General features: G+C 62.7%; 58 protein-coding genes (1 of these 58 cut by a window edge). 31 read left to right on the top strand and 27 right to left on the bottom strand.

The annotated features are described in order from the left end of the window. From O3301_RS26530 to O3301_RS26520, 3 genes are all read left to right on the top strand, one after another. A protein-coding gene (locus tag O3301_RS26530) for a serine hydrolase (RefSeq protein ID WP_305057928.1) crosses the window boundary here: on the top strand, positions 1-880 show its 3' portion. The gene continues 437 nt to the left of window position 1, outside the view; only the last 880 of its 1,317 coding nucleotides appear in the window; its start codon lies off the left edge, out of view; the stop codon is at positions 878-880. Positions 881-1,346: 466 nt separating this feature from the next. Continuing rightward, positions 1,347-1,586 (top strand): hypothetical protein, encoded by a 240-nt coding sequence (locus tag O3301_RS26525; protein ID WP_077401383.1) that lies wholly within the window; start codon positions 1,347-1,349, stop codon positions 1,584-1,586. A gap of 154 nt (positions 1,587-1,740) precedes the next feature. Further along, positions 1,741-2,133: a GFA family protein gene (locus tag O3301_RS26520; RefSeq protein WP_099664941.1), complete on the top strand. Its 393-nt coding sequence runs from the start codon at positions 1,741-1,743 to the stop codon at positions 2,131-2,133. Positions 2,134-2,370: 237 nt separating this feature from the next. On the opposite strand, the gene O3301_RS26515 is transcribed toward O3301_RS26520, so the two are convergent. Continuing rightward, positions 2,371-2,805 carry a hypothetical protein gene (locus tag O3301_RS26515; RefSeq protein WP_305057927.1) on the bottom strand — a complete coding sequence of 145 codons (435 nt, stop codon included), beginning with the start codon at positions 2,803-2,805 and terminating at the stop codon, positions 2,371-2,373. Positions 2,806-2,837: 32 nt separating this feature from the next. Then, positions 2,838-3,584, bottom strand: a complete 747-nt coding sequence (locus O3301_RS26510; RefSeq protein ID WP_289912065.1) for a hypothetical protein — start codon at positions 3,582-3,584, stop codon at positions 2,838-2,840. Between the two features lie 344 nt (positions 3,585-3,928). On the opposite strand from O3301_RS26510, the gene O3301_RS26505 reads away from it, so the two are divergent. From O3301_RS26505 to O3301_RS26480, 6 genes are all read left to right on the top strand, one after another. Then, positions 3,929-4,336 (top strand): GNAT family N-acetyltransferase, encoded by a 408-nt coding sequence (locus tag O3301_RS26505; protein ID WP_305057926.1) that lies wholly within the window; start codon positions 3,929-3,931, stop codon positions 4,334-4,336. A 28-nt stretch (positions 4,337-4,364) separates the two neighbouring features. Then, on the top strand, positions 4,365-4,811 hold the full coding sequence (locus O3301_RS26500) for a hypothetical protein (RefSeq protein ID WP_305057925.1): 447 nt from the start codon (positions 4,365-4,367) through the stop codon (positions 4,809-4,811). A gap of 105 nt (positions 4,812-4,916) precedes the next feature. Further along, on the top strand, positions 4,917-5,480 hold the full coding sequence (locus O3301_RS26495; protein ID WP_305057924.1) for a hypothetical protein: 564 nt from the start codon (positions 4,917-4,919) through the stop codon (positions 5,478-5,480). Between the two features lie 9 nt (positions 5,481-5,489). Beyond that, positions 5,490-5,798 carry a hypothetical protein gene (locus tag O3301_RS26490; RefSeq protein WP_251350828.1) on the top strand — a complete coding sequence of 103 codons (309 nt, stop codon included), beginning with the start codon at positions 5,490-5,492 and terminating at the stop codon, positions 5,796-5,798. Positions 5,799-5,973: 175 nt separating this feature from the next. Next, entirely contained in the window at positions 5,974-6,174 is a 201-nt protein-coding gene (locus tag O3301_RS26485; RefSeq protein WP_305057923.1) for a DUF3079 domain-containing protein, read from the top strand. Positions 6,175-6,238: 64 nt separating this feature from the next. Next, positions 6,239-6,733: a prolyl-tRNA synthetase associated domain-containing protein gene (locus tag O3301_RS26480; RefSeq protein ID WP_305057922.1), complete on the top strand. Its 495-nt coding sequence runs from the start codon at positions 6,239-6,241 to the stop codon at positions 6,731-6,733. 3 nt (positions 6,734-6,736) lie between these two features. On the opposite strand, the gene O3301_RS26475 is transcribed toward O3301_RS26480, so the two are convergent. Beyond that, positions 6,737-7,882 carry an MFS transporter gene (locus tag O3301_RS26475; protein ID WP_305057954.1) on the bottom strand — a complete coding sequence of 382 codons (1,146 nt, stop codon included), beginning with the start codon at positions 7,880-7,882 and terminating at the stop codon, positions 6,737-6,739. Between the two features lie 247 nt (positions 7,883-8,129). On the opposite strand from O3301_RS26475, the gene O3301_RS26470 reads away from it, so the two are divergent. Next, positions 8,130-8,747, top strand: a complete 618-nt coding sequence (locus O3301_RS26470) for a TetR/AcrR family transcriptional regulator (RefSeq protein ID WP_305057921.1) — start codon at positions 8,130-8,132, stop codon at positions 8,745-8,747. A gap of 3 nt (positions 8,748-8,750) precedes the next feature. On the opposite strand, the gene O3301_RS26465 is transcribed toward O3301_RS26470, so the two are convergent. Together O3301_RS26465 and O3301_RS26460 are read right to left on the bottom strand one after the other, a co-directional pair. Continuing rightward, positions 8,751-9,221: a GNAT family N-acetyltransferase gene (locus O3301_RS26465; RefSeq protein ID WP_305057920.1), complete on the bottom strand. Its 471-nt coding sequence runs from the start codon at positions 9,219-9,221 to the stop codon at positions 8,751-8,753. Positions 9,222-9,272: 51 nt separating this feature from the next. Then, entirely contained in the window at positions 9,273-9,932 is a 660-nt protein-coding gene (locus O3301_RS26460) for a hypothetical protein (RefSeq protein WP_305057919.1), read from the bottom strand. Positions 9,933-10,097: 165 nt separating this feature from the next. On the opposite strand from O3301_RS26460, the gene O3301_RS26455 reads away from it, so the two are divergent. Further along, positions 10,098-10,754 carry a tetratricopeptide repeat protein gene (locus tag O3301_RS26455; protein ID WP_099664930.1) on the top strand — a complete coding sequence of 219 codons (657 nt, stop codon included), beginning with the start codon at positions 10,098-10,100 and terminating at the stop codon, positions 10,752-10,754. Between the two features lie 124 nt (positions 10,755-10,878). On the opposite strand, the gene O3301_RS26450 is transcribed toward O3301_RS26455, so the two are convergent. The 7 genes from O3301_RS26450 to O3301_RS26420 form a co-directional block, all read right to left on the bottom strand. Then, positions 10,879-11,847 (bottom strand): ribonuclease Z, encoded by a 969-nt coding sequence (locus tag O3301_RS26450; protein WP_305057918.1) that lies wholly within the window; start codon positions 11,845-11,847, stop codon positions 10,879-10,881. A gap of 46 nt (positions 11,848-11,893) precedes the next feature. Then, positions 11,894-13,360 (bottom strand): amidohydrolase family protein, encoded by a 1,467-nt coding sequence (locus O3301_RS26445; RefSeq protein ID WP_305057917.1) that lies wholly within the window; start codon positions 13,358-13,360, stop codon positions 11,894-11,896. A gap of 170 nt (positions 13,361-13,530) precedes the next feature. Further along, on the bottom strand, positions 13,531-14,370 hold the full coding sequence (gene fdhD, locus O3301_RS26440) for a formate dehydrogenase accessory sulfurtransferase FdhD (RefSeq protein WP_305057916.1): 840 nt from the start codon (positions 14,368-14,370) through the stop codon (positions 13,531-13,533). A gap of 16 nt (positions 14,371-14,386) precedes the next feature. Next, positions 14,387-15,307, bottom strand: a complete 921-nt coding sequence (locus tag O3301_RS26435; RefSeq protein ID WP_289906442.1) for a bestrophin family protein — start codon at positions 15,305-15,307, stop codon at positions 14,387-14,389. A gap of 27 nt (positions 15,308-15,334) precedes the next feature. Beyond that, entirely contained in the window at positions 15,335-16,315 is a 981-nt protein-coding gene (locus tag O3301_RS26430) for a cytochrome d ubiquinol oxidase subunit II (RefSeq protein ID WP_099664926.1), read from the bottom strand. Between the two features lie 30 nt (positions 16,316-16,345). Beyond that, entirely contained in the window at positions 16,346-17,725 is a 1,380-nt protein-coding gene (locus tag O3301_RS26425; protein ID WP_289906444.1) for a cytochrome ubiquinol oxidase subunit I, read from the bottom strand. 13 nt (positions 17,726-17,738) lie between these two features. Further along, positions 17,739-20,051, bottom strand: a complete 2,313-nt coding sequence (locus O3301_RS26420) for an FdhF/YdeP family oxidoreductase (protein WP_305057915.1) — start codon at positions 20,049-20,051, stop codon at positions 17,739-17,741. A gap of 166 nt (positions 20,052-20,217) precedes the next feature. Here O3301_RS26420 and O3301_RS26415 point away from each other — a divergent pair, with 166 nt between their 5' ends. Both O3301_RS26415 and moaA read left to right on the top strand, forming a co-directional pair. Further along, positions 20,218-20,508: a helix-turn-helix domain-containing protein gene (locus tag O3301_RS26415; protein ID WP_305057914.1), complete on the top strand. Its 291-nt coding sequence runs from the start codon at positions 20,218-20,220 to the stop codon at positions 20,506-20,508. A gap of 113 nt (positions 20,509-20,621) precedes the next feature. Further along, complete coding sequence (gene moaA / locus O3301_RS26410) at positions 20,622-21,704, top strand: GTP 3',8-cyclase MoaA (protein ID WP_305057913.1); 1,083 nt, start codon at positions 20,622-20,624, stop codon at positions 21,702-21,704. 130 nt (positions 21,705-21,834) lie between these two features. Here the strand turns inward: moaA and O3301_RS26405 are convergent, their stop codons facing one another. After that, positions 21,835-23,256 (bottom strand): PLP-dependent aminotransferase family protein, encoded by a 1,422-nt coding sequence (locus O3301_RS26405; protein WP_289912043.1) that lies wholly within the window; start codon positions 23,254-23,256, stop codon positions 21,835-21,837. 158 nt (positions 23,257-23,414) lie between these two features. On the opposite strand from O3301_RS26405, the gene O3301_RS26400 reads away from it, so the two are divergent. Beyond that, positions 23,415-24,377, top strand: coding sequence for a Dyp-type peroxidase (locus O3301_RS26400; protein ID WP_305057912.1), 963 nt, complete (start codon positions 23,415-23,417; stop codon positions 24,375-24,377). Positions 24,378-24,421: 44 nt separating this feature from the next. After that, positions 24,422-24,805 (top strand): hypothetical protein, encoded by a 384-nt coding sequence (locus O3301_RS26395; RefSeq protein WP_251350810.1) that lies wholly within the window; start codon positions 24,422-24,424, stop codon positions 24,803-24,805. A gap of 72 nt (positions 24,806-24,877) precedes the next feature. On the opposite strand, the gene O3301_RS26390 is transcribed toward O3301_RS26395, so the two are convergent. Beyond that, complete coding sequence (locus tag O3301_RS26390) at positions 24,878-25,240, bottom strand: hypothetical protein (protein ID WP_305057911.1); 363 nt, start codon at positions 25,238-25,240, stop codon at positions 24,878-24,880. A gap of 226 nt (positions 25,241-25,466) precedes the next feature. Here O3301_RS26390 and msbA point away from each other — a divergent pair, with 226 nt between their 5' ends. Beyond that, a complete protein-coding gene (gene msbA, locus O3301_RS26385) occupies positions 25,467-27,302 on the top strand; it encodes a lipid A export permease/ATP-binding protein MsbA (protein WP_305057910.1) in 1,836 nt (611 codons plus the stop codon). Between the two features lie 4 nt (positions 27,303-27,306). On the opposite strand, the gene O3301_RS26380 is transcribed toward msbA, so the two are convergent. Further along, on the bottom strand, positions 27,307-27,714 hold the full coding sequence (locus O3301_RS26380) for a hypothetical protein (protein ID WP_305057909.1): 408 nt from the start codon (positions 27,712-27,714) through the stop codon (positions 27,307-27,309). A gap of 77 nt (positions 27,715-27,791) precedes the next feature. Here O3301_RS26380 and O3301_RS26375 point away from each other — a divergent pair, with 77 nt between their 5' ends. From O3301_RS26375 to O3301_RS26365, 3 genes are all read left to right on the top strand, one after another. Beyond that, on the top strand, positions 27,792-28,919 hold the full coding sequence (locus O3301_RS26375) for a toxin-antitoxin system YwqK family antitoxin (RefSeq protein WP_305057908.1): 1,128 nt from the start codon (positions 27,792-27,794) through the stop codon (positions 28,917-28,919). A gap of 79 nt (positions 28,920-28,998) precedes the next feature. Beyond that, positions 28,999-29,493: a MarR family winged helix-turn-helix transcriptional regulator gene (locus O3301_RS26370; RefSeq protein ID WP_305057907.1), complete on the top strand. Its 495-nt coding sequence runs from the start codon at positions 28,999-29,001 to the stop codon at positions 29,491-29,493. 76 nt (positions 29,494-29,569) lie between these two features. After that, positions 29,570-30,697: a toxin-antitoxin system YwqK family antitoxin gene (locus tag O3301_RS26365; RefSeq protein ID WP_305057906.1), complete on the top strand. Its 1,128-nt coding sequence runs from the start codon at positions 29,570-29,572 to the stop codon at positions 30,695-30,697. Here the strand turns inward: O3301_RS26365 and O3301_RS26360 are convergent. After that, entirely contained in the window at positions 30,694-32,016 is a 1,323-nt protein-coding gene (locus O3301_RS26360; protein ID WP_305057905.1) for a chloride channel protein, read from the bottom strand. The genes O3301_RS26365 and O3301_RS26360 overlap by 4 nt on opposite strands. An 86-nt stretch (positions 32,017-32,102) precedes the next feature. Then, the gene (locus O3301_RS26355) at positions 32,103-33,026 is read right to left on the bottom strand and encodes a LysR family transcriptional regulator (protein WP_305057904.1); all 924 of its coding nucleotides are present in this window, start codon (positions 33,024-33,026) and stop codon (positions 32,103-32,105) included. 95 nt (positions 33,027-33,121) lie between these two features. Between O3301_RS26355 and O3301_RS26350 the strand changes: the two genes are divergently transcribed. Further along, entirely contained in the window at positions 33,122-34,132 is a 1,011-nt protein-coding gene (locus tag O3301_RS26350; protein ID WP_305057903.1) for a zinc-binding alcohol dehydrogenase family protein, read from the top strand. A 19-nt stretch (positions 34,133-34,151) separates the two neighbouring features. Here the strand turns inward: O3301_RS26350 and nhaR are convergent, their stop codons facing one another. Then, the gene (gene nhaR / locus O3301_RS26345) at positions 34,152-35,051 is read right to left on the bottom strand and encodes a transcriptional activator NhaR (RefSeq protein ID WP_305057902.1); all 900 of its coding nucleotides are present in this window, start codon (positions 35,049-35,051) and stop codon (positions 34,152-34,154) included. A 159-nt stretch (positions 35,052-35,210) separates the two neighbouring features. On the opposite strand from nhaR, the gene O3301_RS26340 reads away from it, so the two are divergent. Continuing rightward, the gene (locus tag O3301_RS26340) at positions 35,211-36,173 is read left to right on the top strand and encodes a TerC family protein (RefSeq protein ID WP_305057901.1); all 963 of its coding nucleotides are present in this window, start codon (positions 35,211-35,213) and stop codon (positions 36,171-36,173) included. A 69-nt stretch (positions 36,174-36,242) separates the two neighbouring features. Further along, entirely contained in the window at positions 36,243-36,644 is a 402-nt protein-coding gene (locus tag O3301_RS26335; RefSeq protein ID WP_077401482.1) for a TerB family tellurite resistance protein, read from the top strand. Between the two features lie 6 nt (positions 36,645-36,650). Here the strand turns inward: O3301_RS26335 and O3301_RS26330 are convergent, their stop codons facing one another. Then, positions 36,651-37,004, bottom strand: a complete 354-nt coding sequence (locus O3301_RS26330; RefSeq protein ID WP_305057900.1) for a YnfA family protein — start codon at positions 37,002-37,004, stop codon at positions 36,651-36,653. A gap of 45 nt (positions 37,005-37,049) precedes the next feature. Further along, positions 37,050-38,213, bottom strand: coding sequence for a sugar diacid recognition domain-containing protein (locus tag O3301_RS26325; RefSeq protein ID WP_305057899.1), 1,164 nt, complete (start codon positions 38,211-38,213; stop codon positions 37,050-37,052). Between the two features lie 146 nt (positions 38,214-38,359). On the opposite strand from O3301_RS26325, the gene O3301_RS26320 reads away from it, so the two are divergent. Together O3301_RS26320 and O3301_RS26315 are read left to right on the top strand one after the other, a co-directional pair. After that, positions 38,360-39,691 (top strand): MFS transporter, encoded by a 1,332-nt coding sequence (locus O3301_RS26320; protein WP_305057898.1) that lies wholly within the window; start codon positions 38,360-38,362, stop codon positions 39,689-39,691. Between the two features lie 32 nt (positions 39,692-39,723). Then, the gene (locus O3301_RS26315; RefSeq protein WP_305057897.1) at positions 39,724-40,992 is read left to right on the top strand and encodes a glycerate kinase; all 1,269 of its coding nucleotides are present in this window, start codon (positions 39,724-39,726) and stop codon (positions 40,990-40,992) included. Here the strand turns inward: O3301_RS26315 and O3301_RS26310 are convergent, their stop codons facing one another. Then, positions 40,993-42,009, bottom strand: coding sequence for a zinc-binding alcohol dehydrogenase family protein (locus O3301_RS26310; protein WP_305057896.1), 1,017 nt, complete (start codon positions 42,007-42,009; stop codon positions 40,993-40,995). Between the two features lie 95 nt (positions 42,010-42,104). On the opposite strand from O3301_RS26310, the gene O3301_RS26305 reads away from it, so the two are divergent. Next, entirely contained in the window at positions 42,105-43,019 is a 915-nt protein-coding gene (locus O3301_RS26305; RefSeq protein ID WP_099664906.1) for a LysR family transcriptional regulator, read from the top strand. Positions 43,020-43,043: 24 nt separating this feature from the next. Here O3301_RS26305 and O3301_RS26300 read toward each other — a convergent pair whose 3' ends face one another. Beyond that, complete coding sequence (locus O3301_RS26300; protein ID WP_077401501.1) at positions 43,044-43,421, bottom strand: cytochrome c; 378 nt, start codon at positions 43,419-43,421, stop codon at positions 43,044-43,046. A gap of 249 nt (positions 43,422-43,670) precedes the next feature. Between O3301_RS26300 and O3301_RS26295 the strand changes: the two genes are divergently transcribed. The 3 genes from O3301_RS26295 (at position 43,671) to O3301_RS26285 (ending at position 47,697) form a co-directional block, all read left to right on the top strand. Beyond that, complete coding sequence (locus O3301_RS26295) at positions 43,671-45,236, top strand: DUF1800 domain-containing protein (protein ID WP_305057895.1); 1,566 nt, start codon at positions 43,671-43,673, stop codon at positions 45,234-45,236. A 20-nt stretch (positions 45,237-45,256) separates the two neighbouring features. Continuing rightward, complete coding sequence (locus O3301_RS26290; RefSeq protein ID WP_305057894.1) at positions 45,257-46,447, top strand: DUF1501 domain-containing protein; 1,191 nt, start codon at positions 45,257-45,259, stop codon at positions 46,445-46,447. 89 nt (positions 46,448-46,536) lie between these two features. Beyond that, complete coding sequence (locus O3301_RS26285; RefSeq protein WP_305057893.1) at positions 46,537-47,697, top strand: AI-2E family transporter; 1,161 nt, start codon at positions 46,537-46,539, stop codon at positions 47,695-47,697. Between the two features lie 106 nt (positions 47,698-47,803). On the opposite strand, the gene O3301_RS26280 is transcribed toward O3301_RS26285, so the two are convergent. Further along, positions 47,804-48,028, bottom strand: a complete 225-nt coding sequence (locus O3301_RS26280) for a hypothetical protein (RefSeq protein WP_010396348.1) — start codon at positions 48,026-48,028, stop codon at positions 47,804-47,806. Positions 48,029-48,169: 141 nt separating this feature from the next. Between O3301_RS26280 and O3301_RS26275 the strand changes: the two genes are divergently transcribed. The 3 genes from O3301_RS26275 to O3301_RS26265 are packed head-to-tail and all read left to right on the top strand — an operon-like array spanning position 48,170 to position 50,672. After that, on the top strand, positions 48,170-48,928 hold the full coding sequence (locus O3301_RS26275; protein ID WP_305057892.1) for a phosphatase PAP2 family protein: 759 nt from the start codon (positions 48,170-48,172) through the stop codon (positions 48,926-48,928). A gap of 12 nt (positions 48,929-48,940) precedes the next feature. Further along, positions 48,941-49,849, top strand: coding sequence for a diacylglycerol kinase family protein (locus O3301_RS26270; protein ID WP_305057953.1), 909 nt, complete (start codon positions 48,941-48,943; stop codon positions 49,847-49,849). A 4-nt stretch (positions 49,850-49,853) separates the two neighbouring features. Further along, entirely contained in the window at positions 49,854-50,672 is an 819-nt protein-coding gene (locus tag O3301_RS26265) for a metallophosphoesterase (protein ID WP_305057891.1), read from the top strand. Positions 50,673-50,683: 11 nt separating this feature from the next. Here O3301_RS26265 and O3301_RS26260 read toward each other — a convergent pair whose 3' ends face one another. The 4 genes from O3301_RS26260 to O3301_RS26245 form a co-directional block, all read right to left on the bottom strand. Further along, positions 50,684-50,977, bottom strand: a complete 294-nt coding sequence (locus tag O3301_RS26260; protein ID WP_305057890.1) for a type II toxin-antitoxin system RelE/ParE family toxin — start codon at positions 50,975-50,977, stop codon at positions 50,684-50,686. Next, positions 50,970-51,215 (bottom strand): type II toxin-antitoxin system ParD family antitoxin, encoded by a 246-nt coding sequence (locus O3301_RS26255; protein WP_305057889.1) that lies wholly within the window; start codon positions 51,213-51,215, stop codon positions 50,970-50,972. The genes O3301_RS26260 and O3301_RS26255 overlap by 8 nt, the downstream gene beginning before the upstream one ends. Positions 51,216-51,312: 97 nt before the next feature. Beyond that, positions 51,313-52,689 carry a cardiolipin synthase gene (cls, locus tag O3301_RS26250; RefSeq protein WP_369811612.1) on the bottom strand — a complete coding sequence of 459 codons (1,377 nt, stop codon included), beginning with the start codon at positions 52,687-52,689 and terminating at the stop codon, positions 51,313-51,315. Between the two features lie 11 nt (positions 52,690-52,700). After that, positions 52,701-54,812, bottom strand: a complete 2,112-nt coding sequence (locus tag O3301_RS26245; RefSeq protein ID WP_289906467.1) for a site-specific recombinase — start codon at positions 54,810-54,812, stop codon at positions 52,701-52,703. Between the last annotated feature and the right edge of the window lie 103 nt (positions 54,813-54,915).

Here is a 54,915-nt window from a genome sequence, read left to right as displayed (position 1 = left end):
GACCCCGGACACCGTGATGCGCATCGCTTCAATCAGCAAACAGTTCACCGCCACCGGCATCCTGATGCTGGCGGATGAAGGCAAGCTGGCTTTGGGCGACGACATCCAGAAGTTCCTTCCAGACTACCCCAGCGGAGGCAAGCGCATTACGATCGAGCATCTGCTGACGCATACCTCGGGCATCGCAAACTTTACCAACAAGCCGACCTTTGAGGCGGGAATGAATACGGATCAGACGGTGAGTCAGATGATAGACAGCTTCAAGAACGATGCGCTCCAGTTCGAGCCAGGCACGCGCTATGCGTACAGTAATTCAGGTTACTTCTTGCTGGGTGCAATTATTGAGAAGGTATCAGGCCTGTCGTATGCCAAATTCGTCGAGCAGCGCATCTTCGTGCCGCTCGGTATGCTCGACAGCGCGTACGAAGGCCATGAGCGTGGCAGTGCGATGCGCGCCAAGGGCTATACGCGCAGCAGTGCCGGCTCCGCCTTCGAACCAGGCAAGGCGGTCAGCATGACGCTGCCGTACGCGGCCGGAGCGCTCGTGTCCACAGTGGACGACCTGGCGCGCTGGGATGCCGCCGTCAGCGCCGGCACACTGCTTAAGCCTTCCAGCCAGCAGAAAGCGTTTACCGCCCATGTCCTGGCCGATGGCAAAAGTGTTCCCTATGGCTACGGATGGAGCGTGCGCAAGATGCGCGGCATGCCAATGCAGTCACATGGCGGCGGCATTCCCGGCTTTTCCACCTACGCATTGCGTCTGCCCGAGAAACAGCTGTATGTGGCGGTGCTGACCAATGCTGACAGGGGCCTCCCGGGGGCCGAAATGATTGCGGTGAAGGCGGCGACTATCGCAGTTGGCAATGGTTTTCCCGAGTAATTCGAGGGGGACGCACACGTGCCGCCAACCGGCGCTGCAGAGGCAGGCGGTCACCCGGTGTCAGCGATCCTTTTGCCACCGCCGCCTGCAACGCCTCCGCAAGCTGCAAAAAACGTGGCCCATTATTCCCGGCCAGGCGCGGCAAGCAGATAGTCAGGTTTCAATCTTGTATGGTTTGCAACTGGGACATTTTGTCTCAATGTATGGATATTGTTTTAAAGTAGTATGTGTCAGAACCTGCAGCAACACCATCCTTGCATGGCCGTCGCTGACGTTTTCACCTCGCTCATCCGCATTCGGCAAATCACGGCGCTCGGTGCTCTTGATATTTCATAGCTGGCTATAATGAAAGAGTCACGCAGGATGCCCTGGGGGATGGTTTGAACCGTAGTTGCGGAAGCAGCGTTTTGGGGAAGTGCTCCTCACGATAGACAGTATCAAGTAATAAAACCTGGAAATACTCAAAATGATGGATTGGACCCCTATAGTCTTCGTTACGTTCAAGGCTCTCGTGCTTTGCACGGGCATGTTCTTCGCCATCAAGTGGCATTACGATCAAGGGAAGAAGGGGAAAGAGCAAGAGGCGCGCGCGGTGCTGCGCGCGGGCGGCAAGGTGGCCGCACTCTTCGTGCTCACGCTCCTGGGCTTGGGGCTCGTCACCTTCTTCGTCGTCAAGATGGTCGGTCTGGAGATGATCTGGCCCTGATGGCCAAGAATAGTCTGCCGATATCCGGTGATGCGGCAGCAATTCCCCGCTGCGCGGCAGCCCCGCGCGCACGGAGCTTTCTGAATCATGTGCGCCTTGTCTTTTTGGAAATACTGTGTAAAAATACAGTGTCAACTTTCAAAAAGGACTCCTCATGATCAAAGGCAGTTGCTGCTGTGGCTCGGTAAAGTTTGAATTGGCATCCCCTCCGGCAATGATGGGCATGTGTCACTGTTCCCGTTGTCGGAAGGCTGGAGCGAGCGCCTTGGCCTTCGTTGATAAAAATTCATTTACCTTGCTGGCGGGACGGGAATTCATTCAACGCTATGAGCCGGAGCCTCCGTTTACATATGCAAGAACTTTTTGCAAAAAATGCGGAACTTCTTTAGGGGAAATTGGCTCAGAGAATGATTCATTTCCAATCTCAGTCAATTGCCTGGATGATGACCCTGAGGCAAGAATACAATTCCATGTGCATGTTGGCTCCAAGCCTGCATGGTATGAGATTTGTGATAGTGCAAAACAGTTTCAGGAAAGTCCGACATAATAAGAAAAGCCAGTCATTTGACTGGCTTTTTTATCGCATGTTGTCAGGTCAGGTGCGGGAGGATTGCTTTTATTCGTCCATGGCCCAATTGCCTTGATATCTATTTCGTGGCTTGCTTTTCAATTGAGCCGGCATCCACGACGTCCAACGCCGTTGTCCATGCGCCAATGGCGGAACTGGCCCTCGCGCCCATTCGACCTTGGCTTCCCAAGCGATCATTTATGCGCGATGCCCCCTTTAACGGCTAACTGGCACGAACACTTCCCATTTATGCTGTATCGCGGGATTGACGGTCTTGGCGCAACTCACGGCAACATTGAATCCAGACAGGCCGTGGCTTTGCGGAACCCATGCGGCACGCAAAGGCGCTGCGCATTTGGTAACCAGAATCTTCCGGTTCGGCTGCATGACTTGCCATCTTGTTCCATTTTTGAGATTTTCTGCTGCAATAAACTTGACGGCAGCATCCCTTATCTCAAACAAGCCATGTATGTCGCCTCGTGTCCGATCCTCGTCTATTGTGGTCGCGAGTGCCGGTGAAATACCGGCAACAAGAAAAAAAGAAACGACAAGGGGGGCGTACATGCGTTCTTTCAATTGTGAGGGTAGCAATATATTTACATCCTTGCCAAGTCTATCCGATATTGGATAGGAAGGGGTATCGCCAGGCATGTGCGCATTGGCGAATTTTCAGCGTGACACAGTCAGGCTTCTTCGCCCCGTCGATAGGTGAATTGTTGACGGCTAACCCCCTGGGTGACAAAGTCCGCATCCGGCGGTATCGTTTCCCAGAAAAATTCCCGCTGAAAGATCGGGATCTTGTTGAATTTTCGGGAACGGAATATCCATCTGTTTTTCGTGAAATCGCTGTAGCGGTCGCCTTTGAACTGCTTGTGTACAGTTGTGAAAGGAAGCAAATTTTCGGCGATATCCGGGAAAGCCAGGCTCGGGTTGTCGTCCTTGAATTTCTCAAAAATGCCAAATTGATCTCTGCAGATGACTTGAATGGCAGTCTCTGGAAAACGATGGCGTGGAGACCATAGGACGTTCCAGCCTGATTCTATTTCATTGATGAAATTTGCCAGGTGCGGCGACATAATATAGGCGTCCGACTCGATGTGGATGATTTTATCGACGCCTAATTCATTTGCCACATTGATGGAGTGGAGAAAGCTCCGCCACCAGCCAGGATAATCAATCCCGCTTTGTCGCCCCAGATTGTTATCGAAGCGAATGATGAGATTTTTCTCGTCATTTGAAATCAGCGTATCTTTATGGGAAACCGTCTTGATGATTTCGGCAGGTGGAAGAAATGGCGAACCATCGTCAATCATTATTTTTTTTATTGCATTGATTGGTATGTTTTCGTAGTAGTCGAGCCACCGTTGATACCGGCTTTCCCAGGATGGCGCATCTTTTATGAAACTGGTGCAGAATATAATGGCTTTCATTGGCTAAGCACATTCCTTGTATCTGAAAAATCCGGGTTATTTACGGGTTTATTTATTGAAATTTGCATATATTTTAACAGGTCGGAGGCGCTTGAATCAACGTACGGCATACCGGCGAGGGAGTTGGCGGCCACCCGGTGGCATCATGGCTTCTGGCGCGCTCCGGCGCCGTCACGCCATGAACCGGCAGATCCCGCTGCCTCCGCCCGCTTGGGGCGTATCGTCAACAGGCCTGGATGACCGCTGGTTATACTATTGCATACAAGAGGTTTCTTCCCGTGCCCGCAATGGCAATATTTTGAATGCAAACGCGCCATGCGCGAACTCTTTACACCCGTGAACCAATGAAAAACATCACCGTCGAATATCGCCATAACTTCCCCCTCGATCCGCTCGATGTCGTCCGTGTCTTCGATCAATCCGGCATCAAGCGTCCGACCGCCAATCTCCCGAGAATCGCGCGCATGTTCGCCGCGCCTTGCCTCTCTCTGTCGGCTTGGGTGGATAATGAGCTGGTGGGGGTGGCCCGCTCGCTGACCGATTATGCGTATTGCTGCTATCTGTCGGACCTGGCCGTCGACCAGCGGTACCAGGGGCTGGGTATCGGCAAGGAACTTGTCAAGCGTACCCAGGCCATCCTCGGCGACGACGTGTCCTTGATACTGCTCTCCGCCCCGGACGCCATGTCCTACTATCCGACGCTCGGTTTCGAGCCTACCGGCAACGCCTACGTCATCCGGCGCAAACATTGAGCGACCGTTTTAACCATTCCTGCACCTGATGAAACCCGTCTATACCCTCGCCGAAGCCCTGGCAAAAGATCCCGGCCGCGTCGCCAAAACCCAGGCCCTCACCCTCGACAGTGCCAGGCCCCACATGGGCCTGAAGGGCAGGCATGGCTTGTTCGCTTCCGATGTCTGGTGGGAAAGCATCGAGGCACAGCGCCTCCCGACGCAAACCTTGACGGGCATCATCGAACGCACGTATTTCGCGGGCCAGGACAGCCGCCGTGGCGATCAGGTCAACAGCTTCACCTTGCGCCTGGCGGATGGCTCGGCAGTGGACGAAAGCATCTACATAAACCACAAGCAAGACATCAAGCTGTTCGTGCCTGGCGCGATGGTGACGATGGTCTACGCGCAAGATGAGCTGAAGGCACAGCCGGCCGCCGACGGCGGCGTCAATGTGGCGCGTATCGTGCTGGAAGTGGCCGTTTCTACGCGATAAGGCGATTATATGCAGTTGATACGGCTACCCCAAGCCTCCTGTTTCCCGTCAAAGCCATCTCTTTAATTTTGCATTAAATTAAGGATACTTTATGGCGGAGGCGAGATGGATGACGAACTCAGCGGTGAAAAATGGGGACGAAAATTTCCAGGCAGTACTAACACGAGGGATTTATCAGGAAATTTTCGTCTGGCCGTAGAAGATTTTCTGTATGCAATGAAAGAGGCGGGGATCAGGGTTGCAATCAATGCCACTTATAGACCACCGCAACGCTCTTACCTGATGCATTATGCCTGGAGACTCGCAAGAAAACAGCTGGATCCCCAACACATCCCAAAAATGGTGGGGGTGAATATCGAGTGGGATCATGGTGAAATGGACGCATCTGTCAAGGCTGCCAAGGCGATGTTGATTGTCTTGCAGATTAATCATTTGCCCATAAAGCCTGCACTACGCTCGCAACACAATTCTGGCCTTGCGATTGATATGGATGTGGTGTGGAGCGGAACGGTGGAGGTGAAAGATGCGAGCGGTAATCTGGTGAAGATTGCCACTTTGCCGAGAACCGGCATGAACAGGCAACTTATCGCGGTCGCTGCGACATATGGGGTCAAGAAATACAACGGACCTGGAAGCGACCGGCCACACTGGTCTAATAACGGCTATTAAAGGAAAATCATGCGCGATTTTTTCCTGATAGTGCCAGTTTATTTTGTTCTCTCTTTCGCTTTTTCAGCCGAGCCACTCCCCAAGGATGTCAGCAGGTTTATCTATAACGCAGAAGCATGCGCGCACCTGGCGGGAGAGTTTGATGGGGAGCTACCCAAGCGGCAGCAGGATGACATTCTCAAGAGCATACACCAATACTGCAAGGCGGCGAAAAATCAGCTGAGAATTCTCAAGATGAAATATCGGGGCAATGCCAGGATGATGAAGGTCATCGAGAGTAATGCGAATGATGCGGTGACCAGTTATGAAAGGGAATGATGGTTATCTTTGGATGGCATAGTCTGGTCTTTGGGTGAACGTCAGGCGCAAGCTACCGCCACAGCAATCTTCGCAAATTTGACTTGAGCAAATTTCTAGCTGAAATTGGTTTGACCTCCCCCCGCGCCAGGTCTAGAGTCATCAACAAGACCTAACCGACCCCGGCGCCCACACCATGGCCAAGCCTTTTCCCTTGAACCCGAAGAACCCCGAACGCATCTGCTGGGGGTGCGACAAGTATTGTCCGCCGGATGCCATGCGCTGCGGCAATGGTTCCGAACGCACGCAGCATCCGATCGAGCTGTTTGGCGAAGGCTGGAATGACTGGGGGCTGGCGGCGACGGACAAGGACGACAAGGACGAGAACCAGCCCTGACGGCAAGCGCAGCACGCGGCGCGCCGCTACAATCTCTTCATCGCGTCCGCGCTGAGGAGTCTCCATGCAAGAAACCCTGTCCCGCTGGCTGGCAAGCAGCGCCGGCGATGTCCGGTTCGTCGAGCACCCGGCCGTGCACACCATCGATGAAGCACTGATTCACGTGCCAGCCATGCCTGGCCTGATGGTAAAGAATCTGTTCGTGCGCGATGCAAAGGGCCGCCGGCATTTCCTCGTCATCGTGCCTTTCGACAAGCGTATCGACTTGGCGGCGCTGGGGCGCTTGTTGCCAGTCAGTAAGCTGAGCATGGCTACGCCCGAACGCCTGCTGCAGCACCTGGGCATCACGCCTGGCTCCGTCAGCCTGTTTGCCTTGCTGCATGACAGTGCGCAGGCGGTGGAACTGGTGCTGGACCAGGCCGTGTGGGAAGCGGACTCTGTGCAAGCTCATCCGCTGCGCAACACGGCCACGGTGGCGCTGTCGCATGCCACCCTGGTCCGTTTCCTCGCGCAGACGGGACACGTGCCCCGCATCATGAGTGTCCCCGCGGCTCCATGATGCTCAATGCCCGGCCATGGGCGCGCCGCCGCTGCGCCGTCCCGGCCGGAAACCATGCGCGCGGGCCGACCAGACGATCGCAAAGGCCAGCACCAGCAAGCTGACCATGGTCCACGGGAAGGCGCCCGCGCCCCAGGTGTCCAGCAAGGCGCCGCCTGTCACGCCCGCTGCCGCGATGGCCCCATTCCACGCCACCACATTCATCGACAAGGCCACGTCGGCGCCGCTGCCGGCCGTGTCGGCCAGCGCCGTCTGCAACAGCGTTGCCGCGCCGCCAAAGGACAAGCCCCAGACGGCCATGCCTAGGTAAATGACAATGGGAAACTGTGACGCGATGCCCAGCACGAGGGCCGTGGCGCCGAACACGGCCAGACTGGCCAGCACGGCGGCGCGCAGGTGGCGCTCGACCAGCTTGCCCGTGATCCAGATGCCGGCCATGGCGGCGACGCCGAAGACGAGTAGGACCAGGTCGACCCGCTCCGTCAATCCGGCCGGCGCCACGAACGGGGCGATGTAGGTGTAGAGGATATTGTGCGCCAGCATCCAGGCGATGACGACGGCCAGCACGGGGCGCACGCCCGGCGTCGTGAAGACGCGGCGCAGGGGCAGGCGTTCATGGATGGACTGGCCCGGATAGTCCGGCACCTTCGCCAGCACCCAGGCGATCAGGATCAATGTCAGGGCGGAAATGATCCAGAACGCGGTGCGCCAGCCGACGAGCGAACCGAGCAAGGTGCCCAGCGGCACGCCCAGGGACAGGGCGACGGGCGCGCCCACCATGGCCAGCGCCAGGGCGCGGCCTTGCTGATGCGGCGCCACCATGCGCCGCGCGTAGCCGGCCAGCAAGCTCCACGCCAGTCCGGCCGCCATGCCGGCAAAGAAGCGGGCCGCCAGGGTCAGCCAGTAGTGGGACGACAGCGCCGTGACGGTATTGAACACGAGAAAGCCGATGATGGTCAGCAACAGCACGTTGCGGCGGCGCCAGCCGCGCGTGGCGATGGTGAGCGGAATGGCTGCCAGCAGGGAGCCGAGGGCATAGGCCGTGACCATTTGCCCGGCAAGTGCGGCGCTGATGCCGAGTCCCGTACTGATCTGCGGCAACAAGCCGGCGGGCAAGGTTTCCGTGACGATGCAGATAAAACCCGTCATGGCCAGGGCCAGCAGGCCGGCGACGGGGAGGCGGTCGGCCAGCGCAGGGCTGGCTCCGGTAGTGATAGTGGCGTGATTCACGGCAAACATCCTTGTCAAGTGATCAGGCGCAGGAGTGCCCCTGACCGTCATTGCGGTATATATGTATCGATCGGTATAAATATAGGCGATGGCGCGCCGCGTTGTCAACGACTTCTGTATCGAGTAGTATGTAAGTAGCATATGGGTAGATGAGAAGGAACGATGGATGGCGCAAATGGGACGGCCGCGCACGTTCGACCGGCAAGCGGCGGTCGAGCAGGCCATGTTTTTATTCTGGCAACAGGGATATGAATCGACGTCCTTGAGCCAGCTTAAGGCGAGCCTGGGCGGCGGCATTTCCGCGCCCAGCTTTTATGCGGCATTCGGCTCGAAGGAAGCGCTGTTCCGCGAAGCGGCGCAATGCTATCTGGACACGTTTGCACGCGTGACGGAATGCCTGTGGGACGACGGCCTGGCGCCGCGCGCAGCCATCGAACTGGCCTTGCGCCAGTCGGCCAGCATGCAGTCCGATGCGGACCACCCGCCCGGCTGCATGGTGGCGCTCGGCTGCATGAGCGCGCCGACGGCCGAGCATGCGGCCGTGGCCGCGCCCCTCACGCAATCGCGCGCCCGCACGCGTGCCGGCTTCGTGCGCTGCGTCGAGCGGGGCATGGCCAGCGGCGAATTGCCTGGTGATATGGATGCCGTGGCGCTGGCGTCCGTCTTCGACAGCTTTCTGTCGGGCGTGGCTATCCAGGCCCGCGATGGCGTGGGCTACGCCGTGCTGGACGGTGCCATCACGCAGATTCTGCGCGTGTGGGATGCCAGCCGCGTGCCGGGCTAGGCGCTAGGCCGTAAAGCGAAATTCCAGCACGTCGTCGCCGTATTTGTCCCTCTCTCCAGTCGAGGTCCAGCCCAAGTAGCGGTAAAAGCCGTACGAGCGCGAAGCGGGGTCGTCGGAGCAGCCGAGGAACAGCCGCTGGTGGCCTTGCGCGCGCAAGTCCGTCATGACCCGTTCCAGCATGGTCTTGCCGATGCCCCGGCCTTCGAATTCCGGCAGCAGGGCCAGGACGACGATTTCGCCCGTGTCGCGCTCGCCAAAGCAGTAGCCGGCCAGCTGGCCGTCATGATGGCAGACGTGGCCAGGCAGGCTGCCCGAATGCATCATTTCCGCCCAGGTGTCGGCCGTGATGCCCACTTCCGCCAGGCGTTCCGCGGACACGGCGTTTTGCCGCGTCCTGCCCCGCAAGTCGATGAAGGCCGGAGTGTCTTCCGCCCTGGCGGGATGGAAGGTAATGGAAGCTGGATGTGTCGTCATGTCATTACTCGCTGGTGTCGTGTCTGTGGCGAAAATGAGGCTGGATAAACCTCATTCCCAGGATTTGCGCATGGTTTGCGCATGGCGTTGCCAGTCAAAGATTTTGCTATTCTCGATTGCCTGCTGGCCAGGATTGCCGCTATCGATGATTTCATCCTTGACGATAATCAAGTCGTTTTTGTCATTCAAGCGGTATTCCCGGTAACGCTCGCAATCCTGTGCGCGCCGGGCGATGGCGATTAATGTGTTGCCCCGCCACGCATAGCTGTCTTCATAAAAGCATTGCGCCGCGCAGCCGCAATTGGGAATGCCCCCTTCGATTCTTTGCTCGGCCATGTTGATGTTCAGATTCGGAATGGCTGACAAGGGTTGATTGAAACGGTATTGCTGCGCTGGCGCATCCCATAACCATACATCGGAACAGCGGATGCGTCCCTGGCTATCCGTGTATCCGGTGACCCACAGGTCGGCATGGCCGTCGAAATTCATGTCCAGCAGCAGCGCGTGCAAATTGCCCGTGCCGCTGCTGCTGCAACTGCCATTCATCCACTGCTTTCCGATTTTCAGCCGATACGTCTGTTTTTCATCGTGATTCGCATAGCGGATATCTGCGGCTTGCCGCACTTTGCCTGTCGCGGCTTTATCCAGGTGCAAGGTACCAGCATAGACCGAGGTGGAAATCAGGGATAAAAGCAGAGCGATCAGTTTCATGGCGATATTTATGGGCTGGCACGAGTGCACAATGCCTGGATTACATCAGGCGGAGAATGATCATACTGCATGAATCCGGCAATGCGCCACACGATTTCCTATCGTGCATTCTGCGCGGAACAGTGCTGTGTACAATGCCAAAAAATCCCCGAATAAGGAATCTTTATGAGCTCCTCTCCTGAATCTTTGAATGAAGCGGGCATTCTCGCTTATAACGACGGTCATTATGCCGAGGCCTTCAAGCAATTCGATGCGGCGGCGCGCACGGGCGATCCGGCCGGCCAGCATTTATTGGCCAGCCTGTATTACCAGGGCCATGGCGTGACGCAGGATTTGCCGAAAGCGGTGGAATTGTTTACGGCGGCCGCGCAGGCGGGTTTCCCGCCGTCGCTGGCCAACCTGGCCCTGATGTATGCGGGCGGCGATGGCGTCGCGCAAGACATGGCGCAATCGCTCGCGTATGGCCGCCAGGCGGCCGAGGCGGGCGATGGCCAGTCGCAATTCAACCTGGCGCAGGCTTACCGCAAGGGGATTGATGTACCGCAAGATTATGCCGAGGCGGCGTTCTGGTACAAGCAGGCGGCCGAAGCCGGTTCCCTGTCGGCGCAGAATGAATACGGCTTGCTGTACGCGCAAGGGCAGGGCGTGGAACTCGATTACGTGCAGGCGTATGCGTGGATCGCCATGCCGGCCGAGGCGGGCAGCGCACAATCGATCAAGAACCGCGACCAGTTGCTGGAAATTCTCACGCCGTCACAGCAGCAGGCGGCGCGCGCTCTGGCCGCGGAGTATGCGGCGCAGTATGGCGTCAATCCCCACTAAAGTAACACCTAACAAAACCTACTGCGCGTCGTAATTTGCGGTCTGCGATGCTCACTGTACCTTCGTACAGTTGCGCTTCTCAACCACAACTTACTTCCGCTCGCTACGGTTTTGTTAGGCGTTGTTATTGGGATTTCCCAGGTAGTTTGCTCAGCACGCCGGCCGCGTCGAGTTCATAGCTGTCGAAATCGCGCGCGAGGAACAGTTCACCCGAGTAATGCAGCCGCGCTTCCGCTTCCAGTTCGGCCATGCCTTCCGCATGGTGATAGCGGGCGCTGAAGTGGGTGAGGATCAGGTTCGGCAAGCGGACCGCTGCGGCGAACTGCGCCACGCGCTGCACGGAACTGTGCGTGGGGCCGGGCCCCACCTTTTGCAGCATGGCTTCCGTGTAGGTGGCTTCATGCACGAGCAATTGCGCATCCGCGCAAGCGTCGGCCAGCAAGGCCGGTGTGTCGTTGTCGCCGCCGACCACCACCGTGGCGCGCTGCGTTTCCGTCTGGCGGAAAGCGGCGGCGCGCAAGAACGTGCCATCGTCGAGCAGCGCATCCTGGCCAGCCTGCAAGAGTCCCCAGGCGGGACCGGGCGGCACGCCGGCCGCCTGTAGGGCCGCCTTGTCCAGCTTCCACCTGCTCGTTTCCAGCGCGAAACGGTAGCCGACGCTCGGTGCGCGGTGCGACAGCGCGTGGCGCGAGACGGTCAAGCCCGCTTCCTCGTAGACCACTGGCGCGCTGTCCACGTCGATGTGGATCAGCGGATACGTCAGGAACAGTTCCGTGTGCAGCAGGGTCGCGTCGATCCAGGCCTTGATGGCGGCCGGGGCGATCAGCAGCAAGGGCTTCTTGCGCCCCGTCATCGAGGCGCTGGCCAGCAAGCCCGGCAGTCCATAGCTGTGGTCGCCATGCACGTGGGTGATGCAGATGCCCACCAGGTCGTGCACAGACAGGGGCAGGCGCTGCAGCCGGTGCTGCGTGGCTTCGCCGCAATCGATCATCCACCAGTCGCGGTTGTGCGTCGTTTGCAGGGCCAGCGACGTGACGTTGCGGTAGCGCGTGGGCACGCCGGAAGACGTGCCGAGAAAAGTCAGTTTGAACATGGGCGCATTATGCGGCAAGCCAACGCCGTTGCCAACGCGCCAGTCTTCAGCTTGCCAATGGCGCGCGCAATTTGTCCTTGTAGATGCGGCCGTTCTTCATGATCAGCAGCAGGTTTTCTTCCGGCTGGGCGAGGAAATCGAGGTTTTTCGCAGGGTCGCCATCGGCCACCAGCAAGTCGGCCAGCGCGCCCGCGGCCAGCTTGCCCAAGGTGCCAGGGTAGGGCGAGCGCTGGCCGGACAGGGCCAGCAGTTCGCCATTTTGCCCCGTCGCCTGCGCCAGCAAGGTCAATGGGTCGTAAAAGCGCGTGAGTTTCGCCAGCTGGCGGCCTTGCGTGGGCGTGTTTTTCGCGTTGAACAGGATATCCGTGCCCCAGCCCGTCTTGATGCCGTACTTTTGCGCCAGAGCATACGCCCTCACCGTTCCTTCGGATACGATCCTCTGGCTGGCCTTGCGCGCTGCATCGGGATACACATTGCTGTCTTCATCCTGCAGGAACGGTTGCAGGCTCCACCACGTGCCCGTGTCGCGCATCAGGCGCGCGGAGTCGTCGTCCGCCAGCTGGCCGTGCTCGATGCTGCGCACGCCTGCGCGGATGGCCCGCTGTATGCCTTTCGGCGTGTAGACGTGGGTCATCACATACGTGCCCCAGTCGGCGGCCGCTTCCACGCCGGCGCGCAGTTCGCGCTCCGAATACTGCGTGCTGTCGAGCGGGTCGTACATGGAGGCGACGCCGCCGCCCGCCATCATCTTGATTTGCGTCGCGCCCAGCATCAGCTGCTCGCGCACGCGGCGCAGCACTTCCGCCTCGCCATCGGCGATCATGGCCATGCCCGCCGTTTCCGCCATGCCCAGCGGCGCATTCGCCGCGCGGGGGATGTCGGAGCGCAAACGGAAGTCGCCATGGCCCGACGTTTGCGAAATCATGGCGCCGGACGGAAAGATGCGGGGGCCATCGACGATGCCTTCATCGATGGCGCGCTGCAATGCAAACGCGGGGCCGCCCGGATCGCGCACGGACGTAAATCCCCGCAGCAGGGTGCGCTGCGCTTCCTGCGCCGCCACCAGGTACAGATAGCCGATATCGGACGTCATGGCCGTCACCTGGTTGATGGCGGCCAGCATGGTGTGCCAGTGGGCGTCGATCAGGCCCGGCATCACCAGCTTGCCCTGGCAATCGATCACTTGCGCGCCGTCCACCCTCTCGCCGGCCGGCAACAGGGCGGTAATGGTCGGGCCCGTCACCAGCACGTGGATGCCGGAACGGGGCGCCTTGCCCGTGCCGTCGAACAGGCGCAGATTGGTCAGCAGCAGGGGGCGCTGGGGCGTTTGCGCTTGCTGGGCGATGGCGTTGCTGGTGGACAAGCCGACGAAGGGCGCCAGCATGGCGGCCGCGCCGCCGAGAAATTGCCGGCGCCGCATGTCCGCCATGACCCGCTGGTGCAGGATGGTGAAGACGGTGCCGCCGCAGTCGCAGGCGCGCGGCTTCAAGCCGCCCGTTTGCCATGTATCCATCAGATGCTGCTCCTGTGCCAGGGCCATTGCGGTCATCCTTTCATCGCTGCCGCGCCGTGTGCCGGCACGCGGACAAAGTTAATTAATGGAAACAATGACCATTGAAAGCCCGCAGCGATGGCAAGTCAAGCGTGCACTTGCTTTACAGCAAAGAATGCAGCATCGGATTCTCAAGGTGCATGCTGGCAGCTATCTTCGCCCGCCGTGTAATCGACAAAGCCGTCGCGCCGGCAAAAGCTGGCCAGTTGCATGCCGGCCTGGCGCGCGATGCGGATGGCCAGCGAGGTGGGCGCCGAGATGGTGGCGACGAGTCCGATATGCATGCGTGCCGACTTGCGCACCAGTTCATAGCTGGCGCGGCTGGACAGGAAGACGAAGCCGTCGTGCATGGCGATGCGGTGCAGCGCCAGGTAGCCGATCAGCTTGTCGAGGCCGTTATGCCGGCCCACGTCCTCGAACACCTTCACGATGGCGCCCTCGGCCGTGCACCAGGCGGCCGCATGTACGCCGCCCGTCTTGTGCATCAGCTCCTGGTAAGGCAGCAGTTCGCGCGCGGCGCGGCCGAGGATGGCGCTGCTGGCCACCAGCGGCGGCAGGGGACGCGTGATCTTTTCCGGCACCAGGTCCAGCAGGGCCAGGCTTTCGATGCCGCACACGCCGCAGCCCGTGCGCCCGGTCAGCGCGCGGCGGCGGGCCTTGAGCTTGATCAAATCCGGCTGCGCGATGGTCAGCCGCACTTCCGCGCTATCCTCGCCGCAGCACACGTCGAGGTCGTAGATGTCGCGCACGCTGCCGACGATGCCTTCGGTCAAGGTAAAGCCGACGGCGAATTCCTCGAGGTCGCGCGGCGTGGCCATCATCACGGCGTGGGCGATGCCGTTGTAGACGAGAGCCACGGGATACTCCTCGGCCACCATGTCGCGGCCCGCCGTGGCCACGCCCCCCTGGTGGCGCACCATGGGAACGTCCAGGTAGCCGTCGCGTTCGATGGTGGTGATGTCGCATTCCATGATAGGTATCCTCCAGTTAATCGATCTGATAGCGCGGGCAGGGCCGTATCGAGGGCGGCAGCGGGTCGCCATGCAATTCCAGCAGCGAGCGTTCCGTTTCCCGCGTCATGGCGTTCAGGGCCAGGCAGTTGGGCGCCAGGCCGAACGGTTCGGCGATCTGCTGCGCGATGGCTTCCAGCGCAAACAGGGTGTAGGCGACGAAGACGGAAATGAGGGGCGTGGCCACGCCGATGGCGTCCACCAGTCCCAGCGGCAACAGGAAGCAGTACATGTAGACGGTGCGGTGCACCAGCACGCCGTATGGATACGGGATCGGCGTGTTCTTGATGCGCTCGCAGCCGGCCACGGTGGCGGCCAAGTCGTTGAGCTGGGTGTCGAGCATCCACAGCAGCTGCGTCTGGCCCCCCTGGCGCTGCACGGCGTCGTGCAGCATGGCGCGTACCGCATGCAGGATGGCGACGGGCTTGAAGTTGACGCCCTGCAAGCGCTGCACGTCCTCGGCCGGCAGGTAGCGCAGCAGGTCTTCCTGCGGGTCCGTCTGGCGCAGCTGGTGCTTGAGCGCGTAGACGAAGGCGACCAGGCGGCGCAGCAGCAACTCGTGGTCCAGGCCGCTCGTTTCCTGCGGCAGATACGTGAGCGCCTGCGAAGCGAGGGCCCGCGCGGCGATCAGCAATTGCCCCCAGATATGCCGCGCCTCGACGAAGCGCGCATAGCTGGCGTTATTGCGAAAGCCGAGAAAGATCGCCAGGCTGATGCCGACCATGGGAAACGGCGCCGTATCGAGCGGAATCTTGACGCCGAAGATACGGCCATCCGTCAGCAAGGCCAGCGAACTGACGACCAGCATCAGCAGCAATTGCGGGATGATGGCTTGCAGCACCGAGCCATCCCAGACAAACAGCATGCGGAACCAGTTGGTGGTGGGGCGAATGATCATGATGGAAGACGCATGCTGTGATGTGAATCAATGTTTCCGGGGCACGACTTTGCCCTCGAAGACGTAATATTGGAACAGGTTGTAGCCGATCATGATCGGCAGCATCGTGCCCATGCCGATCAGCATGAAGATCAGGGTCGGCTCATCGGATGCGGCCGCCGCGATGCTCAGCTTGCCCGGCACCAGGTCGGGGAAGAAGCTGATGGCCAGGCCCGCGAACGACGCCAGGAACAGCACGATGGCGCCGCGGAAGGGGCCGCGCACGCCGTTCACATGCACGGCCCACAGGATGTAGATGAAGGCGCTGGCGGCGATGGCGGCCAGGGCCAGCAGCACGCCGAACACGCCCGGCTGTGCCCAGCGGTCGTGGCCGATGGCGCTGAAGACCATGGTGCCGGCCGACAGCACGATGGCGGCCGCGACCGTCGCCAGCACGCTGGTGGTCGCGTAGCGGCGCGCCGCCGCTTCCAGCAGGCCGCCCGTCTTCTTGATCAGATACGTGCTGCCCAGCAGGCAATAGCCGGCCACGACGCCCAACGCCGTACAGGCCGTGAAGATGCCGCTCAGCCAGCCCGGCTGCAAGCCCGTGATGACCTCGCCCAGCACCACGCCTTGCGCCACGGCGGCCAGCAGGCTGCCCACGCCGAAGACCACGTCCCACAGGCGCTTGTTGCCGGCAGCGTGGCGGAACTCGATCGAGGCGCCGCGCATGATCAGGCTGGCGATCAGCAGCATGATGGGAATGTACAGCTGTTCCAGCAAGGTGGCGTAAGCGCTGGGAAAGGCGCCGAACAGGGCGCCGCCCACCACCACCAGCCAGGTTTCGTTGGCGTCCCACACGTGGGCGATCGATTGGAAGATCAGGTTGCGTTCCTGCTCGCGGCGGGTGAACAGGCTGAGGATGCCCACGCCCAGGTCGAAGCCGTCCGTGACGACGTAAAAGATCAGCATCAGGCCGATCAAGCCGAACCAGGCATTGCCCAGCATGGCATGCGAATTCATATCCATTACATACTCCTAGTCAGATGGCGGCGCATTTCAATACCCCACGGCATGGGCGGCGTCCGGCAGCGGCAGCGCCACGTCCGGGCCTTGTTGCAACCATTTCTTTGCGAACACAAAGAAGGTGAGGAACAGCACGACGTAAAACACGGCAAACATCAGCATGCTGCCGGCCACGGCATGGGCCGCCACGTCGGAGACGGCGTCGCGCGTGCGCAGCAAGCCGTACACGACCCACGGCTGGCGTCCCACTTCGCGCACGATCCAGCCGCACTCGACGGCGATGTAGGGCAGCGGAATCGTCAGCACCCAGGCCAGCAGCAGCTTGCGGTTGCGCACGAACTCCTGCACCCGTCCACCCACCTTGCGCCAAGCCACGAAGGTCCAGAACGACAGCAGCACGAACCACATGCCGATGCCGGCCATGGCGCGGAAGGCGTAGTACAGCAGCGGCAGCATGGGCGGCTGGTCTGCGCGGGCGATGTCGGCCAGGCCCGTGATCTTGCCCGTGGCGCTATGCGTGGCGATCACGCTGAGCATGCCGGGCACTTCGACGGACCAGTCATTCTTTTGCTCCGCCTGGTTGGGCCAGGCCAGCAAGGACCAGGCCGCGCCCTCGCCATCGCGGTTCGTGTGCCAGTGGCCTTCGATGGCCGCGCCCTTGGCGGGCTGGGTCTTGAAGACGTCGACGCCGCTGGAATCGCCGAGCCACACTTGCAACGGTGCAATGACCAGCAGCAACATCAGCGCCAGCTTGAACGAGCGGGCGAAGAAGGCCGGTTCGCGGCGCTTGAACATATACCAGGCGGAAATGCCGGCGATGACAAACAAGCCCGTTTCCACGGCCGCCACCCACATGTGGCCCACGGCCCAGGCCATGTCGGGATTGAAGATGGCGGCCACGTAATCGGTGACGATGATCTTGCCGTCGACTACGCGCACGCCAGCCGGCGTCTGCATCCAGGAATTGGCGACCATGATCCAGAACGAGGAAATGCTGGACCCCAGCGCCACCATGCCGGTGGCAAACAGGTGCACGCCCTTCGGTACGCGGCCCCAGCCGAACATCATGACGCCGATGAAACCCGCTTCCAGCATGAAGGCCATGGCACCCTCGAAGCCGAGGATGTTGCCGATGAACTGGCCGGAATGGTGCGAAAACGGCGCCCAGTTGGTGCCGAACTGGAATTCCAGGGGAATCCCGCTGACGACGCCGACGGCAAAGTTCAGCACCAGCAACTTGCTCCAGAAGCGAGCGTGGCGGTAGTAAACGGGGTCGCTGGTGCGCAGCCACAGCGCCTCGACGACGAACAGGAACAGCGACAGGCTGATCGTCAGGATGGGCCACAGGATGTGGAAGATGGCCGTCATCGCAAATTGTGCGCGCGACAGGTCCAGGGTATCGAAACCGAACATGGCGTTCTCCTGTTCAGCTGACTGCGGCCGAAGGCGACAGCAGCACGGGGATGGATTTGAAGGTCGGCGTGCGCGAACCGTAGCCGACGCTGTCGAGCGGCACCAGCGGATTGGTTTCCGGGTAGTAGGCGCCGATGCAGCCGCGGGGAATGTCGTACTCGACCAGCAGGAAGCGGTCGGCGCGGCGTGCTATGCCGTCGTGCCACACGCCGATCAGGTCGACCCAGTCGCCGGCCGCAAAGCCCAGCATGGCCAGGTCGTCCTTGTTGATGAAGACGACGCGGCGCTGGCCGAAGACGCCACGGTAGCGGTCGTCCATGGCGTAGATGGTGGTGTTGTACTGGTCGTGCGAACGCGTCGTCATCAGCACCATCAGGCGCTCGCCATATTGCTGGCGCGCACGGTGGATCGGCGTGTCCAGTTCCACGGCGTTGACGAGGAATTGCGCCTTGCCGCTTTCCGTCTTCCACACCCGTTCGCGCGAGGCGATTTCCAGGTGGAAACCACCCGGTTTGGCCACGCGCAAGTTGTAGTCGAAAAAGTCGTCGAACACTTGCTCGATGGAATCGCGCAGCAAGGCATAGTTGCCGGAATAGCGCAGCCAGTCGATCTTTTCGCTGCCCAGGGTCGATTGCGCCATGCCGGCCACGATGGCGATTTCCGAACGCAGATTGGGCGAGGCGGGCTGGTTCATGCCGAACGAGATATGCACCATGCTCATCGAGTCTTCCACCGTCACGCCTTGCGCCACGCCCGACTGCACGTCGATTTCCGTGCGGCCCAGGGTGGGCAGGATCAGCGCATCCTTGCCGTGCACGAGGTGACTGCGGTTGAGCTTGGTGGCGATGTGCACGGTCAGGTCGCACGAGCGCAGCGCATCCCAGGTGCGCGGCGTGTCCGGCGTGGCCATGGAGAAATTGCCGCCCAGGGCGACGAACACTTTCACCTTTTTCTCCAGCATGGCCTCGATGGTGCCGACGGCGTCATAGCCGTGGTGGCGCGGCGGTTCGAAGTTGAAGACGAGACCCAGGCGGTCGAGGAATTCCTTGGTCGGCTGTTCCTCGATGCCCATGGTGCGGTCGCCCTGCACGTTCGAGTGGCCGCGCACGGGGCACAGGCCCGCGCCGCGCTTGCCGATATTGCCGCGCATCATCATCAAGTTCGACAGGATTTGCACGGTGGCCAGCGAATTCTTGTGCTGCGTCACGCCCATGCCCCAGGTCGAAATGACGGCCTTGCCCTTCACATAGATCTGCGTCAATTCTTCGATCTTGTCGCGCGCCACGCCCGATTCGGCCAGCAGCAAGTCCCAGCTTTCCGCGCGCAGGTCGGCGGCGAAGGCGTCGAAGCCGCTCGTGTGTTCGGCGATGAAATCGCAGTCGAGCACGCGCTCCTGGCCATGGGCGACGGCTTCATCATCGAGTTCGACGACGCGCTTGGCCATGGCCTTGATCAGCGCAAAGTCGCCGCCCAGGGTGGGGCAGATGAACAGCGAGCAGATGTTCGTGCTGCCGCCCGTCAGCATTTCCAGCGGATGCTGGGGGCTGGTGAAGCGCTCCAGGCCCCGCTCGTGCAGCGGGTTGATGGAAACGATGGTGGCGCCGCGGCGCGATGCTTCGCGCAATTCGCCCAGCATGCGCGGGTGGTTGGTGGCCGGGTTCTGGCCGAACAGCAGCAGGGTGTCCGCATGCTCGAAGTCGTCCAGCAGCACCGTGCCCTTGCCGATGCCCACCGTTTCCGGCAAGCCGCGGCTCGTCGCTTCGTGGCACAGGTTGGAACAGTCGGGGAAGTTGTTCGTGCCGTAGGCGCGCACGAACAGTTGATACAGGAAAGCCGCTTCGTTGCTGGCGCGGCCCGACGTGTAGAAGGCGGCCTGGTTCGGGTCGTCCAGCGCGTGCAGGTGGTGCGCCACGAGGGCGAAGGCGTCGTCCCAGGAAATGGCCTGGTATTTGTCGCTGGCGGCGTCGTACACCATGGGGTCCGTCAAGCGGCCATGTTGTTCCAGATCATAGTCCGACTGCTCCATCAATGCGGTGACCGTGTGCTCCTCGAAAAATTCCGGGCGCACGCGCTTGCTCGTCGATTCGGCGGCCACGGCCTTGACGCCGTTTTCGCAGAATTCGAACGTGGACGCGTGTTCGCGGTCGGGCCAGGCGCAGCCGGGACAGTCGAAGCCGTCGGGCTGGTTTTGCTCGAACAGCGAACGGTAATTGCCCGCGCTGACTTTTTCCTTGAACAGGTTGATGGCCACGTACTTGAGGGCACCCCAACCGGCCGCGGCATGGGTGTAGGGCGCGATGCGCGCGTTGGACTTTGGCTTGCTCATGATGACTCTCCTGATGATATGCGATGGGACAATCACATGGTAGGGGCGGCGGCTTGCCCCGTAGGCGCACAGTTCCGGACAAAAAAACAGAGTACAGATGGCAAGATGACGATGCCGGTCGCGCCGGCGCCGGCCGTGATCTATGATGTGGACAGGGAGAAAAAACATGCACAAGGAAGACAAGGAAGACGGCATTGACGCGGCCCTGATAGCGCTGCTGGCGCTGCTGTGGGAAGCGCGGCAGGAGGCGCCGGAGAAGCCGTGGTCGCTGGCCAAGCTGGCCAAGCGGGCGGGGGTACAGATGAGCACTTTGTTGCGCCAGCTCAATGCGCTGTCCAGCGCGGGACTGGTGAGCGTGACGACGGCCGAGAGCGGCGGCGGCAGCGCGCTGCTCAGCGCGGCGGGCGCGGAACTGTGCGCCACGGTGTTTGCGGCACCGCCTCCGCCAGCGCAGTAGGAGCACAGTCCCGCGCGTCTGTACTCTATCGGCCGGAGCCGGACTGTACCTCTTTGCCTGCCCCCATTCGTCCTATGCTACTTCCAGACGAATGCCTATCGAGGGGAAGCACCATGAACACCATCCTGTATCCGCAGCCGGCGCTCCGGCAGCCAGACCATATCGAACCGTGCGTGGATATGCTGGGCCGCCCCCTGACGGATTTGCGCATTTCCGTGATCGACCAGTGCAACTTCCGCTGCACCTATTGCATGCCGGCCGAGCTGTACCCCAGCGATTACCCGTTTCTGCCGTCCAGCGAGCGCCTGTCCTTCGCGCAGATCGAGACGATGGCGCGCGCCTTCGTGCGTCTGGGCGTCGACAAGATCCGCATCACGGGCGGCGAGCCGCTGCTGCGCAAGAACCTGGAACAGCTGATCGAGGCGCTGGCGAAACTGACCACGCCGGACGGGCGCGCCGTGAGCATCGCGCTGACGACGAATGGCAGCTTGCTGGCGGCCAAGGCGCGTTCGCTCAAGGATGCGGGCCTGGAGCGGGTCACCGTCAGCCTCGACAGCCTCGATAACGGCATTTTCCAGCGCATGAATGGCGTCGACTTTCCCGTCGAAAAAGTGCTGCACGGCATTGAGGTAGCGCAAGCCGTGGGCTTGACTCCCGTGAAGGTTAACATGGTGGTGCAGAAAGGCGTCAACGACAGCCAGATCGTGCCGCTGGCGCGCCATTTCCGCCACACGGGCGTGGTGCTGCGCCTGATCGAATTCATGGACGTGGGCGGCATCGGCGCCTGGTCGCGCACGCATGTCGTCACGTCCGAGGCGGCGCGCGCGCTGATCGCCGCCGAGTTCCCCCTCGTGTCGCTGGGCGAAGGCAAGCCTGTCTCGCACGAAACGGCCAGCCGCTACCGTTATCTGGATGGCGGCGGCGAAGTGGGCTTCATTTCCAGCGTGTCGCAGCCGTTCTGCGGCGACTGCAGCCGCGTGCGCGTGTCGTCGGACGGCAAGCTGTTTACGTGCTTGTTCGCCCAGGACGGCCTCGACCTGCGGCCCCGGCTTGATTCCGCGCAAGGTCTGGAAAACCTGTTGCGCCAGCACTGGCAGCGCCGTGGCGACCGCTATTCGGAAGTGCGCGGCGCACTGGCCCAGCTGGGCGGGCGCAAGCAGTATCCCACCGTGCGAATGTCGCTGGTGGGCGGATAACTGGTTTGCAACGCCTAGCAAAACCGTAGCGAGCGGAAGTAAGTTGTGGCTAAGAAGCGCAACTGTACGAAGGTACAGTGAGCATCGCAGGCCGCAAATTACGACGCGCAGTAGGTTTTGATAGGTGTTATTAGAGGAATTCGGTGATGAGCTTACCGAGCAGGATGATGGCTTGCTCGACGCCCGCGCTCCACGGATAGCTGTAGTTGAGGCGGATGCAATGCTTGTAAGCCTGGCTGACGGAAAACATGCGTCCCGGACCCACCGTGATCTTGCATTCCAGCGCGCGCCGGTACAGCTGCATGGAGTCTATGTCGCCAGGTAATTCCACCCACAGCACGTAGCCGCCCTGCGGGTGCGAGATTTTCGTGCCAGCAGGAAAGAAACGCTGCACGGCGGCCGCCATGATGCGCGCCTGCTGGGCATACGCCTTGCGGGTGCGGCGCAGATGCTGTTCGTAGCCATCGTTTTGCAGGTATTCGGCGATGGCCAGCTGGGGAAACGAGGACGTGGCCAGGGTGTTGAGGAATTTGAGTTCCTCCACCTTGCCCCGGTAGCGTCCGGCCAGGGCCCAGCCCACGCGCTGCGCGGAACTGAGGCTCTTGGAAAACGAGGAGCAATGCAGCACCAGGCCCTTACGGTCGTAGGATTTGAGCGAGGTTGGGTGGGCGTCGCCGTAATACAGCTCGTTGTAGACGCCGTTTTCGATGGCGGGCACGTCGTGCTGCTCCAGCAGCTGGTACAAGGCCCGCTTGCGCTGGTCCGACATCTGGAAGCCCAGCGGATTCTGGAAGTTCGGCATCACCATGACGGCGGCGATCGGCTGGCGGGCCATAATGTCGGCCAGCGCTTCGATGCTGATGCCTTCATACGGGTCGGTGGACACTTCCACCACCTTCATGCCCAGCCGTTCGACGGCCATCAGCATGGCGTAGAAGGTGGGCGACTCGACGGCGATGGTGTCGCCCGGCTTGGCCACCGCTTGCAGGCACAGGTTGATGGCTTCCGTGGCGCCCACGGTGACGATGATTTCGTCGGGATCGACGGCCAGGCCGTTTTCCATGTAGCGGCGGGCGATTTCGCGGATCAACTGCGGGTTGCCCGGCGGCAGGTCGTCCGTCACGTTCCAAGCGCGGTTGCGGCGCGCCACCGCGCCCGCATACTGGTTGATGCGTTCCCAGGGAAACAGCGACGGGTCGGGGTAGGGCGAGCCCAGCGGGATGGCGTCATGCAAGCCGATCGAGCGCAGGGTGGACAGCACCAGGCGGCTCACGTGCACTTCCGCCGGCACGGGGCTGGGGTGCGACGCCTGCATGCAGATGGACGGCGTGGCGGTGTCGCCGGCCCGCTGGCGCACGAAGTAGCCGGACTGGGGCCGGCTTTCGATCACGCCCATGCCCTCCAGCTTGACGTAGGCGCGCAGCACCGTGGTGATGCTCAACTTGTGCTGCTGGCTGGTCTGGCGCACGGAGGGAATGCGTTCGCCGGGCAAGAGCACGCCCTTGGCCACCAGTTGCTCGATGTCGCTGACGAGCTTTTCATACAATTTCATGCAATGGTATCCATTCTTATTCTTGCTCTACGTCATTGCATTATCGTCCAATTCATGACTACCTATAGTTACAGTTATCGCATGTTGCCAAAATGAAACTGCCATCCGGCACTTCTGGTTTAAGATCCACATAGAAACGAAAAAGAGGAACAACTGTCATGGCAATTCCACAAAGCATGCTGTCTGTCGTCGCGCGCGACGAAGTGCATTTGCAGTTCAAGGTGAAGGCCGGCATCGACATGCGGCAGCTGTTCCAGCGGCTGGGCAAGCTGTGGGAATCCGAAGTCACGGGCATCCTGGACCCCACCCTGAACCGCCACCATCAGTTGACGGGCGGCACGGCCAATGTGGTGCTGGGATTCAAGCCCGAACTGTGGCGAGCCGCGTGCCCCGGCTGCGTGCCGGACAGTATGGCATCGTTCGCGCACGACCTGGTGGGCGCCAACGGCAAGACGGCGCCGGCCACCCAGCACGATTTCTGGGTCTGGATCACGCAGTCGAACGCGGCCACCCTGTACGACAGCATGCGCACGACGCTCACCTTGCTCAGTCCTTTTGCCGAGCTGGCCAGCGAACAGGTGTGTTTTCCGTATCACAATAATGTGACGTTTGACGGCTTTGCCGACGGCGTCGCCAACCCGAATCCATTCCGCGCCAACGGCGTGGCCATCATTCCGGACGGTGAAGCGGGCGCGGGCGGTTCCACCGTGTTGCTGCAGAAATGGCGCATGGACGTGGAGCGCCTGCGCGCCTTGCCCGTGCACGCGGCGGAGCAGGTGTGGGGCCGCACCAAGGCCGGCAGCCATGAATTGTCGCCGCTGCCCGTCGATTCCCACGTGGGCCGCAACCAATTCATCCGCGATGGCGAGGAGGTCGATATCGTGCGCCGCAACGCCAATTACGCCAATGCCAGCGAGGCGGGCGTCATGTTTGTCGGTTTTTGCAAGGACATCACCGTGACCATGGGCATGCTGCGGCAAATGTACGGCGTAGGCTATGATGGCGTCACCAAGACGGACCGGCTGCTGGATTTTTCCACGGCGCTGTCGTCGGCGATCTATTTCGTGCCCAGCATTGACGCCTTGCTGGCCGCGGGCATTTCACCGGCGGACCCCGGCTGAGGGCCGCCCCGGCGGTCCCTATTTTTACTTTAAAGGAGTTTTCCATGCGTATACGTCCCGCCACACTGCTGTCCGCCCTGATCTTCGGCAGCGTCGTCTTCAGCGCTTCCGCTTCCGCCGTCGGCCTGGGTTTCCTGGCCGATACGCCGATGGCTTACCTGAACAAGAACGACAAGCCCGTCTTCGTCAAGGCCGTCACCGACGTGCTCAATGACAAGAAAGATGGCGAAACCGTGCAATGGAGCAATGAAGGCTTGCGCAATTCCGTGCGCATCGCCGCCGACATCACGGCCAGCGACACGCAAAAGACGGATGAGCAAACTTGCCGCAAGGTGCAGGTGGGCTTGAGCGCCAAGGGCCAGGAACAGACCCTCAAGCTGACGGTCTGCAAGGCCGGCACGGCCGCCTGGAAAGTGAAAAAACAATAAGCACCGGCCGCCGCCCTTCCTTGCCGGGAGGGCGGCGTCGCGATGACCGCCCGCAGCGTGCGCTGCGGCTGCCTAGTCGTGGTTGATGGCTGCCACCTGGTGCAAGCATGCCTCGTCGGTGAGCAAGGTGACCACCGCATTGGTTCTGGCATGGACGCGCACGCCCTTGAGCCAGTCCGGCAGGGCAAGGACGGCGCCCGCCGCTATAGGCAGGATGACCTGGATCACGGGCTCGCTGCCCCTGGGCGGCGTCGCCTCGAAGTCCAGGTCCTGGATGCCATCCTGCGGCGGCTTGAGGTAGACGCGCGGCGCGAGGGGGACCGCCTGCCAGCCGCCGGAGCTGACTTCGCCGATCGCGCTCACATGCAAATGCGGGGGAAGGCTCTTGTCGATGGCGAGGTGCACGGCCTTTACTTTGTAGATGGGAACGCTCATGGTATCTCCAGGAAGGATGGGGTGCGCCGCCAGGCCCGCGGCGTGTAGGGCCAGTCCCGATGTCTCGGCATCGTTAAGCTAGCTCAGCAAGTGTAGGTCGTATTTTCAGCATCACCATCTCCAATTGTCACCATGGCCAGGCGCGCAAGCCATGCTGCTCTACTTTCTTGGGGGAAAGCCACCCGCAACGGTTAGAATCACGTTTTACCTTCTTTTTCCCATCTGCATGCAGCAAAGTCGCCTCCTGTTCTTCCGCCTGGCCGGCCAGTTTCGCCGCTATGGCGCCATCGTCGCCGCCACCTTGCTGGCCGTGGGCGTGGCGTCCGCCACCGATGTATTGTTAATCAGGCAATTGCAAAACGTCGTCGACGCCATGCGCGCGACGGCCAGCACGCAGGCCGCGCCCGCGTCCGGCGTGATGGGCATGCTGCAGGGCTGGGTCGACCGTTTCTTGCCGGCACAAGCGGGGCAGGTGGACTTGTGGGTGATTCCCGCCACCATCCTGGGCCTGGCCGTGCTGCGCATGGTGTCGAGCTTTGCCGGCGATTACGGTTCCGTCTGGTTATCGAGCCGGGTGCAGGCGGATTTGCGCGAAAAGATGTTCGCCACCATCATGCGCCTGCCCAGCCGCTTTTTCGACACCACCACCACCAGCCTGACGCAGTCGCGCGTGGCCTTCGACGCCAGCCAGGTGTCGCAGGCGGGCTTGAACGTGCTCAACGTGATGGTGCGCGATTCCGTCGCCACCGTCGGCTACCTGATTTTATTGTTCAGCATCGACGTGAAACTGGCCCTGTTCTGCATGGCGTCGATGCCCATCGTGGCCATCGTCGTGACCCTGGCGGGCCGCCGCATGCGCCACCTGAGCAAGAGTTCGCAGCAAGCCGTGGGCGAGCTGACGTCCGTGCTGGACGAAAGCATCGGCGGCCAGCGCGTGGTGAAAATCTTTGGCGGCCAGGATTATGAACAGGCGCGCTTCGTCAACGTCGTCAAGCGCAACCGCCAGCTGGCCGTCAAGCATGCGGCCACCTCGGCCATGAATTCCGGCTTCATCATGATGCTCGTCGGCATCACGCTGTCGTCCGTGATCTATTTCGCCATGCTGCGCGCGCAAAGCGGCGCCATCACGCCGGGCGCCTTCGTCGCCTTCATGGGCGCGCTGATGGCGATGCAGTCGCCGATCAAGAATTTGACGAAGATCAACGAGCCGCTGCAGCGGGGCTTGGCGGCGGCCGAGTCCGTCTTCGGCTTGATCGACACGCCGCTGGAACCGGACCCGGGCACCATCGCGCCGGTCACGGTGCGAGGCAATCTGTCCTTGCAGAACGTCAACTTCCGCTACAACAGCGACGATCCCGATGCGCCCACGGCCTTGAGCGATATCACGCTCGATATCCGCGCCGGCGAAACGGTGGCCCTGGTGGGCGGCTCCGGCGGCGGCAAGACGACCTTGCTGGGCTTGCTGCCGCGCTTTTACGACGTCAGCGGCGGCCAGATCCTGCTCGACGGCGTCGACCTGCGCGATTACGCCTTGCTGGCCCTGCGGCGCCAGTTCGCCCTCGTCAGCCAGGATGTGATTTTGTTCAACGACACGATGGCGGCGAATATCGCGTACGGCGACCCGGCCCCGGACCAGGTCCGTATCGAAGCGTCGGCGCGCGCCGCGTATGCGCACGACTTTATCATGCAGTTGCCGCAAGGCTACGAAACCCAGGCGGGGCAGAACGGTTCGCGCCTGTCGGGCGGGCAACGCCAGCGCCTGGCCATCGCGCGCGCCCTGTACAAGGACGCGCCGATTTTGCTGCTCGATGAAGCGACCAGCGCACTGGACACGGAGTCGGAACGTTCGGTGCAGGCGGCGCTGGAAGTGCTGATGCGCAACCGCACCACCATCGTCATCGCCCACCGCCTGTCGACCATCGAAAGCGCCGACCGCATCGTCGTCATGCAGGGCGGGCGCCTGGTGGAATCGGGCAGCCACGCCGCCTTGCTGCAGCAGGGCGGCGCGTATGCGCGCCTGCATGCGAGCCAGTTGTCGCCCGTCAAGGATGGCGCGGCCTAGAACCTTAGAACACGTGAATTTCCTGTAATACCAGCGTGGCGCCCAGCGCCGTGCCCTCTACGCGGAAGGTGGCGGTCAGGTCCGACCAGGCGCCATTCAGTGGCAGGGCGTGGCGCACTTCGGCGATCGGCACGCCGCCGTCCTCGCTTGCCGGGCGCTCGACGCTGCGTTCGTGCGGCGCGCCGCTGGCTTGCGCCGCCGGCGTGACGCGATACACCGTGCCATCCGCATACGGCTCCGGCGAACCATATCCTTCGATCACGGCGCGCAGCAGCGCCGGCGTCCAGCCGTAATACGCGTCGTGCGCCGTGCGCGCATGGGCGCACGCGTAATCGCCGCGCGCCAGGTCGGCGATCCAGGCGTCGATGATGTCCAGTATCTGTGTGTCGCTGGGGGCGGAGGGCAAGTGCATGGATTTCTTTCGTGACAGGGGAAAACGTTGCTTTCCATTATGATGGCCGCCGCACGATAACATTGTAACGGAACACAATGCACACACGACAGAAGACACGCGTGGCCCTGGCCGCCTTGCTGGGCACGGTCCTGGCCTTGCCGCTGGCGGCACAGGCACAGCCCGCAGGGCAAACGCCGACGCCAACCTTGCAGGAGGAAGACCGGACCATGTATTTGGATGAAAATTTCATGCCCAGCAATCAGCGCGGCGCCGTGTATGCGCTGCGCACGCCGCCCGTGCGCGACGAGGCGCTGGGCGCCTGGCATGTACGGCTGGAATTTCCCGACACGCCGGGCGTGCCGGCCTTTGAAACCTATGCCACGGACCTGGACTTGAGCCAGGTCAAGTTCGTGAAGTTTCGCAAGTATTACCATGAAAATGGCCAGCTGCTGCGCGAAACCTATTTCGATGCCCAGGGCGAGGAACTGCTCGGCGGCAGCGTGTACTTCGAGAATGGCCAGGTCCAGCAGCGGGTGACCGCCTTGCCGAACGGGCGCGACAGCATCTCGGAAACGTATCACCAGAATGGCCAGCTGATGAGTCGCACGCTGTATCACGGCGACGAGATGGCCGATGGCGAGCAAGTGTCGTATGGCGCGAATGGGGCCGTCAGCAACCGCTCGTATCGACGCCATGGCCAGATGGATGGCATGGAGGAATCGTTTTATGCGGATGGCAAAGTGCACCGGCGGGGACGCTTCGTCGATGGCAAGCGCGAGGGCGAGTTTGTCCGGTATGCCCAGGATGGCAAGGTGCTGGCCAGCACCGTGTGGGTGCACGGCCAACCCGACGGCTGGTCGTTTGAAAGCCATGACAATGGCGTCGTGTCGAACAAGACCCTGTACCGGAAAGGTGCCGTGCTCAGCTTGCAAACGTGGGCCCCGAATGGCCGGCCCGTGTTTGCCTGGCAGAAAGACGCGCAGGGGCGCGACCACGGCGATACGACGGATTGGCATGCCAACGGCGCGCGCGCCAGCGTGACCCCGTTTGTCGAAGGCCAGCGCCACGGCTTGCTGCAGACCTGGTACAGCGACGGCAGCCTGCGGCAGATCGTGCCGTATGAGCACGGCAAGAAGCACGGCATCGAACGCCACTGGGACCAGGCCGGCAAGCTGGTGCTGGAGCAGGCGTGGCAAGCCGGAGAGCCAGTTTCCATGCGCTAGGAGTCGCCCGCCTTTGCAGGTATCATGCAGGGATTCCGGCCCGCCAGCAGGCGCGAAGCCGGCAGGATAACTGGAGGCAATGGTGGTGGAAGCGGAAGTTTCGGCGATGGCCAGGGCGCAAGGCATGGCCTTGCAAAACATGCGCGTCGTCATGCGCGCGGCGCAGCGCCACTCGGCGCAAATCGAAAAGCAATGCGGCGTGTCGGGCGCGCAATTGTGGGTGATGCAGGAATTGCTGGAACGGCCGGGCCTGCGCATGGGCGAGCTGGCCAGCAAGATGTCGATCCACCAGACGACGGCCAGCAACCTGGTCGAGGCGCTGGTGAAAAAAACCTATGTGCGCAAGGCGCGCGACCAGCCAGACCAGCGCGTGGTCACCCTGACCCTGACGGCGGAAGGGCAAGCCGTCATCGCCGGCGCGCCGCAGCCGGCGCGCGGCTTGCTGCCCAGTGCGCTGGCCCAGCTGGACCCCGACAGCCTGGCGCACCTGAACCAGGGCTTGAGCGCCTTGCTGGCCGTCGTCGCTCCCGATGACAGGCAGGCGGGCATGCAGCCGTTTCCGTTCACCATGTAGTCACGCGCAAGCGTGTGGCGCGCCGCCCCGCTTGCCCGTATCATCGGCGCCGTCGCACCGTTGATGAAAGCATGCATTGAAGATACTCACCTCTGTTTTGCTGGCCTCTGTCCTGGCCGGTTCCCCGTCCGTTTCCATGGCCAACGCCCTGGATAATGCCCCGGCCACCCCGGCCGCGGCTGCCGAACCGTCGCCGGCCTCCCAGTATTTTGACGGGGATTACCAGCCCGTGGCGCCCGCCGCGGCCATGTACGAGCAGCGCGGGCCGCTGCGCCACGATGCGGCCCGCCAGGCCTGGCATTGGCAGCTGCATTTCGCGCAGCCGCCGGGCAAGCTGCACATGGATGCCTGGCTGCTGGGCACCGACGTGGCGTCGCCGCGCTACACCGGCCGGCGCAGCGTGTATTTTGCCGATGGCCAGCTGGGCTTGCTGGAAGAGCGCAACGGGGAGGGCGATTTCAATGGCGTGAACGTGGAATACTATGCGGACGGGACGGTGAAGAGCCGCAAGGCGTACCGCGACGGCGAGTACGACGGCTTGCACAGCCACTTTCATGCGAATGGCCAGCTGAGGCATGCCTTGCTGTACCAGGCGGGCCAGCCCGCCGATGGCGAATTCCTGAGCTTTGACGAGCATGGCCAGCTCAGCAACCGCGCGCATTTCGCCGATGGCGTGCTGACCGGTGAAGTGACGGTGTTTCATGCGGATGGCCGGCTGGCCGAGCGGGGACCGTACCTGGACGGCCAGCGCAACGGCCTGCACCAGGCCTGGTGGCCGGACGGCCGTGAAATGTCGCGCCTCAATTTCCTGCATGGCAAGCCGCAGGGCTGGTCGCTGCTGTATTTCGCGAATGGCCAGCTGGACCAGAAAAACCTGTTCGAGGATGGCGTCATGCTGAGCACGCAAAGCTGGCGCGACGATGGCACGCCGCTGCGCCAGCGCCAGCAGGATGAACAGGGCCGCGCGCAGGGCGAGGACAGGCAATGGCATGCAAACGGCACGCTGGCCCGGCTCGCTTCCTACCGCGATGGCGAGCCGCATGGCGCGTGGCGCGAATGGCATGCGGACGGCTCGCCCCGCCACGCCGTGGACTACGTGCGCGGGCGCAAGCAGGGCCTGGAGCGGGCCTGGGCCGGCGACGGCACGCGCACCGTCTGCGAGTGGCAGGATGGCCGCTTGCTGCGCGCCTGCCGCAATTTCTAGTGCGGTGGCGCGGGCAGTCGTTGCAGCTGCAACTGCGCCAGCGCGCCGTACAGCGGTTCGCTGAGCACGCGCGAGACCGTGCTGGCCACGACGGCGCAAGCCATCAGGCTGAGCACCATGCCGTGGCCGTCGACCATTTCCATGACAATAATGAAAGCCGTCAGCGGCGCTTGCGTGGCGGCGGCCAGGAAACCCACCATGCCCAGCGCGATCAGGGCCGGCGCGTGCGGGTAGTGCAGCAGTTGCGCAATGTCATGCCCGATGCCGGCGCCGATGGCCAGGGAGGGCGCGAAGATGCCGGCCGGCACGCCCGACCACACGGTCAGCCACGTCGCCACATATTTGAAGGCAACGAAGGCGGGCGCCACGTCGGACGAGCCTTCCAGCATGGCGCGCGTGGCCACGGTGCCGCTGCCGAACGTGGCGCCATGGCTGGCGATGCCGATGGCCGCCACCAGCACACCGCAGACGGCGGCGAACAGCACGGGCCGGCCTTTTCTCCACGCGGACAGCTTGCCCAGCGGATTGCCCCTGGCTGACGCCAGCAGCAGGCGCGCAAACAGGCCGCCGGCCACGCCCGCGACCAGGGTCACCAGCAAACCCGGCAAGGCCAGCGCCAGGCCGATGGGGCCGGGATGGATGATGCCGAAGTGGGTGGCGTTGCCGTGGATGGATACGGCCATCATGCCGGCCAGCACGATGCCGGCCACGATGAGGCCGCTGTTGCGCTGCTCGGGCGAGCGCGACAGTTCCTCGATGGCAAACATGACGCCCGCCAGCGGCGTATTGAAGGCGGCCGCGATGCCGGCCGCGCCGCCGGCCACCAGCAGGGAATGGGCGCTCACCTGCGAGTGGCGGGGCAGCCAGCGGCGCGCGGCCAGCATCACGCCGGCGGCGATTTGCACGGACGGGCCTTCGCGCCCCAGCGAGAGTCCCCCCAGCAAGCCGCCCGCCGTCAGGCCGATCTTCGCGGCGCTGAGTTTCAAGGAGACAAACAAGGAGCGCTGTTCGGGCGCCACGGCCGGGTCCAGTGTCGCCATCACTTGCGGGATGCCGGAGCCGGCCGCGCCGATCGCGTAGCGGCGCGTCAGCCAGACGAGCAGGGCGGCACAGACGGGTGTCCACAGCAGGGCGAACCACCAGGCCTTGCCGTTAAAAAAGAGAAACAGGTCCAGCGCTTCCTCGGCCAGCCACGTAAAGCCCACGACGACGAGGCCGGCGATGGCGGCCATGCCGACGACGACGGCGCGCGACCACCACAGGCGCGGGTTGGCAAATTCATGCTTGAAGGCAGAGGGAATATCGTGCAAGTGCTTCATTGCGGCAAGTCCAGGAAGGGGCGCGCAGGGCGTCGGGAAGACTTGCCATTATAAAGATATATTTGTCCGAATGTTTTTCCTCTGCCTTATTTGTGGGCAATTGACGACAACAGCTGCGCCTCGGCCAGGAAATCGACGAGCGCCCGCACTTTCGGCGCCAGGTGCGGCCCGGACGGCCACAGCAGCCAGCAACCGTGGGCCGGATGGCCGCTGATGGCGTAATCCTTCAGCACCTCGATGAGGCTGCCGTCATCGAGTGCCGGGCGCACATGAAAGTCGGGTAGCCAGGCGATGCCCAGGCCTTGCCGGGCAAAGTGCAGCCGCGCTTCCACATTGTTGCAGATCATGGATTGCGGCAAGTCCGGCGCAGCCTCGCCATCGTCCTGGCGCAAGCGCCACTGCTCCACCTTGCCGCTGTGGCGGAAGCGGTAGTGCAGGCAAGCATGTTGTTGCAGCTCAAGGGGATGCTGCGGCGTGCCGTGGCCCGCCAGATAGGCGGGGGAGGCCACGAGGCAAGAGCGGAACTGGCCCAGCTTGCGCGCGGCCAGGCGCGAATCGCGCGGTGCGCCGATGCGGATGACGGCGTCGAAGCCGTCGCCGACGACGTCGGCCAGCGCGTCGGAAAAGTCCAGCTCCAGCGCGATGGCAGGGTGCTGCGCGGCAAAATCGGCCAGCGCGGGCAGGAATACGCCGCCCAGTTCCGGCAAGCCCAGGCGCAGGCGTCCCCGCGGCGCACGCGCTCCCGCCAGTTCTTCCTGCGCCGCCTGCATTTCCGCCAGGATGCGTTCGCTGCGCGTCAAAAACAGCTGCCCCTCGGCTGTCAGGCTCAGCTGGCGCGTGCTGCGCTGGAACAGGCGCGCGCCCAGCCGCTGCTCGAGCCGGGCCAGGCTCTTGCTGACGGCCGACGGTGAAATGCCGGCCTGGCGCGCGGCGGCGACAAAGCTGCCCTCCTGGGCCAGTTGCACGAACAGGGCTACGCCGGAGAGATTATCTGTTTCCTGGTTTTGCATGATTCATGACAGTTTGGTCAGCAGTGAAACGCATTGAAGCATATTTTTCTTTGTTGCGTGGCTGCTTACCATGGGCTTTTATCTGCGGGGGGGCAATGAAGATGATCGGTTTCAACAAGGGCAGCGGCGTGGGCGACGAACATGGCCTGTTCGACATGGAGGGGGCGATGCCCGTGCCCGGCCCGCGCGACGTGCTGGTGCGGGTGCGCGCCGTGGGCGTCAACCCGCTCGAGACCAAGGTGCGCGCCGGGCTGGTCACAGTGCCGGACAATGTTGTCAGCCTGGGCTGGGATGCGGCCGGCACCGTGCATGCGGTGGGCAGCGAAGTCACCCTGTTTGCGCCGGGTCAAGCCGTGTATTACGCGGGTTCGTTCGACCGCGCGGGCGCCAATACCGAATATCACCTGGTCGATGAGCGCATCGCGGGGGCCATGCCGGCGTCGCTGGACTTTGCGCAGGCGGCCAGTGTGCCATTGGCGGCGCTGACGGCGTGGCAATTGCTGTTCGAGCGCTTTGCCATCGCGCCCGGCGATACGCAGCCGCGGGGCAGCCTGCTGGTGCTGGGCGGCGCGGGCGGCGTCGGTTCCATGCTGATCCAGCTGGCGCGCCAGCTGACGGGTTTTATCGTGATCGCCACGGCGTCGCGCGGCGACAGCATGGCGTGGTGCCGCGCCATGGGTGCCCATCACGTGATCGACCACACGCTGCCGCTGGCGGCGCAGGTAGCGGCCTTGCACGTGGCGCCCGTGCGCCACGTCGCCGCCCTGTCGCACACGGCGCAGCATGCCGCGGCGCTGGTGGAGCTGATCGCGCCGCACGGCAAGCTGGCCGTCATCGATGACCACGATGTTTTCGACGCGGCGCCGCTGAAGGGCAAGAGCATCTCGCTGCACTGGGAAATGGTGTTTACGCGGCCGTTGTTTGCTACCGACGACATGCTGGAGCAGCACCGCATTTTGCAGCGCGTGGCGCGGCTGCTGGACGACGGCGTGCTGCGCCACACGGTGCGGCAGCGCCTGTCGCCCATGAATGCGGCCACCTTGCGGCGCGCCCACGCGCTGCTGGAGCGGGGCGGGCAGCCGGGCAAGATCGTCGTCGGCGACTGAACCGGCTTGCACGGCACGCTTACACGAACAGTTCGCGCCGCGCGCTCTGGCTGATGGCGATGGTGGCCGGGTGGCTCAGGCGCCGTTCCGTGGTGATCGCATACACTTGCTCGACGAGGCTGTCGACCCGGCCCAGCGCCACCACGGCGTATTGCTCGCAGACCTGGGGCGCGATGACGGTGGGCGCGAAGAACAGGCCGGCACCGGACTGGCCGAAGGCTTTCATCATGGCGCTGTCGTCGAACTCGCCGACGATGCGCGGGTGCAGCTTGTTGTCGCCCAGCCACTGCAGCAAGCGCCCGTAGATGGCGAAGTCTTCGCCGGGCAGCAGCAGCGGCGCGCCATCGAGGCATTGCGGAAAGCCGCCCGACAGGGTGGCGGCCAGTTCTGGCGTGCCGAACAGGGTCATGCCGCTTTCGCCCAGCAAGTGGTTAAAGCCGCGCACGCTCAAGTGGGCCGGCATGGGGCGGTCCGCCATGATCAGGTCCAGCCGGTGCACGGCCAGGTCCGCCAGCAGGCTGGCCAGCCGGCCTTCGCGGCAAATGATGCGCAGCGGCTCGGCCAGTCCCAGCGCCGGCGCGACGAGGCGGCACGCGATCAGTTTCGAGACGGAATCGGCGCAGCCCACGCGGAAGGTCGTCGTCGTCGTGCGCGACTGGTCGCGCACGATTTCCAGCAATTCATCGCCCGTGCTGAAGATGCTTTCGGCATGGCTGAGGATACGCCGGCCCGTGTCCGTCAATTCCAGCTGGCGCCCGCTGCGGCGGAACAGTTCCACGCCCAGGGTGTCGGCAAACTCGCTGAGCTGGCCGGAAATCGACTGCGGCGTCAGGTGCAGCTGCTCGGCCGCGCGGGCGATGCTGCCCGTCTTGGCCACCATCCAGAAATAGCGCAAGTGCTTGAAGTTGAGTGTGGACATGGTGTTTCCCGGAAAATAAATACATCGAATTTTTCGATGTATTCTTAAATTATATTCGATTTGTTCGATGTTTGTAAGAAGGCTATGATGGCTGCTCAATTCATGCAAGGAGAGTGCCATGGACTTCAGAATACAAACAGAGCATTGCGGAGGCCGCCGATGAACGGCCTGGAAAGTATTGCAACGGCACCCATGTGGGCCGGTTTCATCGCCTTTGTCCTCGTGATGCTGGCGCTGGACTTGTTCGTCTTCGGCGGCAACAAGGCGCACAAGGTGGGCGTCAAGGAAGCGGCGACGTGGTCGCTCGTGTGGGTCAGCCTGGCCCTGCTGTTCAACGGCGGACTGTGGTGGTACCTGAACGGCACGGCCGGTCCCGAGATCGCCAACCAGAAGGCGCTGGAATTTTTCTCCGGCTACCTGATCGAAAAAGCCTTGTCGGTCGATAACGTGTTCGTCTTCCTGCTGATCTTCAGCGCCTTCCAGGTGCCGATCCAGTACCAGCGCCGCGTGTTGATCTATGGCGTGCTGGGCGCGATCGTCATGCGCGCCGTGATGATCATGGCCGGTGCGTGGGTGGTGAGCGAGTTCAGCTGGGTGCTGTACCTGTTCGGCGCCTTCCTGCTGGTGACGGGCATGCGCATGCTGGTGGCGGCCGATGCGGAGCCGGACGTGGCGAACAACCCGGTGCTGCGCTTTGCCCGCCGCCACTTGCGGGTGGCCGACGGCGACCACGGCGAACGTTTCTTCGTGGCAAAGGGCGGTTTGCGCTATGTCACGCCGCTGTTCCTGGTGCTGATCCTGATCGAGGTGACGGACCTGGTGTTCGCGGTCGATTCGATCCCGGCGATCTTCGCCATCACGACGGACCCGTTCATCGTCTTCACGTCGAACCTGTTCGCCATCATGGGCTTGCGGGCACTGTATTTCCTGCTGGTGGATGTGGCTGACCGCTTCCACATGCTCAAGTATGGCCTGGCGATGGTGCTGGTGTTCATCGGCGCCAAGATGCTGATCATGCCGTGGTACCACGTGCCGGTGGAAGCGTCGTTGCTGGTGGTGGCGGTACTGATCCTGTCGAGCTGCGTGGCCAGCGTGTTCATCACCCGCAGCGACAAGAAGTAAATGCTGTACGGCGCGCCCCGCCTGGCGGTGGCGTGCCTTTTAATTGACTAATAGAAAGAGTAGAAAATCATGCGTACCTATGAAGCAAACAGTCCCCAGGCAGCGGGACGTATCCTGGCCCTGATGATGGTGGTCGACGGCAACCTGGCCAGCGCCGAGCTGCAAGCCATGCATCGCAGCAAGATCCTCGAGCATATCGACCTGGAACCGGCCGCCTTCCAGCAATTGCTGCAAGACTTGTGCGACGACATGCTGACGTCGACCGTGCATGGCGCCGTGCAGCTGGCCCATGGCGTGATCGACAGCTTGCTCGATGAAATCACGGACCCGGACTTGCGTCGCAAGCTGCTGCAAGCCATGTGGAAGATCGCCGATGCGGATGACTGGCTGGCCGATGGCGAAGCCGTCCTGCTGGCCCGCGCCAGCGCGGCATGGTCGGCGGAAACAAACTTCCGCGCGCATGCCGCTTGAGGTAAATCAAGTCGCCTTGTGCCCCATGGCAATGACGGCGGCGCCGGCCAGGGCCAGGCCCACGCCGGCGATGTCGGTCCAGGCGGGCGTGACGCCGTCCACCAGCCACAGCCATCCCAGCGCCGTGGCGATATAGATGGCGCCATACGTGGCATACACCCGGCCGCTGGCGGCCGGATGCAGGGTCAGCAGCCAGACGAAGATCAGCAGGCTGACGGCGGCCGGCAACAGCAGCCAGGCGCTGCCCTTGTTGCTCAGCCATAGCATGGGCAGGTAGCAGCCCAGCAGTTCGGCCACGGCCGTGACGGTAAACAGCCCGAAAGTGCGGGCAAGGCTGGTCCATTCGAAGGCGTCGTTCATGCTATTCCTGTTGTGCGGTCAGCCGCCATTGTAGACGGGCCTGCGTCAATTCAGTTGCAGGGCGACATACAGCAGCAGGCGGTCATCCGTGTCGTCCAAGTCCAGCCCCGTCAGTTCGGCGATCTTTTGCAGCCGGTAATCGAGCGTGTTGCGGTGGATGTGCAGTGCCCTGGCCGTGGCCATCGGGTGGCTGTGGTGGCGGAACCAGGCGGCCAGCGTGCGCATCAGGGTGCCGGACTTGCGGTCGTGCGCCTGCAGGCGGGCCAGGGTCTGGCGCAATTGCTCCGCCTGCCAACCGGCTTGCAGGCCGGACAGCAGCACGGGCAGGCTCAGTTCCAGGTAGGAAAAAGTGGTTTGCGCGCCATCGCGGGCGCGCCCCACGCGCGCCGTCTGCTTCGCCGATTCATACGACGCCGTCGCGCCATCGAGGCCCGGCAAGGCTACGCCCATGGACAGGGTGGCGGACGGCGTGAGCGCCTGCTGCGCCACCTGGTGCAGTTCGAGCAGGCGCTGCCTTGCCTGCGCCGCGCGCGCCTGTTGCGGGCCGCTGGCGGGAAAGGCGTCGAGCAGCACCAGTTCGCCTGGCGAGACGACGGCCATCAGCAGGGCGGGCCAGCGCGCCGACAGGTCGGATTGCACTTGCTGCAGCTGCGTCAGCACCTGGTCCAGCCGCTCGCCCGGACCTTCTCCCGCATCGGGTATTTCCAGCACGAACATGGCGCGCGGCACGCGCAAGTCCAGCGCCAGGCGCGCCGCCCACGCGTGCATGCTGGCATCGGAAATGCCCGTGCGGTAGACGAGCTGGAACACGAATTCCTCGCGGTAGCGCTTTTCATGCTGCAACTCGCTGACCAGCCGCGCCTGCTCCAGCATCATTTCCGCCATGGCCCGCACCAGTTCGCCGAACTGGCGCACGGCGTCCGGTTCGCCCGTTAGGCCCAGCACGCCGCAAATCTCGCCGCGCACCGTCAAGGGCAGGTTGATGCCGGCCCGCGTGCCCGGCAGCCTGGCCATGTCGGCCGCGCCGATTTCCACGCTGGCATGCCGGGCCAGCGCCAGTTGCGCGCCCGGATGCAGGTCGCCCACGCGCTGCGGGTCGCCGCTGGCCAGGATCACGCCGCGCGCATCGATCACGTTGACGCTGAAGGGAATGATGTGCATGGTGCGCCGGACGATGTCCTGCGCCAGGGGGGGATCGATGCTCGGCATGGTGTTCACCTTCTGGTTTTGTGCATTTGCATGGAATCATCGCATTCAAGACGGGTTTTCTTCATGCATCCGCACGATGACTGTTTCTGTGGGCGATTGTACGATGGGCTGGTCGCATCCCATAAAAAAATAGTCAGGAGACACCCATGACCACCCATCCAGGCGCCAGCCTGTCCGCCGGCGCGTCCGCGCAGGACCGCGTGCGCGAAGGCGCCTACCGCAAGGTCACCTTGCATCTGATCCCCTTCATCTTCATCTGCTATCTGTTCAATTACCTGGACCGTGTCAATGTCGGCTTTGCCAAGCTGCAAATGCTCGATGCGCTGCAATGGAGCGAAAGCGTGTACGGCCTGGGCGCCGGCATTTTCTTCATCGGCTACGTGGCCAGCGGCGTGCCCAGCAACCTGCTGCTGCACCGCCTGGGCGCGCGCAAGGTCATCGGCACCCTGATGATCGCCTGGGGCATCGCCTCGGCCTGCCTGATGTTCGTCACCACGCCGGCCGCGTTTTACTCGCTGCGCTTCATCACGGGCGTGTTCGAGGCGGGTTTCTTCCCCGGCATCGTGCTGTACTTTACGAACTGGTATCCCGCTTCGCGCCGGGGCCGTATCATGGGCTTGTTCATGTCGGCCATTCCCATTTCCGGCTTGCTGGGCAGCCCCCTGTCGGGCTGGATGATGCAATCGTTCGCCGGCCATGGCGGCCTGGCCGGCTGGCAATGGATGTTCTTGCTGCAAGGCATCCCCACCGTGCTGCTGGGCTTTCTCGTGTATGTGCTGCTGAACGACGGCATCGCCCAGGCGAAGTGGCTCAATACGGAAGAAAAGCAGCTGCTGCGCGCCGACCTCGACGAGGACGAACGCCAGCGCCGCAACAGCGCGAACACGGCCGATACCTTCGCCAGCGTGCTGCGCAACAAGCACGTGTGGATGCTGGGCCTCGTGTATTTCTGCATTCAGATGGGCGTGTACGCGATCAACTTCTGGCTGCCCACCATCGTCAAGTCGCTGGGTTTCGCCAGCCCAGTGGCCGTGGGCTGGATCAGCGCCATTCCCTACCTGTGCGCCAGCATCTTCATGATCTGGGTGGGTCGTTCGGCCGACAGGCACAAGGAACGCCGCTGGCATTTAAGCGGCCCCCTGCTGATGGCGCTGTGCGGCTTGCTGCTGGCCACCCAGGCGCATGGCAACGTGGTCGTCGCCCTCATCGGCCTGTCGCTGGCGACCATGGGCGCGCTGTCCGGCCTGCCCATGTTCTGGCCCTTGCCGACGGCGTTTCTCGGCAGCGCGGCGGCGGCCGGCGGCCTGGCGCTGATCAATTCGCTGGGCCAGGTGGCGGGCTTCGTCAGCCCCTTCCTCGTCGGCTGGATCAAGGATGCGACGGGCGGCACCGACGTGGCCCTGTATATTCTTTCCGCAGTCATGCTGCTGGGCGCCATACTGGTGCTGCGCGTGCCCGCGCGCATCGTGAACCGTTGAACGAAGCTGCCATCGAACCGGAGGAATTGACCATGACGACCACCCCGGCGCCGCGCGCCTTGCTGCAAGCCATGTTCCAGGCCGCTATCGAAGCGGCCCAGCCATCGCACTGCATACCGCCCCATCTGCCGCCAGCGCTCAAGGGCCGCCTGATCGTCATCGGCGCCGGCAAGGCGTCGGCCGCCATGGCGCAAGCCGTGGAACGGCACTGGCCGGGGCCGCTGTCCGGGCTGGTCGTCACGCGCTACGGCTATGCCGTGCCCTGCGAACGCATCGAGATCGTGGAAGCGTCGCACCCCGTGCCGGACCAGGCCGGCATGGATGCGGCGCGCCGCATGCTGGAACTGGTCGGCAACCTGCAGGCCGACGATACGGTGCTGTGCCTGATTTCGGGCGGCGGCTCGTCCCTGCTGGCCTTGCCGCTCGATGGCATCACTTTGGCCGACAAGCAAGCCTTGAACCGCGCGCTGCTGGCGTCCGGCGCCACCATCGGCGAAATGAATTGCGTGCGCCGCCATTTGTCCGCCATCAAGGGCGGGCGCCTGGCAGCCGCCTGCCATCCGGCGCAGGTCATCACTTTGGCGATTTCCGACGTGCCCGGCGACAAGCTGGGCGACATCGCGTCCGGCCCCACGGTGGGCGACGCGACGACGTGCGAGGATGCGCTGGCCATCGTGCGCCGCTATGGCATGGACTTGCCGGACAGCATACGCGCCACCTTGGAAAGCGGGCGCGGCGAATCCGTGAAACCCGATGATCCCCGCCTGGCGCGCACGCAAACCACCCTGATCGCCACGCCGCAGATGGCGCTGGAAGCGGCGGCACAGGTGGCGCGCGCGGCCGGCGTCACGCCGTATATATTGGGCGACAGCCTGGAAGGCGAGGCGAGGGACGTGGGCAAGGTGATGGCCGGCATCGCGCTGCAAACGGTGCAGCGGGGCCAGCCGTTTCCCGCCCCGTGCGTGCTGCTGTCGGGCGGCGAAACGACGGTCACCGTGCGCGGCAACGGGCGCGGCGGGCGCAACGTGGAATTCCTGCTGGCGCTGGGCATCGTGCTCGATGGACGCGAGGGTATCCACGCGCTGGCCGGCGACACGGATGGCGTCGACGGCCAGGAAGACATCGCCGGCGCGGTCCTGGCGCCGGACACCCTGCAACGGGCCTGGGCGCTGGGCATCAAGCCCCGCGACAGCCTGGACAATAACGATGGCCACGGCTTCTTCCAGGCGCTGGGAGACAGCGTGGTCACGGGCCCGACATTGACGAATGTCAATGATTTCCGGGCCATCCTGATTACCTGATTACTGGAAACTTGCCAGCACGATCTTTCCTTTTGCTGTGTTGCTTTCCAGCAGGGCATGCGCGCGTTTCAGGTTTTGCGCATTGATCGTGCCGAAGCGCTCGGCCAGGGTGGTCCTGATGACGCCGGCGTCCACCAGCTGCGCCAGCTCTTCCAGTAGTTCATGCTGTTTGACCATGTCCGGCGTCTGGAACAGCGAACGGGTAAACATCAGTTCCCAGTGCAGCGACACGCTCTTGCCCTTGAACTTGCGCACGTCGATGTGCTCGGGGTCGTCGATCAGGGCGAACTTGCCTTGCGGCGCGATCAATTCCACGATCTGGTCGAAATGCCGGTCGGTCTGGTTCAGGCTGATCACATAGTCGACGGGCGGCAAACCCAGGCGCGTGATTTCCCCCGCCAGCGGCAGGCTGTGATCGATCACGTGGTGCGCGCCCAATTCCTTCACCCAGTCCGCCGTTTCCGCGCGCGAGGCCGTGCCGATGATGGTGACACCCGTCAATTGCCGCGCCAGTTGCACCAGCACGGAGCCGACGCCGCCGGCTGCGCCGATCACCAGCAGCGACTTGCCCGTCAAACTCTTGTCGCGGCTGAGCTGCAAGCGGTCGAACAGCAATTCCCAGGCCGTAATGGCCGTCAGCGGCAGGGCGGCGGCCGGAGCGAAATCGAGGCTGGCCGGCATGTGGCCGACGATGCGCTCGTCGACCAGCTGGAATTCGCTGTTGCTGCCGGGGCGGTTGATGGCGCCCGCGTACCAGACCCTGTCGCCCACCTGGAACAGGGTGGCGTCGGGGCCGGCGGCCGTGACGACGCCGGCCGCATCCCAGCCCAGCACTTCCGGCTGGCCATCCTTCGGCGCGCGGTTCTTGCGCACCTTGGTGTCGACGGGATTGACGGAAATGGCCTTGACGGCGACGAGCAGGTCGCGCCCCGTGGCGACGGGCACGGGCAGCTCGATGTCGAGCAGGGCGTCGGCATCCGTGATGGGCAGGCTGTGGTGGTAGGCGATGGCTTTCATGTGCTTCCTCGTTGAGTGGATACCGTATGATGGTGGCAATGCCGCCCTGGAAACAGGGGGCGCGTACCGAAACACTTTCAAAGGAATGCTGAAAATTGCTGCGACTCGATGACTTGCAGGTATTTGTGCGCACCGCCGACCGGGGCAGTTTGTCGGCGGCTGCGCGCGAGATCGGCATCTCGCCCGCGCTGGCCAGCGCCGCCGTCAAGCGCCTGGAAGGCGTGTTGGGCTTGCGCCTGCTGGCCCGCACGACGCGTTCGCTGAGCCTGACGCCGGAAGGCACGCAATACCTGGAACATGCGCGGGAAGCCTTGCGCCTGCTGCGCGCAGGCCATGATGCACTGCTGGCCGGCAAGGACAGTTTCGGCGGAACCTTGAAAATTGCCATGCCCTCCGACCTGGGCCGCAATCTGATGCTGGGCTGGCTGGACGAATTCCAGCTGCGCCATCCGACACTGCATTACCAGCTCAGCGTCAGCGACCGGGTGGCCGACATGGTGCGCCAGCAAGTCGACGTGGCCATCCGCTATGGCCAGCAAGACGATTCGAGCCTGATCGCCATGCCGATCGCGCCCGCCAACGACCGGGTGCTGGTGGCATCGCCCGCCTACCTGCGCGAATACGGCCCTTTGCTGGCGCTGGAAGAGTTGTCGCAGCGCAATTGCCTGCGCTTCGCGCTGGAAGACGGCTTGCACGACCGCTGGACTTTTTACCGCCTGCCCCAGCGCGAGCAAGTGACGGTGTCCGTGAGCGGCAACCGCAGCGCCGACGACGCCGACCTGGTTCGCCGCTGGGCCGTGGCGGGACTGGGCATCGCCTATAAGTCGCGGCTCGACGTGGCGGGCGACCTGGACGCCGGCCGCCTGCAAGCGCTGTTGCCCGACGTGGCGGGCGAGGCCACGCCCTTGCACCTGGTCTGCACGCACCGGGCGCAGGTGACGCCGCTGGTGCTGCAGTTGCGCGATTTCCTGCGCGACAAATGTGCGCAGTTATTAAAACAGCAGAATTGACCGGGGAACTTTGCTTATCTGATATCAGCGATTTTTTAAAATCACATCGCTCATGTATTGATTCAAATCGCGAAAGTCTTTCACCCGCCAGGCATATGGCGCAATCTTGACGCCATTCTCTTTCAAGGTCTTGGGAATCAGATCGCCATTCGGACGAAGGATGACCGACGATACGATCACGCCCGGATAATCCTTCAGGCGTTTTTTGAAGGCGGCGGTGGTCAGATCGGGCGTAGGCGGATTGCTTTTATTCGCCAACGGCCCCGTTCCCTTGATCTCTGCGCCATGGCACACGGCACAGCGCTGTACATACAGGGTTTTCCCATTCAGATTCTCCGCCAAGGCTGACGGCGCTTGAATCAGCGATAACGTTCCTAATGCAGCGATAAATAATATTTTCATTTCTTTTTAATGTGGACGTATTGTATGGATAATGTCTGGTTCGGGAGAAAATACGCAGCTGCCATTGCAATAAGCCATTCTCCCGATAACATTTTATCCGAGATGATTCATCATAATGTGCCCATGCCGGCGAGAGATTGGCTGGCAAACCATCGTGCCTGATTACAACTCGTTGCAAATGGCAATCATGCGCAGGTCAACCTGGGCGTACCCTCAAGCATTCTGCATGAAACCGCTTGAAGGACCGCCATGACCCCGCACCGACTATTGCCGACGACCTTGATTTCCCTGCTCTTGCTGGCCGGCTGCGCCGCGACCGGACCAGGACCGGCCGCCCAGGCCGATCATCGCGGGCAGAGCAGTCCCGCGCAGATCAGTTCCGCGCAGGACGTCGCCATGCTGGAACGGGTCAGCTGGGGCGTGAGCGGGGGCAGCGTGCGCCAGGTGCAGGACAAAGGCTGGAACGCCTGGCTGCGGACGCAGTTGCATCCAGGAAAAGCGGCCTTGCCGCCAGCCATCGCCGCGCAAATCGACGCCATGACCATCAGCCAGGTGCCGCTGGAGCAATTGGTGATTTCTATGGAGCAAAAGCGCAAGGAATCGGCCGGCGTCATGGACGACATGGCGAAGCAGCAGGCGCAAAAGGATTACCAGCAAGAACTTAACCGCCTGGCGCGCGAAGCGGCCACGCGCTCCTTGTTGCTGGACGTGTATTCGCCGAACCAGTTGCAGCAGCAGCTGAGCTGGTTTTGGCTCAACCATTTCAGCGTGCACCAGGGCAAGCACAACTTGCGCGCCATGGTGGGCGATTACGAGGCGAACGCCATCGCGCCACATGCTCTGGGGAAATTCCGTGACTTGCTGGGCGCCACCGTCCACCACCCGGCCATGCTGCGCTACCTGGACAATGAAGCCAATGCCGCCAAGCGCATCAATGAAAACTATGCGCGCGAGCTGATGGAGCTGCATACGCTGGGCGTGAACGGCGGCTATAGCCAGATGGACGTGCAGGAACTGGCGCGCATCCTGACGGGCGTGGGCGTGAACCTGGGAGCGGACACGCCGAAAGTGAAGCCGGCGCTGCAGTCGCAATACGTGCGCCGGGGCTTGTTCGAGTTCAACCCCAACCGCCACGATTACGGCGACAAGCAATTCCTCGGGCAAACGGTGAAGGGCAGGGGCCTGGCCGAGCTCGATGAAGCGCTGGACCGCCTGAGCCGCAGTCCCGCCACGGCGCACTTTATCAGCGGCAAGCTGGCCCAGTATTTCGTCGGCGATAACCCGCCCGCACCGCTGGTGGCGCGCATGGCGGCCACCTTCCAGCGCAGCGACGGCTTGATCGCCGACGTGCTGCAAACCATGTTCGACAGCCCCGAATTCAGGCAATCGCTGGGCAAGAAATTCAAGGACCCCATGCATTATGTCGTATCGGCCGTGCGCCTCAGCTATGACGACAAGCCCATCCTGAATGCGGGACCCATGCTGAACTGGCTGTCGCGCATGGGCCAGCCCCTGTACGGACGCCAGACGCCCGATGGCTATCCGCTGACGGACGCTTCCTGGGCCAGTCCGGGGCAAATGACGACGCGCTTCGATATCGCCCGCACCATCGGTTCGGGCAGCGCAGGCCTGTTCAAGACGGATGGCCCGCAGCCGCAGGAAAAAGTAGCGTTCCCGCAACTGGCCAGCGCCCTGTATTACCAGTCGCTGCAGCCAGGCTTGAGTCCGGCCACGCGCCAGGCACTGGATCAGGCCGCTTCGCCGCAGGAGTGGAATACATTTCTTCTTTCCTCGCCGGAAATGATGCACCGCTAAGTTGAAATTGGAGGATTGCCATGAATCGTCGTGACCTGTTGAAAGCCCTGGCCGCCGCACCCTTGTTCACTCACGCGGGCAGCATGCTGGCCGCACCCGCCACGGATGCGAAGCTGCTGTTCGTCTTCCTGCGCGGCGGCTATGACGCGAATAATCTGCTGGTGCCGGTCGGCAGCGATTTTTACTATGCGGCGCGGCCGAATATCGCCATCGCGAAACCGGGCGAGGAAAACGGCGCGCTGGCCTTGACCGCCGACTGGGCCTTGCATCCGGCCTTGCGCGAGAGCATTTATCCCATGTTCACGGGCGGCGAGGCGGCCTTCATCCCGTTCGCGGGCACGACGGATTTGACGCGCAGCCATTTCGAGACGCAGGATACCATCGAGCTGGGACAAGAGATCAACACGCGGCGCGACTTCCGTTCGGGTTTCCTGAACCGCCTCGTGCAGACCTTGAATGGCAGCAAGACCGGCCCCGCCATCGCTTTCACCGACCAGCTGCCGCTGATCTTCCAGGGCGGCGTGCAAGTGCCGAACATGGCGCTGCGCTCCGTGGGCAAGTCCGGCATTGATGCGCGTCAAAGCCAGATCATCGCCGCCATGTACCGGGGCACGCCCCTGCAGCAACCCGTCAGCGCCGGCTTTGTCGTGCGCGACGATGTGACGAAGGAATTGACGGGGGAAATGCAGGCGGCCAACCGCAACGCCATCAGTACCAAGGGTTTTGAGCTGGAAGCGCAGCGCATCGCCCGTTTGATGAAGGACAAGTACAACCTCGGCTTCGTCGATGTGGGCGGCTGGGATACGCACGTGGGGCAGGGTGGCGCCAGCGGCTACCTGGCGGGGCGCTTCGATGAACTGGGACGGGGACTGGCCGCGTTTTCGCAGGAAATGGGCAGCGCCTGGCGCAATACCGTCGTCGTCGTCGTCAGCGAATTTGGCCGCACCTTCCGTGAAAACGGCAACCGCGGCACGGATCACGGCCACGGCAGCGTGTTCTGGGTGCTGGGCGGCGGGATCAAGGGCAAGCAGGTGGCGGGCGAGCAAGTGGCGATTGCGCAGGCAAACCTGTTCCAGAACCGCGACATGCCCGTGCTGAATGAATACCGGGCCGTGCTGGGCGGCTTGCTGCGCCGCACCTTCGGCTTGACGCCGGCGCAACTCGACCACGTGTTTGCCGGCGTGAAACCGGCGGAACTGGGCCTCGTGTAAATCGGCGAATCTCCGTGTTACGCTACGCCTGCGCAACTGGCGCATAGCGAATACTGGCGGCCCATGGCGCCGGGCACGAATGGAGCAGCATGAACGATACCCAGCGCGACATTGTCAGCGCAGGCTTTTCCCTGGCCCTGATCGCCGTGACGGCCTTCGTCATGCAGCGTTTCTTTTTGCCGCTCGTGTGGGCCGGCATCCTGTGCGTGGCCACCTGGCCTTTGTATGTGCGCGTGCGCGCGGCGCTGGGGCAGCGCACCATCGTCGCGGCAGCCGTGCTGACCCTGGCGTTTGCCTGCATCTTCATCATTCCCGTGCTGTTCGGCGTGGCGCAGGCGGCGCGCGAAGTGCCCGTGCTGGCCAATTTCGTCGTGCATGCGAATGCCGACGGCTTGCCCGTGCCGGACTGGGTGGCGCATGTCCCGCTGGCCGGCAGCGCCATCGGCGACTGGTGGCAAGCCACCCTGAGCCAGCCCCATGGCCTGGGCCACTTCTTTGCGGGCAGCGCCGTGGGCGGCTTTCATTCCGCGCGCGACATGCTCAAGGTGCTGGGCGCGGACGTGTTCCACCGCCTGGTCGACTTCGGCCTGGCGTTTTTATGCCTGTTTTTCTTTTACAAGGATGGTGAAGCGCTGACGCGCCAGATCACGGCCGTCGGCAGCCATTTTTTGCGTCCCGAACGGTGGGGCCGCTATGCGCAAAAGATCCCCACGGCCATCCGCGCGACCGTCAACGGCCTGGTGCTGGTGGGCCTGGCCGAAGGCGTGCTGATCGGCATCGCCTATGCCATCGCCCGCTTGCCGTCACCGGCCCTGTGGGCGTTTGCCACGGGCATCCTGGCCATCATCCCGTTTGGCGCGCCGCTCGCGTATGGATGCGCGGCCGCCTTGCTGGTGTTCCAGGGCAATGTGGGCGCCGCCATCGGCGTGGCCGCCTGGGGCACCGTGGTGCTGTTTGTTGCCGACCACTTCGTGCGCCCCGGCATGATCGGCAACGCCACCCGCTTGCCCTTCCTGGCCGTGCTGTTCGGCATCCTGGGGGGCGTGGAAACCCTGGGCCTCGTGGGCTTGTTCATCGGCCCTGTCGTGATGGTGCTATTTGTTACCTTGTGGTACGAAGCGAATGCGACTGACCGCGTACCGCCGGCCAACATGCCTTCCAGCACAGCTGCCGATGCAGGTGCCGACACACTTGCCGGCACAGCTGCCGAAACACCTGCCAGCCCGGCCGCGCTGGAACGCACACAGTAGTGAGGGGTCGGTCAGCGTGCCGCTGGCCGGTACTGAGGCGTTCCCGGCGTGGCCGGACGGAGCTGACTTGATAACAGGGTGCGAACACCTTGTTTTAAAGTCATTCTTAATGTGCCTTGGATAGAATAAGCAACCAACGGCGCATCAGCAGCACTTCAACATAGCCCGGCTCGATGCCCGTACCGCACTCGATCAAGGGATTGACGGTGTAGTAGCGCTTGCGGAAGTCGCGGCAGACGAGGATTTCGCGCTTGCCCATGCGGACGAGGAAAGAGCTTGGGGCGTATTCCAGGCCGAACCGTGAGCCAAAACCGCTATTCAATGTTGCCATGACAATTCCTTTGAGGGAGATGTGTTGAACGAGTCATCAGAATAGCATAACTACTGTATGAATACACAGCTACTGTATGAATAAACAGTATTTTTTTGCTGGTGTGGTTTTTTTGATCAGTACCGGGAACATGAAAGAGAGATGAGTTTGCAAGAGAAAAATGACATGGGCATGACCACGGGCTGGACCACGAAACTGCGCCGCTTCGTCGAGGCGCGCCTGTCGCCCGAAGGCGAACTGGGCCTGCATATGACGGTGGGCCTGGCCCTGATGCTCGTCGCCATCGTGGTCTTCCATGAGATCGCCGAAGCCGTCATGGGCATGCAGCAAATTACCGTGATCGACTTGCAGGTGGCGCAGTGGTTCAACCAGCATGCCGTGCCGTGGATCACCAGCTGCCTGCTGGTCGTCACGCACATGCATGGCGTGATCGGCGCCATCACCCTGGCTGTCTTGCTGGGCTGGTATCTGCACCGCAAGGGCGCCAGCTACTGGCTGTTTACCCTGGTCATCACCATGCCGGGCGTCATGTTTTTGAACCTGCTGCTAAAGTACATTTTTGTGCGCGCGCGGCCCAGCTTTGACGAGCCCATCCTGCAGACGGCCCTGAGCACGTACAGCTTTCCCAGCGGTCATACGGCCACCTCGACGGCCCTGTACGGCTTGCTGGCCGCCTACCTGATTTGCCAGACGGCGCCGGGTGCGTGGGGCAAGCGCATCGCTATCGCGCTGGGCGCCTTCCTGATGGCCTCACTCGTGGGTTTCAGCCGCATTTACCTGGGCGCGCATTACCTGAGCGATGTGCTGGCGGCCATGGCGGAAAGCTATGGCTGGCTGGCCATCTGCATCGCCGGCGTGTCGACCCTGCGCCGCCGCCGGCATATCCGGCAAACCAGTTAAGGGGAAACCATCCTGAGCAAGATTGCAGTCATCATCAATGCGGGCGCCGGTTGCGGCTATGCGCCCGACTGGGCGCAGCAGCTCGAAGCGAAATTCGCCGCCGTGGGGCTCGACGCCGCCATCACCCTGGCCGCCAGCGGCGCCGACATGATCGCCACGGCCGGGCAAGCGCTGCGCGATGGCGCGCCCATCGTCGTGGCCGGTGGCGGCGACGGCACCATCAATGCTGTCGCGTCCGTCGTTGTCGGCAGCGGCACGCCGTTTGGCGTCTTGCCGCTGGGTACCCTGAACCATTTCGCCAAGGACTTGAATATTCCGCTCGAACTCGATGCGGCGATCGCCAACGTGGCGCAGGGCGTGCCGCACCAGGTCGACGTGGGTGAAGTCAATGGCCGCATCTTCCTGAACAATTCCAGCCTGGGCCTGTATCCCGATATCGTGCGCGACCGCGAAAAGCAGCAGCGCCGGCTGGGACGGGGCAAGTGGCTGGCGTTCAGCTGGGCGCTGGTGGCCGCGTTGCGCCGCTATCCCTTCCTCAGCGTGCAATTGAAACTGAAGGACGCCGTGCATGCGCGGCGCACGCCGTTTGTCTTTATCGGTAACAATGAATACCTGATGGAAGGCTTGAATATCGGCGAGCGCGAACGGCTCGATGGCGGCCAGCTGAGCCTGTACGTGGCGCAGCGTCCGGGCCGCCTGGGATTGCTGAAGCTGGCCTTGCATGCGCTGTTCGGCAGGTTGTCGCAGGCCAAGGACTTCGACGTGCTGACGGCGACCGACCTAGAAATCGCCACGAAGCACCGGCGCCTGCGCGTGGCCACGGATGGCGAAGTGACCGTCATGAATACGCCGCTGCAGTACCGCATCCACCCCGCCGCGCTGACGGTACTGGTGCCTGCGCCGGCACCTTCCGGGGAGTAAGGCCATGCGTACCATCGTGCATTTGTCCGACTTGCATTTTGGCAAGGTCGACGCAGACTTGCTGGCGCCCTTGCGCGCGCTCGTCGAGCGCCTGGAACCGGACGTCGTGGTGGTGTCGGGCGATTTGACGCAACGGGCCCGCAGCGCCCAGTTCCAGCAAGCGCGGCAGTTTCTCGACAGCTTGCCGGGGCCGCAGATCGTCGTGCCGGGCAACCATGACGTGCCTCTGTATAACGTCTTTTCCCGCTTCCTGACACCGCTGGTGAAATACCGGCGCCATGTGACGGACGATTTGTCGCCCGAATATGTGGACGAGGAAATCGCCGTGCTGGGCATCAATACGGCCCGCTCGCTGACCTTCAAGGATGGCCGCATCAGCCACGAACAGATCGCTTTCCTGCGCGAACGCCTGGGCCGTTTGCCGCCCGGTTTGACGCGCATCATCGTCACGCATCATCCATTTGACTTGCCCGAGCACTTCGACGACGATGATCTGGTCGACCGTGCGCCGCTGGCGCTGCAAATGTTTTCCGAATGCGGCGTGGATCTATTGCTGGCCGGGCACTTGCACGCCAGTGTGGCGGGCAACACGGCCGAGCGCTACAAGATCGCCGGCTACGCTGCCCTGATGGTGCAGGCGGGCACGGCCACGTCCACGCGGGGCAGGGGCGAATCGAATTCCTTCAACGTGCTGCGCGTGGAAAACAGTTGTATCCGCGTTGAGCGCTACAGCTGGAATGAAGACAGCGCCGACTTTGAAAAAATCAGCACGGAAGCATTCGCGCGCCAGGGCGGCGTGTGGGCCAGCTTGCGGCCGCTGTAAGGGAGGGTGTTTTACGACAGATGGCGTGCTGGATCCATGCGGTCATGCAGGATGCGGACGATGGCAATGCCATAGGGCGTGACGCGAAAATAAATCATGTGCTTCCCGACCTTGCGGCGCCGGTAGCCGGGCCGGATTTGCTCGCATCCCGGTGCTGCCTCGGGTGCACGTGCCAGGTCGCCAAAGGCCGCCGTCATGCTGTCAAGATAATGACTGGCTTGCTGTACACCCCAGCGCTGTGACGTATATTCCCATATCGCCTCAAGATCTTGCTCGGCAGCGGGCGTCAGCCGGTATTCAGCCATGCGTTGCCAGCATTCTCTGCTTGAATGCCCTGGCGTCGAAAGGTTGGGGGTCGCCGCTTGCCTCGCCTTCCATCAGCGCCGCACGGATCGCATCGAGTTCGGCGCTGCGCTGCTGTTCACGCCGGATCAAGTCGCGGATGTACTCGCTGTCGTTGGTATAGCGCCCGGCGGCGATTTGCTCCTTGATCCACTCGTCTTGCTGGTCCGTCAAGGTAATGGTCTTGCGCACGGTGCCCATGGTGGTCAACTCCAGAAATGAGTAGTACGACGATCGTCATACTATTGGTGCAATATAGTGTATATCCGTGCGAATATCCAGTCGCCGAATTACATGCCTACAGCCAGTAATTCATGAAGCGGGCCGCCCACTCCTTCATGCGGTCGGCAATCGGCCGGGTTTCCCATTTCGCCCTGGTGATCTCTTCCGAGTCGCGCAAGTCTTCCTGGAAGGCGTTTTCCATTTCGCGGCCGAAGCTGTCGCCCAGCACGATCACGTTCAGTTCGCTGTTGTGCAGGAAGCTGCGCATGTCGATGTTGGTCGAGCCGACCGTCGACCAGGCGCCGTCGATGACGGCCGTCTTGGCGTGCAGCACGGCCAGTTTCAAGTGGAAGATGCGGATGCCGCCGGCCAGCAGCTTGTCGTACAGCGCGTGTCCCGCATGGAACACGAGGCCGCTGTCGGACACGCCGGGCAGCACCACGGTGACGTCCACGCCCCGTTTCGCGGCGGCCACCAGCGCGTCGACCGTCTGCTGGTCGGGCACGAAATAGGCGGACGTGATGTGGATGGATTTTTTTGCTTCCTGGATGGCCAGGATATACGCCTTGTAGATTTCGAAGCCGCCGTCCGGCTCGCTGGCCACGACGCGCACCAGCTTGTCGCCCACTTCCGACAGGGTGGGGAAGTAATTCGCGTCCGGCAAGTCGGCCTGGTCTTGCTGGGCCCAGGTGCGGATGAACAGCCACTGGAAGGCGGCCACCGCCGGGCCTTCCACTTTCACGTGGGTATCGCGCCAGCCCACGTCGCTCTTGTCGGCGGACTTGTTCTTGGAGCGGAACAGCGAGCTTTTCGCATAGGTGTCGCTGATGTTGACGCCGCCCGTAAACGCCGTCTTGCCGTCGACGATCAGCACCTTGCGGTGGTCGCGGTTGTTGATCTTCCAGTCGTCGCCCTTGAGCTTGGCGGGATTGACGGGGTTGAAGGCCACCAGGTGCACGCCGGCCGCGCGCATGCGCTCGAAGAACGCCTGCGGCACGCCGAGGGTGCCCACGCTGTCGTAGATGACGTTGACCGTCACGCCCGCCTGCTGCTTTTCGATGAGCATGTCGGCAAACTTCAGGCCCAGCGGGTCCTGGTCGAAGATATACGTTTCCAGGTTAATGCTGTTCTTCGCTTCGCTGATGGCCTGGAACATGGCTTCCATCGTTTGCGGGCCGTCAAACAGCAGGGTCACCTTGTTGCCCTTGATCAAAGGTACGCCCGTGGCCGCCTCTTCCAGCGCGGCCTGGGCTTTCAAGTCCATGCCGGACTTCGCCCAGCGCTTGTTGAGCAGGGCGGCGCGGCTGTTGACGTTCAGCACGGCGCCTTTGCCCGTGATGACCTTGGGCTTGGCCACGGGTTCCAGGGTGGTGTTGAGGTTCTTGACATTGGGCAGCGAGGCGCATGCAGCCAGGGTCCAGCACAGCAGTAGGGCGGTGAGGCAGGGTTGCATGCGCCTGGCGGTCATTTTTGAGCCTTGGTCGTGGGTGACAGGTTTGCCGAGTCATCGGCCAATGCCAAAGGTGGCGGGTTTTTCGAGCCGAAGAAGAAGACGATGGGCGAGCGCAGGAAGCGCTTGCCCAGGATCTTCAGCAATTGCATGCCGTGCTTGAAGCGTACCTGGCGCGAACGCAGGGCCACCCACAGGGCCAGGCCGAAGCTCACCAGCAGGTTGGCCGTGCCGATGGCGAAGATGCCCGACAGCGACTTGACGGCCAGTTGCCAGCTCATGTTGTGGTCCAGGCCCACCAGCGCGGTGGCGAAGTTGGCGGCCGAGAAGGTGATGTGGCGGATATCGATCGGCAAGCCGATCAGGAAACCCAGGGTGCCGATGGAACCGAGCAGAATACCGAAATAGAAGTTACCCATCAGCCCGCCCAGGTTGTTTTCCAGGTACAAACCCAGCCGCTGCAGGCGTTCCTGGCCGATGACGCGGCCCAGGCCGCGCAATTGCGCGATGCGCTGCGCCCAGCGCGTGTACAGGGCCTGGTTGTCGTAGTAGCCGGAAATCAGGCCGGCGACGAACAGGCACACGCCGGCGATCATGGCGTAAAAGATCGCGGGGCTGCCGATGGGATCGATATCGTGCAGCAAGCGCATGGCCTTCTCGGGCGTCACCAGGTTGTGCCCGGTGATCGCCTTGTAGCCGAGCGCGATCAGCCACGCCGTGGGGATGGCCGTGGCCAGGTTGCCCAGCACGGCCATGTTTTGCGTGCGGAACACTTTATTGATCAATTCCGCCATGCTGTCGAGGTCGATATTCCGTCCATCCTTGCTGTGCAGGCCGGCTGCGATGCGCGACGCCGTCATGGCCGGCTGCTTGGTGGCCACCGTGAAGTGCAGCAAGTGGATGAACATGAAGCCGATCGAGTAATTCATGCTGAACATGAACGCTTCGACCAGCGGCGCCGAGCGCAGGTAGGACATCAATATCTTGAACAGGGCCATGAAGCCGATGATCACGCCCGCGCCCGCGGACGAGAGGAACATGGCGCCCATCTCGCGGCGGTTTTCCGCGATGTAATGCTCGCCCGTGCGGCTGGCGTTTTCCGTCACATTGCGCGCCAGCAAGTTGATATTGTCGGAAAACAGGTCGCTGACCTTGTATTTGTTGTTGTGCGCCTGGATCAGTTCCAGCGCCAGCCCGACGGCGCCCGCGCGGCGGCGGCTGACGGGTTGCGGGTGCAGCAAGTCTTGCGTGGCGTCCACCGTGATGGCGGCGATGTCCACGTTGTTCGAGGCCGGCAATTCGCCGCTCGTGTCGACGAGGAACAGCAGCTTGCGCAGGCGCTCGATGCTTTGCGCCAGCGCCACCAATAAATACGTAAGGGGGATGCTGGTGCCCTGGTACAGCGCCTTCTTGCGGATCTTGGCGATGACGGCGTCGCACTGGTCCAGCATCACCAGCAAATGGCGCGCATCCTCGATGTGCTCGAGATCGCCGTGCAGCAGATTCGTGTAGGCGTCCAAGTAGGCGTTCACTTCCGTGTTTTGCACCATGAATGGCGACTGGAACACTTCGATTTCGCTATGGAAACGCGTCAATTCCGGTTCCAGGCCCATGGCGCAGACGCGGTAGGACAGGGTGCGGATGGCGTCGAGCATGCCTGGCAGCATGATATTGCCGTCGCCGACGGCCAGTTCGATGTCGTCGCTGGTGAGCACGTCGAACAGTTCCAGCCAGTCCGTGGCGGGCACGTTGCTGATCCACAAATAATCGGTCTTCAGGTACAGCACCTGGTCGAGCGCGTCGTTCAGGTATTCGTCGCCGAGGGCGGGCGGCAGCATGCGGTAGGCGATGCGGCGTTTCAATTCCGTGAAAAAGCCGCTGTTCGACAGCACGCCGATATCGGTGTACAGGCTGGCGTGGCGGCGCGCGGCCAGCACGCGCAGCACGTATTCGTGCAGGGCGCGCGCTTGCGCGGGGTTACCTTTGAGAAGCTGGCGCAGGGTGCGCACGTTGGCAATCGCGGTAGCGCTGTCGTGGGGGCGCTTGGGACGCAGTGAGTTGAATAGTTCCACCAGCAAGTCGATATTGCTGGAGTTGGGGTCAATGCGTTCGAGGATAGCTAGCATGCAGAAAAAACGGGCGAGCCGCTGTCGGTAAAACCAGTAGTGTACCGCCTGCGTCAATTCTCGCAACGTTCGCCACCGAACATTGCTTTACGGCAGGGCCTGC

Source organism: Janthinobacterium sp. SUN211, assembly GCF_030587315.1.
GTDB lineage: Bacteria > Pseudomonadota > Gammaproteobacteria > Burkholderiales > Burkholderiaceae_D > Janthinobacterium > Janthinobacterium kumbetense.
Note: the sequence above shows the minus strand (reverse complement) of the source record. Positions and strands in the feature narration are given on the sequence as shown.

Coding starts and splice junctions, on each gene's coding strand:
- O3301_RS26435 (WP_289906442.1), bottom strand. CDS start 15,307: ATGATCATTCGCCCCACCACCAACTGGTTCCGCATGCTGTTTGTCTGG.
- O3301_RS26515 (WP_305057927.1), bottom strand. CDS start 2,805: ATGCCTGGCGATACCCCTTCCTATCCAATATCGGATAGACTTGGCAAG.
- O3301_RS26455 (WP_099664930.1), top strand. CDS start 10,098: ATGAGCTCCTCTCCTGAATCTTTGAATGAAGCGGGCATTCTCGCTTAT.
- nhaR (WP_305057902.1), bottom strand. CDS start 35,051: ATGTCCACACTCAACTTCAAGCACTTGCGCTATTTCTGGATGGTGGCC.
- O3301_RS26490 (WP_251350828.1), top strand. CDS start 5,490: ATGCGCGATTTTTTCCTGATAGTGCCAGTTTATTTTGTTCTCTCTTTC.
- cls (WP_369811612.1), bottom strand. CDS start 52,689: ATGCAACCCTGCCTCACCGCCCTACTGCTGTGCTGGACCCTGGCTGCA.
- O3301_RS26470 (WP_305057921.1), top strand. CDS start 8,130: ATGGCGCAAATGGGACGGCCGCGCACGTTCGACCGGCAAGCGGCGGTC.
- O3301_RS26430 (WP_099664926.1), bottom strand. CDS start 16,315: ATGGATATGAATTCGCATGCCATGCTGGGCAATGCCTGGTTCGGCTTG.
- O3301_RS26450 (WP_305057918.1), bottom strand. CDS start 11,847: ATGTTCAAACTGACTTTTCTCGGCACGTCTTCCGGCGTGCCCACGCGC.
- O3301_RS26420 (WP_305057915.1), bottom strand. CDS start 20,051: ATGAGCAAGCCAAAGTCCAACGCGCGCATCGCGCCCTACACCCATGCC.
- O3301_RS26520 (WP_099664941.1), top strand. CDS start 1,741: ATGATCAAAGGCAGTTGCTGCTGTGGCTCGGTAAAGTTTGAATTGGCA.
- O3301_RS26350 (WP_305057903.1), top strand. CDS start 33,122: ATGAAGATGATCGGTTTCAACAAGGGCAGCGGCGTGGGCGACGAACAT.
- O3301_RS26400 (WP_305057912.1), top strand. CDS start 23,415: ATGGCAATTCCACAAAGCATGCTGTCTGTCGTCGCGCGCGACGAAGTG.
- O3301_RS26475 (WP_305057954.1), bottom strand. CDS start 7,882: ATGACGGGTTTTATCTGCATCGTCACGGAAACCTTGCCCGCCGGCTTG.
- O3301_RS26405 (WP_289912043.1), bottom strand. CDS start 23,256: ATGAAATTGTATGAAAAGCTCGTCAGCGACATCGAGCAACTGGTGGCC.
- msbA (WP_305057910.1), top strand. CDS start 25,467: ATGCAGCAAAGTCGCCTCCTGTTCTTCCGCCTGGCCGGCCAGTTTCGC.
- O3301_RS26290 (WP_305057894.1), top strand. CDS start 45,257: ATGAATCGTCGTGACCTGTTGAAAGCCCTGGCCGCCGCACCCTTGTTC.
- O3301_RS26525 (WP_077401383.1), top strand. CDS start 1,347: ATGATGGATTGGACCCCTATAGTCTTCGTTACGTTCAAGGCTCTCGTG.
- O3301_RS26495 (WP_305057924.1), top strand. CDS start 4,917: ATGGATGACGAACTCAGCGGTGAAAAATGGGGACGAAAATTTCCAGGC.
- O3301_RS26460 (WP_305057919.1), bottom strand. CDS start 9,932: ATGAAACTGATCGCTCTGCTTTTATCCCTGATTTCCACCTCGGTCTAT.
- O3301_RS26445 (WP_305057917.1), bottom strand. CDS start 13,360: ATGGATACATGGCAAACGGGCGGCTTGAAGCCGCGCGCCTGCGACTGC.
- O3301_RS26310 (WP_305057896.1), bottom strand. CDS start 42,009: ATGAAAGCCATCGCCTACCACCACAGCCTGCCCATCACGGATGCCGAC.
- O3301_RS26340 (WP_305057901.1), top strand. CDS start 35,211: ATGAACGGCCTGGAAAGTATTGCAACGGCACCCATGTGGGCCGGTTTC.
- O3301_RS26300 (WP_077401501.1), bottom strand. CDS start 43,421: ATGAAAATATTATTTATCGCTGCATTAGGAACGTTATCGCTGATTCAA.
- fdhD (WP_305057916.1), bottom strand. CDS start 14,370: ATGGAATGCGACATCACCACCATCGAACGCGACGGCTACCTGGACGTT.
- O3301_RS26485 (WP_305057923.1), top strand. CDS start 5,974: ATGGCCAAGCCTTTTCCCTTGAACCCGAAGAACCCCGAACGCATCTGC.
- O3301_RS26355 (WP_305057904.1), bottom strand. CDS start 33,026: ATGCAAAACCAGGAAACAGATAATCTCTCCGGCGTAGCCCTGTTCGTG.
- O3301_RS26260 (WP_305057890.1), bottom strand. CDS start 50,977: ATGGCTGAATACCGGCTGACGCCCGCTGCCGAGCAAGATCTTGAGGCG.
- O3301_RS26375 (WP_305057908.1), top strand. CDS start 27,792: ATGCACACACGACAGAAGACACGCGTGGCCCTGGCCGCCTTGCTGGGC.
- O3301_RS26510 (WP_289912065.1), bottom strand. CDS start 3,584: ATGAAAGCCATTATATTCTGCACCAGTTTCATAAAAGATGCGCCATCC.
- O3301_RS26320 (WP_305057898.1), top strand. CDS start 38,360: ATGACCACCCATCCAGGCGCCAGCCTGTCCGCCGGCGCGTCCGCGCAG.
- O3301_RS26325 (WP_305057899.1), bottom strand. CDS start 38,213: ATGCCGAGCATCGATCCCCCCCTGGCGCAGGACATCGTCCGGCGCACC.
- O3301_RS26380 (WP_305057909.1), bottom strand. CDS start 27,714: ATGCACTTGCCCTCCGCCCCCAGCGACACACAGATACTGGACATCATC.
- O3301_RS26415 (WP_305057914.1), top strand. CDS start 20,218: ATGCACAAGGAAGACAAGGAAGACGGCATTGACGCGGCCCTGATAGCG.
- O3301_RS26330 (WP_305057900.1), bottom strand. CDS start 37,004: ATGAACGACGCCTTCGAATGGACCAGCCTTGCCCGCACTTTCGGGCTG.
- O3301_RS26390 (WP_305057911.1), bottom strand. CDS start 25,240: ATGAGCGTTCCCATCTACAAAGTAAAGGCCGTGCACCTCGCCATCGAC.
- O3301_RS26275 (WP_305057892.1), top strand. CDS start 48,170: ATGAGTTTGCAAGAGAAAAATGACATGGGCATGACCACGGGCTGGACC.
- O3301_RS26360 (WP_305057905.1), bottom strand. CDS start 32,016: ATGAAGCACTTGCACGATATTCCCTCTGCCTTCAAGCATGAATTTGCC.
- O3301_RS26425 (WP_289906444.1), bottom strand. CDS start 17,725: ATGTTCGGTTTCGATACCCTGGACCTGTCGCGCGCACAATTTGCGATG.
- O3301_RS26315 (WP_305057897.1), top strand. CDS start 39,724: ATGACGACCACCCCGGCGCCGCGCGCCTTGCTGCAAGCCATGTTCCAG.
- O3301_RS26465 (WP_305057920.1), bottom strand. CDS start 9,221: ATGACGACACATCCAGCTTCCATTACCTTCCATCCCGCCAGGGCGGAA.
- O3301_RS26265 (WP_305057891.1), top strand. CDS start 49,854: ATGCGTACCATCGTGCATTTGTCCGACTTGCATTTTGGCAAGGTCGAC.
- O3301_RS26295 (WP_305057895.1), top strand. CDS start 43,671: ATGACCCCGCACCGACTATTGCCGACGACCTTGATTTCCCTGCTCTTG.
- O3301_RS26395 (WP_251350810.1), top strand. CDS start 24,422: ATGCGTATACGTCCCGCCACACTGCTGTCCGCCCTGATCTTCGGCAGC.
- O3301_RS26245 (WP_289906467.1), bottom strand. CDS start 54,812: ATGCTAGCTATCCTCGAACGCATTGACCCCAACTCCAGCAATATCGAC.
- O3301_RS26335 (WP_077401482.1), top strand. CDS start 36,243: ATGCGTACCTATGAAGCAAACAGTCCCCAGGCAGCGGGACGTATCCTG.
- O3301_RS26280 (WP_010396348.1), bottom strand. CDS start 48,028: ATGGCAACATTGAATAGCGGTTTTGGCTCACGGTTCGGCCTGGAATAC.
- O3301_RS26370 (WP_305057907.1), top strand. CDS start 28,999: ATGGTGGTGGAAGCGGAAGTTTCGGCGATGGCCAGGGCGCAAGGCATG.
- O3301_RS26255 (WP_305057889.1), bottom strand. CDS start 51,215: ATGGGCACCGTGCGCAAGACCATTACCTTGACGGACCAGCAAGACGAG.
- O3301_RS26285 (WP_305057893.1), top strand. CDS start 46,537: ATGAACGATACCCAGCGCGACATTGTCAGCGCAGGCTTTTCCCTGGCC.
- O3301_RS26505 (WP_305057926.1), top strand. CDS start 3,929: ATGAAAAACATCACCGTCGAATATCGCCATAACTTCCCCCTCGATCCG.
- O3301_RS26480 (WP_305057922.1), top strand. CDS start 6,239: ATGCAAGAAACCCTGTCCCGCTGGCTGGCAAGCAGCGCCGGCGATGTC.
- moaA (WP_305057913.1), top strand. CDS start 20,622: ATGAACACCATCCTGTATCCGCAGCCGGCGCTCCGGCAGCCAGACCAT.
- O3301_RS26500 (WP_305057925.1), top strand. CDS start 4,365: ATGAAACCCGTCTATACCCTCGCCGAAGCCCTGGCAAAAGATCCCGGC.